Source organism: Propionispira raffinosivorans DSM 20765, from assembly GCF_000381065.1.
Taxonomy (GTDB): domain Bacteria; phylum Bacillota; class Negativicutes; order Selenomonadales; family Selenomonadaceae; genus Propionispira; species Propionispira raffinosivorans.
Map to the genome: position 1 here is coordinate 1 of NZ_KB905867.1, position 49,781 is coordinate 49,781.

Here is a 49,781-nt window from a genome sequence, read left to right on the forward strand (position 1 = left end):
TTCATCCTCTCAGACCGGCTACTGATCGTTGCCTTGGTGGGCATTTACCCCGCCAACTAGCTAATCAGACGCAGACCCATCTTTTAGTGACAGCTTATATATAGAGGCCATCTTTAGTAGCTTTCCCATGTGGGAAAGACACAACATTCGGTATTAGCACCGCTTTCGCGATGTTGTCCCCATCTAAAAGGTAGGTTGTCTACGCGTTACTCACCCGTTCGCCACTAAACTAAGCTCAACACCCAATCTTCTGACTGGATGTGTTGCACTTTTAAAATGCGTGGTGAATTCATTCTTCATCCACTCGCATTCCGGCTTAACATCTCTACTTTTAAAAGATTCGGTGTTAAGCTTAGTTCCGTTCGACTTGCATGTGTTAAGCACGCCGCCAGCGTTCGTCCTGAGCCAGGATCAAACTCTCCAATAAATTATATTAGAGAACCTTGATAGGCTCTTTAAAAATCTAAATTATCTTTTTTGTTAAAAGAAATTGTTAGTTGTTGTTTTCAAACGCAAGCGTTCGAAAACCGCACATCTGGCTTGATACATGTTGGTGTACATATATCTTTTTGTTTTCTACATTGTTTAGTTTTCAAAGAACACGTTGCTAGCACTTGCTTAAGTCAGCTTGTATAGATTATCACATCCGCAAGCGGTTGTCAATATCTTTTTTCGAAACCAGTTGATGACTTGCGTTAAAGACAAGTGAATCGGTGATTTCGTTTTTGTTTTCGCCGTTGTTATTGGCGACTTGTAATATATTACACTCTTTCAGCTTTGCTGTCAATACTTTATTTATCTTTTAAATGGCTGCTTACCACTTTCCGTTTGTGCCAGTTCCTTCCACCTTTTATTGACAACTGGTTTTACGGCTTTAATTTTAAAATCATTATAGCCATAAGCCATAATAGCTGCCGTGAGAACCGCCGCCAATTCTTCATCAACGCTAATAACCTCCACCAATTCGCTTGGATCTGCTTCTATTTCCGTAATTTTAACCTGCTTCGATTCTGCAAACAAATTCTTTACTTCTGCGATTATTCCTGAAAAAAATCCTTTACTCATATATTCCCCTGCTTTCCTTATTCATCAGCAGCCCATTTAGGACTACCATAAAACATACTAGTTGCCCTTCACTGATTTATAAAAGAGGCGGCTGATCCGCCCCTATTTAAGAATCATTCAATTTAAAGCGGCTTTGGTACAAAGCTGTTAATGAGCTGTAATTTTTGATCTCTTTTTAATTGTTTAATAGCATACTCTCGTTTTTGTGCTTCTTGTTTTGTAATAAAGCTCTCAAAATACACCAGTTTTACCGGTATACGGCAACGAGTATATTTTGCTCCTTTTTTACTGTTATGATTTGCTAAACGTTTTTCTAAATCACTTGTCCAGCCCGTATAGAATGTTCCATCGGCACATTCTAGAATATAAGTGAAGGCATCCATTATTTTTGTTCTTGAATCGTTATTGTATTGATAACAACATCTTCTACCGGTTTATCATTCGGACCTGTTTGAACTTTGCCAATTGCTTTTACAACATCCATATTTTTAATAACTTTACCAAAAACAGCATGTTTACCATCAAGCCATGGTGTTTTGTCTAATGTAATAAAAAATTGCGAACCACCAGTATTAGGACCAGCATTTGCCATCGATAAAATACCTGGCGCATCATGTTTTAAGTCAGGATGGAATTCATCCTTAATCGTATACCCTGGACCGCCCATACCAGTTCCTTCCGGGTCACCACCTTGAATCATGAAACCAGCAATAACGCGATGAAAGATAAGATTGTTATAAAAACCTTTATCCACCAATGTTATAAAGTTTTTTGTTGTCTGCGGAGCTTTATCTTCAAAAAGTTCCACTGTAAACTGACCTTTATTTGTATCAAAAACAGCTACTCTATTTTTGGCGTTTGTCGCTAACGGTGCTGCATCAGCTTTTGTATCAGCCTGTCCCGCTGCACTACCAAAACAACCCGTTGTAAGAAGCATAAACATGGTAACGATTGTAATCATTAAAGTTTTTTTAGACATTTATCAACTCTCCTATTTTATTATTTGTATAGTTTCACCTGGTTTGACTGGAATCCAAAGCTGAATATCCTTTTCTGGCTCAAACAAGTCTTTTGCTGGAACCCATGGAGCATTTTGCGCATTATGCATCGTAACCAATTGTTTGACTGTCGTCCTGCGGCAAAACTCCCTAACTCCCAAATCACAAAATTCCTCCAGCCTTAAATCCACTGGGAAAAATGCTACATCAGCTTCTAATCCATCCAATTTTTTCATCTGCTTCATAAAACCATTTTTCGCCAATGAATTATTTTCTTCCGTATCACCTTTCCAGTGCCACCAATTAAAGTCGCCAGCATGAAAAATATTCCAGCCTTCTACTTCGACTAAAAACGAAATCCCCGCATCCGTTGAACTAAAGGATGTCACTTTAATGTTATCTGATGTATATTCATCATATATATCTAAATAATTCACTTTTTTCGCATCAATTTTTTCCACTTCCGGATTTTGTTTAATATCAAAGCTTAAAAAGTATTGCGCTACGTGTTCTTGGAACGAACTAATCACTGGATTAAAGTGATCATAATGAACATGTGAACTGAAAACATAGATTTGTTTTCCCGTTTGCATTGCCGAAATTATATCATGGTGTGGATCTTTAAAATAATCAAATACCAATACAGTTTGATCTAATTCAACGATAAAGCCACTATGTAACATATAGGTTATTTTTGCTTGTTTTGGCATATCTGTTCTCCTTATCATAAAATTCATATCCGTTTAACATATTGTTTTATTTTATCACGGATCAGACGATAAATCGAATCCATTCAATGAACATTTTTAAAATCCAAGTTTTTTCTTATAATATCGATTTTACCGATTGCAACGACGTTTTTTCTTACTGCTTACAGTTAAATTACGATTACCGCTGCGTTTATTTTCTTGCAGCCCCTGTGTAGCAGCAAGTGTACGACCACGTTTCCATAAAATAAAATATTTCAACAAAATGAGCAGCATACTAATACCAAAAACCACATCCATGACACTTTGCAAGGTATCGCCAAAAGGCCACTGCCGTGTTAATAAATGCCAACCAAAAATGAAGGCAAAGGCAATATCGATTATTTTATCAGACATTAGCATGGCCCCTTTCCTGATGAAGTTTCTTCTACCATTACTGGAACCAAAGCAAAGGTATCGACGTCAACAAGACCTAAATCCGTAAGCTTTAATTCCGGAATAACCGGCAATGCCAAAAATGCTAACGTCAAAAAAGGATCATAATAATCATAAATTCCCAGTTCATGGGCAATTTTCTTCAAAAAGGACAAGCGTTCTTCAACAAAAGTAACACTCTGATCTGACATCAATCCGGCAATTGGTAGTGCCAGCGATCCTAGAACTTTTCCTCCAGCCACAATGGCCAGACCACCTTGAATACGTTCTAATTCTTTTGCCGCTACTATAATGTCCTCATCACAATCACCAATTGCAATAAGATTATGCGAATCATGTGCAATCGTCGAAGCAATCGCACCTTTTTTGAGTCCAAAACCTTGTACCAGACCAACCCCAATATTACCAGTCGCATGATGTCGTTCAAATACAGCCAGTTTTAATAGATTCTGACTTGCATCAGCCATCACGAAGCCATCCTGTACGGGTACTTTCATGATGAGATTTTTGGTGATAATTTGATGTGGTACCAGTCCAATTACTCTTGCCGTATCACCATATGCGGCAATTCTCAGTTTAGCCGGATCGATTGGTGCCAAATGCATGGTATGTTCAATATCCGCAGGGATTTTTGCCATAGTATTAAATAAAGTTTCTTTATTTTTTGCGACCATAACACCATCTTTAAAAACCATACATGGTTTCCATTCTTCCAAATCATCAAAGACGAGAAGATCTGCCTTATACTTGGGTGCAATCGCCCCAGTATCTTCTAAATGAAAATACCGGGCTGAATTGATTGTTGCCATTTGCAATGCCGTCGCAACCGGAATACCTTCCTCTACAGCAACTTTTACCATATGATTAATATGTCCTTCTGCAATCAGATCGGCTGGGTGGCGATCATCGGCGGCAAAACAGCAAAATTGAGATGTATAAGCATTAATCATTGGCAGGAGCGGACGCAAATTTTTAGCGGCCGAACCCTCACGAATCATAATATACATACCCGCCCGCAATTTTTCCATTGCCTGATGAGGTGTTACACATTCATGATCGGACTGTACCCCGGCTGCTGCATAAGCCATTAAATCATTACCAGACAGCCCCGGAGCATGTCCATCAATTTTTTTATGCTTTGCCAAACGGATTTTATCCAATACCATCGGATCAGCTGCAAGAACCCCCGGATAATTCATCATTTCTCCCAACCCCAAAATTCGTGGATGGTTAATCAATTCTGCCAGATCCGCTGCCAAAAGTTTTGCCCCTGAATTTTCTAAATGAGTTGCTGGTACACAAGATGGCAGCATCATGTAGACATTCAGCGGTAAGTCTTCTGTCGCATCGAGTAAATAACGGATTCCCGCCATCCCCATAACATTCGCAATTTCATGCGGATCGGCAATCACCGTTGTCGTACCAGCTGGCACAACAGCACGGGCAAATTCAAGTGGACTAAGCATCGAACTTTCCAAGTGAATATGTCCATCGATAAAACCTGGCGTAACATATTTCCCTCGTAAGTCAATTTCTTGTTCCCCTTCATAGTTTCCAATTCCAGCAATTCGCCCTTCAACAATCGCGATATCACCTTTGATAAATTCACCCGTAAACACGTGGAAAACTTCGGCATTCTTTAAAACCAGCTCGGCTTTTCTTTCACCTTTCGCTGTCATAATCAAATTTTTTAATAAATTCATCTTTTCACCTGCAAAATTATACTTGATTTTTTTCATCATTCTATTATATTATCAAATCAGCAAAAAATAAATACAAGAAACGAGGGATTCTATATGAATGAAGATCTGCAAGCGGCTGTTATCGATAAATTAACCAAAACCTGTACTTGCAAAAGTATTAATCGTATGGCTGTAAAAAAAGCGATCGTAAGTGGCTGTCATACCGTCGAAGCCGTCAATAAGGCTGTTGGAACAGGAAGCGGTGCCTGTAAAGGTCGCGGCTGCGGTCCGCGCATCCAAGAAATCCTTGATGATTTTTTAAACAAATAAAAGCACACACTAGTAGAAAAAGATGCCGTGATTTCACACAGCATCTTTTTTTCATGGCTTTTATTTTTTAATAAAAGCTGCTAAATGTTCTTTTTCTTTACGATCTTTGATCATCTTATCAATTTTATCCCGCGGCAAAGTAAACCCTCGCCCCATTACTTCATTGGCGCTAAGCACAATCATAAAAGCCATTGGATCGATAAGATTCGCAATAATTTTTATTTTAGCAATCTGCGTCAGATTCACTACAACAAAAATAACCTTTTTTTCCTGATGGGTAAAAGCACCTTCACCTTTGAGAAAAGTAACCCCTCGACCAACCTCTTTGATGATCTCATCGGCAATATCTACCGTTTTATCGGAAACTAGAATAATTGTTTTTTTATTATTAAAGCCAGCTACCACTTTATCCGTAACCAAAGAACTAACAAACATAGATATAAGTGTAAACATGGCTGGTTTTATGCCAAAAAGCATCGCAGCTATTACCATAATCACACAATTAAAAGCAAAAATAACGCCGCCCATGTTCAATGAATAATATTTTTTTGCAATGGCAGCTACAATATCGAGACCACCAGAATTACCATTCACGCGAAAAATAATTCCATAGCCAATCCCCGTGAATACACCACCATAAATCGCCGCTAACATAGGATCGTCAACGACATTGTAAGCTTCCAAAAATTGCATTCCATCAATACAAAGCGAAAATAACACTGTGCCAAAAATAACATCAATGGTATAAGCTTTCCCCATCGTTTTATACGCTGCAAATAATAACGGTAAATTATAGATAAGCATTTGTGTACCTATCGGTAACCCGAATAAGTAATAACAACTGATTGCTATTCCACTAATACCGCCACTGAGCAAATTATTTGGTACTAAAAATAAGTTAATCGCCGCACTGCTGATTAAGCAGCCAAATAAAATCAGGCCATAGCGCAAAACTTTTCCCTGCATTATTTACCTCCTGGTCGAATTTTTACGATTGGTTTGTTTTGACACGGCTAGTATCAACATCCTTGGACCCCATATAGATTGTATTGACATCATTCGGATTCACTGGCTGATTCAAATCGACATCCGAGGTTTTTATATCACTATTTTCATCAATGATTAAATTTGTGATGCGAAATTCGGTCAGATAGCCCTCATCGGGATCTAGCTGCAAAAGCAGTTTTTCCTGCTTATCTTTTTCATTCGCATAAATATAAAACAGTTTGCCGCCCAGCATCGTTCTGGTGGATTTTCCATAAACTCTCTGCATTTTATATGGCGTTGCCCCAATTTTAATACCATTTGCATCAACATAGTTTTTATCGCCAATTTGTATATCAACAACTTGATTATGGAGCGTATCCAAACCAATTTTTGTATCATCTTTGTACATATAATAGGTCACCATGGTACCAGCAATCAATTTACTTAGATCAAAACGAGGCTTGCCTATTTTATCAGTCATCGATTGATAATCATCGCCCAGTTTTATTCCCTTATAACTAAAACTCGCATCATTCTTCACCGCAAGAACCGTCCCAGACAGCGTCAGCAATAAGCATACAAGTATTATGATTTTTTTCAGCATTACTATATCCTCCTGCTCACTTTAAATTCAACTTGGCCAGCGCTTCGGCAAGAGCCGTATTGATCGGTTCTTCTGTTTGCTTTTTCTGTTCATTTAAATATCGTGCCACTTCACTTTTCGACACACGATTGACATTTTCCTTGCTTTTTCTTTTTTGGAATGAAGCTAATTTTTCCCGATAGCCACAGGAACAGACAAAAATCTTGCCTTCACCCTCGCCACGCATTTCAAGCTTTTTATGACAAGTTGGACAGCGAGCATTCGTAACCAAAGAAATCGATTTTCTATACCCGCATTCTCGGTCTTGGCAAACGAACATTTTACCTTTTTTTCCATTAACTTCAAGCATAAATTTCCCACATTCCGGGCATTTTGTCCGAGTCATATTATCATGATGGAATTTGGCTTGTGAATTTTTGATTTGCTGAACAAGCAATTTTGCATATTCTTTAATATGTCCAATAAAAGCCGTCTGAGCCAGTGATCCTTTGGCTATTGAAATTAACTGTTGTTCCCATTTTGCCGTAAGTGCTGGTTCTTTAAGATCATTTGGCACCAGTTCTAAAAGCTGACGTCCTTTCGCTGTCATAAAGATATCCTGACCACGTTTTTCAATCACAAAGCTGCCAAATAGTTTTTCAATGATGTCTGCCCTTGTTGCTACCGTTCCCAGTCCACCTGTTTCACCAATGGTTTGTTTTAATGATTTGCTGTCACCTGACATATATTGTACCGGGTTTTCCATTGCAGCCAGCAACGTACCTTCCGTAAAAGGTGCTGGCGGTTTTGTCTGCCCCTGCGTTAACATCACTTTTATGCCTTTTAGCACATCACCTTTATGTAAATTCGGCAATGCTTGCTCGACAATCGTCTCGTTGCTCTTGTCCTCATCATAAATGCCCCGATAAACTTCTTTCCATCCTAAACTAGATACAATCTTGCCACGCGCCATAAAATTTTCTTGTTTGATTTTCACAGTCATTGTTGTTTGCTCATATTCAAATGGCGGATAAAGAACGGCAATAAAACGTTTTACGACAAGATCATAAATTTTTCTTTCCTTATCGCTTAAAGCCGTCAAATTCACAAATTGCTCCGTCGGGATAATCGCATGATGATCCGATACCTTTGTATCATCCACAAAGTGTTTACTTGGTTTAATTTGCTTGCCTGCCTGAAATGCAATTTTCGTATAAGGTCCAACGCCACATGCTTTCAGTCGATCTTTTAGTGTCGGGACGATATCGGCGGAAATATAGCGCGAATCCGTCCTTGGATAGGTTAATACCTTATGCGACTCGTACAATTTCTGCATAATTGAAACCGTTTCTTTGGCGGAAAAAGAGAAGATTTTATTGGCATCACGTTGTAATTCTGTCAAATCATACAGCTGTGGGGCAAAAGATTTTTTAGCTGTTTTTTCGATCTGTACAACCTCCGCTGGTGCCCCTGCCAACGATTTAAGTAGATCATCCATTCTATTTTTATCAAAAGAATGCACTCCTGAATTTTTTGCATCCTGCCATGTCAATTTCAGTGTACCAGACTGTGCACTAAGTCCATAATATGTTTTCGCAATAAAATTATGAATTTCATTTTCGCGCATGGCAATGATTGACAATGTCGGCGTCTGTACTCGTCCACAGGAAAGCTGGGCATTGTATTTACAAGTCAAAGCCCTTGTTGCATTAATACCTACATACCAATCGGACTCAGCTCTCGCTACCGCCGAATGATATAGATTTTCATAATCCTTACCAGCACGAAGTTTCGCAAATCCTTCTTTAATAGCTTTATCCGTGACAGATGAAATCCACAATCGTTTCACAGGCTTATGAATTTGGGCTTTTTCTAAAATCCAGCGTGCTACAAGTTCGCCTTCACGACCAGCATCTGTCGCAATAACGATTTCCGTTACATCTTTGCGCCGCAGCTGTTCCTTTACCGCATGATATTGCTTCGAAGTTTGCCGAATCACTACCAAATCTAATTCTTTTGGCATAATTGGCAGTTCATCGATCTTCCATGTTTTGTAATTTTCGCCATAAGCTTCGGGATCAGCCAGCGTAACCAGATGTCCCAACGCCCATGTCACAATATATTTACTGCCTTCGATAAAACCATTACCCGATTTCGTACAACCAAGTACGCGGGCTAAATCACGGCCTACCGAAGGTTTTTCTGCTAACACACAAATTTTACTCATAAGAAACCTCACTCTATTTATTGTTATAACTTTATAGTAACACAACTTGATGAAAATAATCAAAATCCAATGAAATTCTAAGAAAAATCGAAATGAACCGGTTGCTTCTTTAGCTCGATATCGTCAAAAAAGAACTTTGCCCGAAAAAACAACCAGGCAAAGCTATCGAATAGACTTTATATAATATTTTCTAACATCCAAAAAGCAGCCATCCCTACCAGAATGCTTTTACTTAGCGACTTCGTTTTAACTGCTACAATAAAAACAGCAATAGATGCCAAAAAGCTGATATTGGTTAAATTAAAATTCAATTGATTGCCATCCAAAAATATTTCTGAAAAAACCAATGCACCAAAAACCGAAGTCGGCACATAATTGAGCCAGCGCTCTATCCAAGGAGCTAATTTCACTTTCGCTAAAATGAACGGCGGTAATACTCGGGGTATATAAGACACGATACACATGCCTATTGTACAAACAAAGATTTCTTCACTACTCATTTTTTTCACATCGCCCCTCAACAACACAACCTATTGTCGCCGCAATCAGTGTCGCTGTTACAATATGTAGTTTATGCGTCAAAATCCCCGATAAAGCCAAAGCGATACACCCCGACAACACACCAATAATAATGAGTTTTTTATTAACAAAATGAAAAGACCATAACCCAATGAACATTGCCGTCAAAGTATAACTCACCACAGCCATATCGATTACCAAAACATTTCCGGCAACATTGCCTAATACATTACTAAAAACCCAGCAACCGTGTGCTAATATATTAACACCTAACGCTTTATCTGCATTCCACGCTGTCTCAGCCCCCGCAAATTTGCTCATATTCACTGCAAAGGTTTCATCTGTAATTCCTTGAGCAAACAGACTTAAATATGTATTATTTTTTTCCATCAGGTAAACTGCCAAACTTGAACTATACAGCATATGACGCAAATTCACAATAAAGGTAGTCATAATGATTGATGTACTCGATGCAGCTCCCCCCATCATTGCCAACGCAATGAACTGACCACTACCAGCAAAAACCAATAGTGACATAACTCCCACTTCGAAAGGAGTCAATCCAACTTTTTGTGATAAAACGCCGCCAGCAAAACCTAAAGGTAAATACCCCAGCCAAATTGGCCAGACCGCCTTCACAACCGCTTTATTAAAAATATCCTTTAAAATACACAGCACCTTCTATCATATTCTTTATTATCTAAATTTAAACAAAGAACTTTCTTTCTTTTTAATCATCATATGATACATGCACCTATATTATATATAGAACAAATCCATTTAGCAATAAACAATTCAATAACTTTAAAACGCGGCAAAAACACCCCTGATCAAAATCAAGTGTCTCTGCCGCATTTTCTTAGATTAAATTTTGTTTAGTTTAAAAAGAAACGAAATTTCCATTTTTAAATACAGCGACTTCTGTGCCATCTTTCATAATACCAGTAATTTCTAAATCTTCGGTTCCAACCATAAAATCTTCATGAACCAAAGAGTCATTCACGCCTGCTTTGTGTAGCTCTTTCGCACTCATATTTTCCCCATTTTTAATACAAACCGGATAGGCTTTACCGAAAGCTAAATGACACGATGCATTTTCATCAAATAATGTATTATAAAACAAAATTTTGGAATTTGAAATCGGTGAATCGTACGGCACGAGTGCTACTTCACCGAGACGCGCCGACCCTTCATCTGTTTCCAGAAGTTTTGCCAGTATTTCTTGACCCTGCTCCGCCGAATAAGCGATGACTTTTCCTGCCTCAAAGGTCAACGTAAATTTATCAATCAAATTCCCATGATAATTGAGCGGTTTTGAACTCACAACCGTTCCATTCACACCATCTGCTTTTGGCATACTATAAACTTCTTCCGTTGGCATGTTCGCTACAAACGGTCTTTTATCTGGTGTCAACTCAGCGCCGCTGATCCAAAGATGTCCATCGGGAAGTTCAATTTTTAGATCTGTACCGGCAGCATTCTTATAATGCAAATATTTAAAAGCATACTGATTCATGAAATCTTTTGCTTTTTCAAGATTGCCTAAATGTTGCTCCCAATTTTTCACAGGATCACTTTCATCATCAATCCGCACCGTTTGAAAAATAGTCTGCCAAAGTTTATCCACAGCCTCTATGGTTTGCATTTCGGGAAAAACCTTTCCCGCCCAAGCAGTTGTTGGAATTGAAACAACACACCAAGCATTCTGGTTGCTCATCATCCGTTCTCTATATTCTTTCAATGCTGTACTGCTGGATTTTTGAGCTCTAGCCATTCGATCTGCATTCACAGCCTTAAAGATTTCTGGATCGGACGCTGCAATTGAAATAAACGCTGCATCTTGTTTGGCATAACCAATATATAACTGCTTTCGCCACTCAGGAAAAGCATCAAAGACTTCTTCCGGCGCCATAGTAAAGCGAATTTTTTCGAGTTTTTCGTCATTCCAGCTTACAATAACCTCTTTTGCCCCAGCGTTATAAGCAGTCGTCGCTAAGAGTCTTGTAAACGGCGCACATTCGATAGGTGAATTGATCACCAGCAATTGATCTTTTTTTAAATTGACACCTGTATGAATAACCAAGCGAGCATATTTTTCTAATTTGTTTTGCAAATAAAGCACCTCCAAGATATAACATTCTTCTTTGATTATTGTATCATATCCCTTTCAATTAGAGAAAATTAAAATTCCCCGTTTGCCATAACGATCGATCTATATTATAATAATGCATATATTTTTAATATGAAAAGAAGGTTTATACTATGATAGATATTTATGCCTGTGCCAAAAAACATTATGATTGGGCTGTAAATTTACGCCGCTATTTTCATGTTCATCCCGAACTGAGTGGTCAAGAATATAAAACGCAAGAAAAAATATGTCAGGAATTACAATTGCTGGGAGTTCCTTTTTATAAAGCAGCTAAAACAGGAGTTATCGCTGAAATCAAAGGGGGAAAACCGGGCAAAACCATTGCAATCCGCACGGATATCGATGCACTGCCACTGCAAGATGAATGCGGTCAAATTTATCAATCACAAAATCAGGGAGCCTGTCATGCCTGCGGACATGATGGACATATGGCGGTTCTGTTTGGTACAATCCGTATTTTAAACGACTTACAAGCAGATTTGTCTGGAACATTTCGCTTTCTATTTCAGCCCAGCGAAGAAGAATTCCCCAGTGGTGCTAAAGAGTTAATCGCAGCTGGTGCATTAGATGGTATTGATGCTATTATCGGAGCACATATTTGGCAGCCAGTTCCATTAGGCACGATTGGTATTTCTTACGGAAATCTAATGGCTGCACCGGATAAATTCCAGATAAAAATCACAGGTAAAGGTGGGCATGGCTCAATGCCTGAACAAACAATTGATCCCATCTTGACGGCAGCCCAAATCATCTTAGGTCTGAACACCATTGTCAGCCGCAACATTGACCCACTTGATTTGGGTGTTGTCTCGGTAGGTTCCATTCATGCTGGACAGGCATTCAACATTATTCCCGAAACAGCAGTCATTGAAGGTACAGTTCGTTCGTTTTCCAAAAAAATCCAAAAGTTAATTTTCAACCGAATCGAAACGATTACACAGGGAATATGTGCTGGCAACGGAGCCACTTACACCATTGATACCGTCATGGAACGTCCCGCCGTCATTAACAATCCCTTGTATGCAAAAGCAATAAAAGCTGCCGTTGATCTTTGCGAAAGCAATATTAAAGCTAAAGAAATTCCGCCCGTTATGTCTGGTGAGGATTTTTCCTATTATCTTCATAAGGTACCTGGTGCATTTTTCTTTATCGGTACCGGATCTGCTAAAAGCACCTATCCGCATCACCATCCAAAATTCGATATTGATGAGGAATGTATACTCTATGGTATGGAAGTCATGGCTCGTACCGCCATTCGCTTAGCAAACACCTAACAAAAAAGGGTTGGCCGGAAAATCCGGTCAACCCTTTTTTTATATAACTTTTCCGATCATCTCCTATAACTAAGAGATTTTTGTTTTGCTTGTTTTTCTGGTTTACCCTAACGATTTTAGCCATTCCCCCTTTCAATGAAAAAATTAAAGTTAATGATTTCATTCAATCAGAGTTCGAATCATATCCGTACGGCTGATCATACCGACCAGATTGCCCGCTTTGACTACCGGTATACGCTTGATATGATGTTCAATCATCAATTTTCCCACTTCACTAATATCAACATCTTCATCGACAACAATGACTTTTTCCGTCATGATTTCCTCTGCCGAAAAAGCAATCATTTTTCTAAAATCTTCATTATATTGTTTTAAACCATTATAATACACAATTGCCCCTAAAATATTGAGTGCATCAGGAATTCTTGGCACAACTTCTTTGTGCAGAAGATCACCTTCGCTGACAATTCCCAACAGCTTTCCATCAGTCCCCACTACCGGTACACCAGAAATCCTATTTTCAACAAGTATCTTGGCAAGTTCCTGAATTGTCGTCTTTGGACCTACTGTTATCAAATTATCTGCCATAATATCTCTTGCTTTCATAAAAAACACCCCATTTTACTAGGCTCGTATTAACCTTTAAAGTTTTTTGATTATTTTGTTAATATACTAATTCTATTTTTTAAACCAATCTCCTGCTAGAAACAACCGTTTTAAATTTATTTATAATTATATTTTTTATTACGCTGCTTCATTTAAAAGCAGGATTTTTTTCTTTTGTCTATAATTCTTAATTATATCACTAGCAGAGTAAGTCGTTGTGCGTCAAGTGTCAGATGAACGGGGAGTTGACATCTGAACGAAAAGCTAAGAGCTTGCGGTACAGCCACTGCATCCCGCTGTTACATTATAGAGAACATCTCTCTTATGTAGCAACGTCGCTATTAAAATTACATAAGGAGGTGTTTTTTTGTTTTCTTCTAAAACAAAAACCGTAGTCTTTAGCGGTGTATTTATCGCCTTAACGGTAATTCTCACGCATGTTTTTGCCATCCAGACACCATTTCTGCGCATCAGCTTTGGTTTTTTGCCCATTGCTGTATTTGCCATGTTATTTGGTCCCTGGAAAACAGGTTTAATGGCCGCCATAGCTGATATATTAGGTGGTATGATCTTTTCCCCGGGTCTTTTTTTCCCAGGATTTACACTGAGTGCTTTTCTGGCTGGTATCATTTATGGTTATTTTTTCTATAAGAAAAAAATTTCCATTAAAACACTTTTTATCGCCAGCAGCCTGATTTTATTATTCATTGATCTGGGACTCAATACAATTTGGCTTAGCATGCTATACAATAAAGCAGCTGAAGCGATCATAGTAAGTCGTACCATCAAGTCCTTGCTGATGCTCCCAATTCATATTTTTCTCCTTTATATGGTTCACAAGCCATTATTACTGTATTATAAACCGCTAAAATAAAATAAATGGAGATTCCTGTAATTTTACAGGAATCTCCATTTATTTTTATAACGTATCAACTATATAAGTTGCATTAAATATATGAATTTTTTATTTTAAAAGATCACTGCCGGCAATACCAGGCTGCGTCATTTCAGCTGGTGACAAAATATGATCCATTGCCGCTTTGGTGAGCAGACCTTTTTCTAAAATAATTTGGCGAATTGGTTTGCCAGTACTATAAGCTTCTTTCGCAAGCATGGAGGAATTTTCATAACCAATATGCGGCAATAATGCAGTTACAATTCCCACACTCTTATCGAGCCAAGTTTCACACTGCTGTCTGTTTGGTTGCAAATCAATCAATAATTTATCAACAAATGTATTGACTGCATTTGTTAAATAACGCATCGAATTAAATAAATTAAACGCAATGACTGGTTCCATAACATTTAATTCAAACTGACCATTTTCAACGCCAAGGCTGACTGCCATATCATTCGCAATAACTTGATAGCAGGTCTGATCCAGTACTTCAGCAATTACAGGATTTACTTTCCCTGGCATAATCGAAGAACCTGGTTGACGAGCTGGTAATTTGATTTCATTCAAGCCACAGCGCGGACCAGATGCCATAAGTCTGAAATCATTTGCCATTTTAACTAATACTAAAGCTGTTACTTTGAGTGACCCTGAAACATCTGCAAATCCATCTGTATTATTTGTTGCATCAATTAAATTGGTCGCTGTAATAAATTTTTCACCAGTAATATCTGATAAAGCTTTTTCTACAGCCTTTATGTATGCAGGTTCTGCATTTAGACCTGTCCCAACAGCTGTAGCCCCCATATTGATGGTATGGACACCTTCCACTGCATATTCAATACGTTTGATGCCACGGCGAATAGCAGATGCATACGATGCCATTTCCTGCCCCAATGTAATTGGCACAGCATCTTGCAGATGAGTACGACCCATTTTTAATACATCTTTATATTCAACGGCCTTCTTTTCAAGTTCATCAACCAAACGATTCAATGCTTTGATCAGTGAAATACTTTTATGTATAATACATACTTTGATGCCTGTTGGAAAAGCATCATTCGTTGACTGTGCCATATTTGCATGATTATTCGGAGAAATAATATCATAATTTCCTTTGGCTTCACCAATAATTTCTAGAGCTCGGTTTACCAAAACTTCATTTGTGTTCATATTAACAGATGTTCCTGCTCCTCCTTGAATCGGGTCCACAGGAAACTGATCATGTAATTTCCCAGCAATGACTTCATCCGCTGCTGCGACTAAAGCATTCCCTATTTTTGCTTCCAATCGACCAGTGGACATATTTGCAATCGCTGCTGCTTTTTTTACAAAGGCCATTGCAATAATGAAGTCACGGTCCAATCGTTCTCCCGTAATATTAAAATTTTCCATAGCGCGTAATGTTTGCACCCCATAATATACATCATCCGGTACTTCCATTTCACCTAAAAAATCATGTTCTTTTCTCATTTTTAATCTCCAGCCTTTCTCTCTCGCTATAAGATTCAAAATTATCATAAGGTTTCGAATCTTGTTTCTATTAATATTAGTTATGTTTTAATTACCTTACAAATGCATTGTATCATGTATACAATATTCAATCAAGTACTTTTTAGTATTTTGTATACAAAAATACTAAAATATTTTTATTTTTTTAAAAAGCTCTATTTATATGAAATTTAAAGAAAAACACGTTATAATAAAAGCATTACACATAACTATAAAATATACAGGAGGTCCCTATGTGGCTTAAATATCGAACATCAATCTTGGTTGGAATCAGTTTCTCTTTATTATTCTCCATGCTTTGGTTTTTTCAATCCTTATCTTTTATCAGTTTTATTTCACTACTCTTAACGCTTTTGCTACGTTCCAGTGTTGACCGATTGACAAAAAAAATGCCGCGGAGCCTGGCATCGGGAATTATTTTACTTACTTTTATTGCTGCCGTGATTACATTTTTAGGACTGGTATCAAAAACATTTATCCCGACTTTTGCCGCTTTTATAGCCGATATACCACGTATTTCAAATACGTTACAGGATTTACCGATCTTTCATATATCCGATTTTATCACACAGGAGATTGAATCTTTACTAAAAGAAATGACGGCTTTCAGCATATCAGCTTTAACGTCTTCGTTAAGTATTATCTTCAGTATTTTTAGTAAATTTATTGACCTCGTCATTATCTTGTTTGTTACGTTTTATTTATTAAAAGATGGTGAAGAAATCAAAAATTACATGGTCGGTCTCTTTCCTAGAAAAGATAATTCAAGAATCTTATCTTTATTCAATGATATATTAGAAGCACTGCGCACCTATATCCGCAGTCAAATCACCATTTGTTTTATCACGGGTATCATCGTGTTTTTGTATTTCACGATCCGGGATCTTCCCTATGCCTCCGTATTTGCTGCTGTATCGGGCATTAGTGAATTTGTCCCTGTCGTTGGTCCAACACTCGCTTCAGCCTTTGGAACGATCCTTACAACTACACAATCACCAGTCTACGGTGCACAGACTTTGATTTTCTACATCATCCTTACACAAGTAAATCACAATATCATCTATCCCTATTTAATAGGCAAATCACTAAATCTTCATCCAGTAGCGATTATTTTGAGTATTATTTTCGGTGGGGAACTCCATGGCGCCATTGGAATGTTTCTTGCCGTTCCCTGCATGGTCATCATCAAACTAGTCGTAGAAGATATTTGCAAAGACCGCCACAATATAATAACAAAATAGAAGGACATGTGTATAAGTATGATACGAAAACTACTACCCTGTTTAGGGACTTATAAAAAATATGCCATTTTAACGCCACTGATGATTGGAATCGAAGTCTTGCTTGAAGTATGGATTCCTTGGATTATGGCTTCCATTGTCGATCATGGTATCCAGGGAAACGGCGGTATTGACTATACTGTAAAAATGGGATTACTCATGATTGTTATGGCCTGCTGCTCTTTATTTTTTGGTGCCTTAGCCGGTAAATTTGCTGCACAGGCTGGCATCGGCTTCGGCAAAAATCTACGAACTCTGCTTTTTGCCAAAGTACAAGAATTTTCATTTATCAATGTCGACAAATTCACTACAGGATCTTTAGTTACCAGGCTGACAACGGATGTAACCAATACGCAGAATGCGTTTATGTTATTGCTGCGTCTAGCCTTTCGTGCCCCAATTATGCTTATCGGTGCAACGTGTATGGCCATCTATGTGAATCCCCGCTTATCACTGATTTTTTTTGCAGCAATTCCCTTTTTATCAATTGCTTTATATTTTATTTTGATTAAAGCTCATCCACGTTTTTTAACTATGCTCAAAAATTATGATAGCATGAATAGTATTGTTCAGGAAAATTTGATAAATATTCGCGTTGTAAAATCTTTTGTAAGAGAAAACTATGAAAAGCAAAAATTTGCAAAATCCGCTGAAGCCGTACGAAGCGCTCAATTTTTTGCGGAAAAACTGGTTATTTTAAATATGCCGCTCATGGAAATTTGCATGTATTGCTGCATCATTGCCGTTTTATGGTTCGGCGGCAGTCTCGTTATCAATTCTACTATGGAAATCGGCGAACTTTCTAGTTTTATCAGTTATATTATGCAAATTTTAATTTCACTTATGATGATTTCGATGCTTATGATTATTTCTGTACTGTCACGAGCATCCCTAGGACGCATATCCGAAATCATCGACGAACATCCCGCTATTCATGAAAATAAAGCCGGCTATGCCGCACCACTAAATGGTTCAATTGAATTCCGTGATGTCTCCTTTGCCTATGATGAACTTTCGCAAAATCTAGTATTATCCCATATCAACCTTAAAATAAAAGCCGGTGAAACGATTGGTATCATTGGTGGCACAGGCTCAGGCAAAAGCACCTTAGTTCAGCTAATTCCCCGTCTTTATGAAACCAGCACTGGACAAGTCTTCGTTGATGGTAAAGATGTAAAAAAATATCGTCTGCCAGCACTGCGTGATACCGTGGCGATGGTTCTGCAAAAAAACCTTGTGTTTTCAGGTACTATTCGCGAAAATCTTTGTTGGGGTAAAAAAGATGCTACCGAAGCCGAAATTATTGCTGCCTGCAAAGCAGCCCAAGCGCATGACTTTATTATGCAATGGCCTGAAGGCTATGATACCAATTTAGGTCAAAATGGTGTAAATGTCTCCGGTGGTCAAAAACAAAGACTTTGTATTGCCAGAGCATTGTTGAAAAGACCAAAGATCATTATTTTTGATGACTCAACGAGTGCCATTGATACAGCAACCGAAAACAAGCTCCGTAAAGCGTTAAAAGAACAAGTGCAAAATGCAACAACGATCATCATCGCACAAAGAATATCATCTTTAAGCGATACAGATCGAATTATTGTTATGGACGATGGTAAAATTGATGCCTTTGGTTCACACCAAGAACTTCTGCAAACGAATAAAATTTACCAAGAAGTTTATAAATCCCAGCAGAAAGGGGTGTCTTGATATGCCAAAGCCAAAAGCAATGAATTTCCAACATCCCATTGGTGAAAAGCCAAAAAACATCTGGCCAACCATTCGCCGTATCTTTTGTTATATGAGGGAAGACAAATTTCTCTTTTGCTTTATTTTTGCTGCCATTGTTTGCAGCAGCGCCGCCCAAGTCGTTGGAGCCGCTTTACTCCAATATATCATTGACGATTTCATTTTACCACTTGCGCAAAATTATAATGAAGATCTACAACAAGGTTTCATTAAAATATTGTTCTATATGGGAATCATTTATGGCCTGGGTGCAGCCGCATCTTACACCTATATGCGGCTGATGCTGTTACTATCAATAAAAACATTATATAAGATACGCCAGGACTTATTCCATAAAATGGAGGCATTGTCGATACATTATTTCGACCAGCATACACATGGTGAATTGATGAGTCTATACACCAATGATACCGATACCCTGCGCGAAATGCTTTCCAATAGTGTTGCAAACTTTGTAGCAGCATCGCTGCTCCTGCTTGGCGTATTTTCCACAATGCTTGTCTTTAGCTGGCAGCTCACTGTGCTCGTTATACTCCAGCTTTTTCTCATTTTTTATTGTATGAAGAAGATCGGTGGCAAAAGCCGCTTATATTTTAAACAGCAGCAGAATGCTTTGGGGCAGCTCAACGGTTTCATTGAAGAAATTATCGATGGTCAAAAAGTTGTAAAGGTTTTTTGTCATGAAGAACATGCTTTAACTGATTTTAGCAAATTAAATGAAGACCTATGTCGCGTAAGTACAAATGCGAATATCTTTTCTAATATACTCATGCCCATCATGTCTAATATTGCAAATATCCATTATGCACTTACGACCATTCTTGGCAGTATCTTAGCGATTTATGGAATTTTGTCGGTTGGTACGGTTATAGCATTCTTACAGCTCACCCGTAATTTTTCTATGCCAATCACACGTATTTCACAGCAATTCAATACGATGCTAAGTGCTTTGGCTGGTGCCGAAAGAATTTTCCGTCTAATTGATGAACCACCAGAAGAAGATCAAGGCTCCATTACCTTGACAACGAGTGATGACAAAAGAAATACAATCAATGGTGATACGACTTGTGACTTAAGTCTTTTCAGCTGGAAAATCCCTCATAAAGATGGAACTTTGACCTATCAACCCCTCACCGGTCACATCGAATTCAAAAATGTTTTTTTTGGCTATAAAGCCAATCAACCCGTTTTAAAAGGAATCAGTTTGCAAGCTGTACGTGGACAAAAAATTGCTTTTGTCGGTTCAACTGGAGCTGGTAAAACAACAATTACCAATCTAATCAACCGCTTTTACGATATAACAGAGGGTACGATTTTATATGATGGAATTCCCATCAACAAAATCAGTAAAACTTCTCTTAGGCAGTCGTTATCGATGGTTTTGCAGGATACCCACCTTTTTACAGGAACGGTTATGGACAACATTCGTTACGGCTGCCTCTCGGCAAGTGATAAAACTGTTATCCATGCGGCAAAGCTCGCCAATGCCGACACCTTTATAAGGCATCTGCCGCAAGGTTATGAAACTGATTTAACTGCCGATGGCATCAATCTTTCACAAGGTCAAAGGCAACTGATTGCAATTGCCCGCGCGGCAGTAGCCAATACACCTGTATTGATTTTTGATGAAGCAACCTCCTCAATTGATACAAGAACCGAAGAATTGATTGATGAGGGTATGAAAAGTCTCATGCAGGGGAAAACCGTCTTTATCATCGCCCATCGTTTGTCAACTGTTAAAAATGCAGATATGATCATGGTTTTAGAACAAGGTACAATCATTGAACGCGGCAGTCACGATGAACTTATCGAAAAAAAAGGCAAATATTATCAGCTCTATACCGGTATGTTTGAATTATCCTAAAAAACAGGTCCAGCTCAGTTGAGTTGGACCTGTTTTTTAATTGTATTGGTTTTCGTATTCAATATGACGAATTTCTTTTATTTTATTCTTTGCATCTACCATCACAACTAGTGGTTGGTATACCTCTGCTTCTTCTTGATGCATAAAAACATAAGCCATGATAATTACAATATCATTCGGCTGCACCAGACGAGCCGCTGCCCCATTGAGACAGATAACACCGGAGCCCGCTTTGCCAGGTATTACATACGTTTCCAGTCTTGTACCATTATTATTATTGACCACCTGCACTCTTTCATTTGGCAAAATATGTGCTGCTTTCATAAGATCGCTGTCAATCGTAATGCTTCCCATATATTGTAAATTTGCTTCTGTTACAACCGCGCAATGAATCTTTGATTTCAGTAAATTTAGCAGCATCGTGTTCAACCTCCAAAAACAATATTATCAATCAATCTTGTCTTACCGAATTTCACAGCAACTGCTAGCAAAACCGGTTGATCGACCATTTCTATTTGACCCAATGCTGGAAAAGAATACAACTCAACATAATCAATCTTAGCTAGTGGTTCACTCATGATAGAAGCAGCCGTAAGATTTTTTAACGCTTCGACATTTGTTTCGCCTGCCAAATAGTTTTTTTTCGCTTTTTTCAGGCTAGCTGATAAGATATAAGCTGCTTTTTTTTCAGTTTCTGACAGATAGGTATTCCGTGAACTAAGCGCTAACCCATCTTTATCGCGAACAATCGGCACCATTTGAATCACAACATTCATATTAAGATCCTGAACAAATTGTTTAATAACAACAACCTGCTGGGCATCTTTCTGACCAAAAAAAACCTGATCCGATTCGATTATATGAATGAGTTTTGTCACAACGGTTGCCACGCCGCGAAAATGGCCTGGTCTAGAAGCACCACAAAGTTTATCTGTTTTACTTCCATCAACCATAATATATGTGTTAAACCCTTGCGGATACATTTCTAACGGCTCTGGATGAAATACAGCATCCACGCGTTCACTCTCCAGTTTTACACAATCACTCTCAAAGACTCGTGGGTAGGTCGTAAAATCTTCATTTGGTCCAAACTGGATCGGATTCACAAAAATACTGGCAATGACGATATCGCATTTTTGTTTAGCTGTATGCATCAAAGCTAAATGCCCCTCATGCAAAGCTCCCATGGTTGGGACCAAACCAATTGTCTTCCCTTGGCGACGTATTATTTGAATATAGTTTTTAACATCGGCTATTGTACGCAAGATTTTAATATTCATGGATTACACCCCTATTTTATAGTTAATGAACATTCAATATAATTTTTCAATAATTTCGTCTGAAATTTTAAAGGTATGCTGCTCGGAGGGAAATTGTCTGCTTGTCACTTGCTGTTTATAGTCAGCAACAGCTGCCAGCACTAGTGTATTCATATCCGTAAATTTCTGAACGAATTTCGGTGAAAAACCACTTGATAAGCCGATCATATCATTCACGACCAAAACCTGACCATCGCAAGCATTGCCCGCACCGATTCCAATCGTCGGCACCGAAATCGCAGCTGTTATCGTACCAGCAAGCTTCGCTGGCACACATTCCAGCACAATTGCCGAAACGCCCGCTTGAGCTAAAGCCTTTGCATCATCCATCAGCTTTTGGGCTGCGATTTGATCTTTCCCCTGAACTTTGTAGCCGCCAAGCTGATTGACTGATTGCGGTGTAAGTCCCAGATGACCAATAACAGGAATACCGGCTGCTAGTATTTTTTTCACAGCAGCCAAAATTTCAATCCCACCTTCTAATTTCACAGCCTGTGCCTGAGTTTCTTTCATAATGCGTCCAGCATTACTTACGGCATCTTCCGCTGAAATTTGATATGACATAAATGGCATATCAATGACCACCATGGCATATTTGACACCACGGCATACCGCTCGACCATGATGGATCATATCTTCTACCGTAACCGGTATTGTCGAATCATATCCTAAAATAACATTTCCCAGAGAATCTCCCACCAGGATCATATCGATCTTCGCACAATCAAGCAAAGACGCCACCGTATAATCATAGGCTGTAAGCATTGTAATCGGTGTTTTTGTTTCTTTCCTCTCTCTTAATGTCGCTACTGTTACCCGTGTGTTTTGCATTTTGTACCTCCAAAAATAATTTTTGGCAAAATAAAAGCCTTCCAACCAAATCCAGCTGAAAGGCGCACTTATCCATAACTATTCTTATGACCATTACCTTTCTGTCTCAGTCTACACTAGATCTAAGCAGATAAAACTACTATTCTTTTTTGCTTTGCATGTAAAAGTATAACTCGATCATACGATGTTATCTATGCATTTGCCATAAACCGAATCTTATCACACTGCAAAAAAAAATGCAAATCAGGCAGTAAAAAACAGGCGAAACATGTTGCTTCGCCTGTTTTATATTAAATTGGTATATGATTATGAACTTTATGCTGATGTCCTATATAGTGATAATATACGACCAGCCCAATCAAAAACAACATTGGTCCTGTGAACAGAAAAACATATTGTATGCCTATAACAGCACTAATGAAACTTCCCACCAATGGACCTACCATTGCGCCCGATTGATTCGCCGCGGTAGCTAAACCAAACACCCGACCGCGAAAATCAGCATTTGTCGATTTGACAAGCGTCGCGCTGACCGCTGGATTAGCACCGACAAAAAACAGACCAAACAAAAATTGAAAAACCCCAAATCCGACAACAGTTGCCGGAAAATATTGTAAAAAGTTAAAAACGCCTGCACCACAAAAAGCCAAGACCATCACAAAGAAATAACCTTTGCGCTGACCAAAACTGCCCCAAAACGTCGTTGACAAAGCTCCGGCAATCCCGCCAAGACTAAAAACAATACCAGATGTCAGTATAACACCATCCATTGAACCTTGCAGCTGCGCTATATATAAACTAATAACAGGTTGAATAACCATATTGGCAAAACTAATAATAAAGGAAAGTGCCAACATTTCAACCAACCTGCGATTGTGATATGCATATTTCAAGTCATCTAAAATGCCTTCATCGGCCTGCTTCGTATCCACACGTTCCACATGTTCAGGTTCTTTAACCAAAAAAGCCACCAGTAAAGTAACTAAAAACAACAAAATCCCGGCTAAAATAAAGGACGACCGCATGCCTACTACATGTGCTATGCCCCCACCCAAAAGCGGACCTAAAACCGTTCCGATAATCTGTCCCGTCTGGATTACGCCAAGACTATACCCAAGTTTATTTTGCGGCACACTCATAGAAACAATTGCCAAACTTGCTGGTAAAAAGCCATTCGCAAAACCTTGCAAAACACGAATGCCAAATAATTGCTGTGGACTTGTAACAAAAGCACCCATTAAATACACTAACCCTAAACAAAATCCAGCCCGAATCAGCATTGGCCTTTTGCCTTTTTTATCTGCCATTTTCCCCCAAATCGGCGCCATAATTGCTGCGACCAAAAATGTCACAGAAAATACAACCCCCGACCACATAGCAACATCACTTTCCACGACGCCGATTTCCAATAGATACATCGGTAAAAACGGTATCAGCATCGTATAGCTTGCTGATGTACAGGCCACACTAAACCCAAGGACAAAAAGATTTCTTTTCCAATTCATTCATTTCACCTAACTTACGAAAAAATAGTCTTTGGTAAGACCTCATCTTCTCTGCTTCAATTGCTGCTATCACTAGCGCAAGTATTTATATGTACTTTTGTTAAGTCCATATCTCTATATCATACCACTTTTCCTGATGCAAATATAGATTATGCCAACAAAATATTCTAAGACAAAGGCACTCGCTGCTGGACATATTTATTTATTTTAACTTTAATACAGGAATCAAAGAATGAAATGTCTAATACTAAGTGGTTGTAAGGGATAAACTATACTCTCTGCAGAAAGAAGCCGCTGACATGATCCAATTAGAAAATTTAACTACTGAAAGCAGAAATAATGCCAGTGCGCATATCGATCGAACAACAACTTTTGAACTTGTGCATTTAATGAATGAAGAGGACAAAAAAGTCCCGCAGGCAATTGAATCTATTTTGCCGCAAATTGCTGCTTCCATTGATCTCATTAGTAATCGTCTCCAAAAAGGCGGTCGTCTATTTTATATTGGCGCCGGAACATCCGGCCGTCTTGGTATCTTGGATGCCTCGGAATGTCCACCAACCTATGGCATCGAACCGGAGCTGATACAGGGAATCATTGCTGGGGGGCCTGCCGCGGTTTTTAAGTCACAAGAAGGGGCGGAAGATTCACCAGAACTTGCCGCACACGATTTAAAAGAAAAAAAACTGCAATCACTGGATACGGTTGTTGGTCTTGCCGCATCGGGTCGAACACCTTATGTTCTGGGCGGACTAAACTTTGCAAAATCTATTGGAGCTGCTACCATTGCTATTACCTGCAATCAAAATTCGCCCATAGCTGAGATTGCTGATATTGCCTTGACTGCCGTTGTCGGGCCAGAACTCATTACCGGATCAACGCGCATGAAAGCCGGCACAGCACAAAAACTCATTTTAAATATGTTATCCACTGGCTGTATGATCCGCCTCGGCAAAGTTTATGGCAATCTTATGGTTGATGTAAAATCATCCAACTTAAAACTTGAAGAACGCGCCCGTCATATTGTTATGGAAGCAACTGGCGTAACCAGACAAGAAAGCATCGCCTGCCTCGCCCAAACAAATGGTCAGGCTAAACTTGCCATCTTCATGATTTTAAGTTCATTAGATTTAGACACAGCCACAAAAATTCTTGATGAACATCAAGGTTTTATTCACAAGGCACTACAATCTTTACAATAGTTTCATTCATTTTTACTACACAGGAGGTTTCATTTTGACACATCAAGAAATCGCTGCTGCAATTTATCAGCTCGTTGGCCCGAAAGCCAATATCTTGTCTGCCGAAAATTGTATGACGCGTCTGCGCCTTATATTGAAAGACAACACTAAAATTGATCTAAAATCATTGCAACAGATTGCTGGTGTACTTGGTATCAATGAATCCGGTCAGGAACTGCAAATTATCCTTGGACCAGGCAAAGTTACAAAAGTCAAAGAAGCCTTTGATATAATTTTACATGCCCCATCCACGCAAAAGCTATCTGGTATAAATATGGATGATAGTGAGATTTTACATCAAAAAATCCGACAGAAAAATTCCACACCGTTTAAACTTTTCTTAAAAAAAATTTCCAGTATCTTTCTTCCTTTAATTCCTGCGTTTATCGCCTGCGGCTTGATTACAGGTCTTTTAAATATCGCTCTTAAGCTTATGCCCAGCATAGAGCAGACCGCTGCCGTTCAAATTTTAAAAATTGCTGGCAATGCTGTCTTTTGGGGCATAAATTTATTTGTCGGTGTCAATGCGGCGAAAGAATTCGGTGCCTCGCCTATGATTGGGGGGACGATGGCAGCTATTATTACGCACCCCGGTCTCAGCGAAATTACACTGTTCGGACAAGATCTCCTGCCCGGACGAGGCGGTATTATTGCCGTCTTACTGGTTACTGCTTTTTCCTCGTGGCTGGAACAAAAAATACGCCCCCGCGTCCCTGAACTCTTAGAACTTTTTTTAACGCCGCTGCTCGTAATTTTAATTTCAACCTTTGCGGCTATCTTATTTTTGCAGCCACTTGGGGGCATCATTTCTGAAGCCATTGGGTTTGCTGCTACAAATGCTATTGAGCAGGGTGGTGCCTTTACCGGGTTCATCCTCGGTGGCACTTTTTTACCACTTGTTATGACCGGCCTGCACCAAGGTTTAACCCCCATCCATGCGGAACTTTTAGCGCGCAGCGGTGTAACCATCTTACTGCCAGTCCTGGCGATGGCTGGTGCAGGCCAGGTCGGAGCATCCCTTGCCGTCTACGCTAAAACAAAAAATTCTCGCTTAAAAAAAACGATTGCCTCAGCCCTGCCTGTTGGCATCATGGGTATCGGCGAACCATTGATTTACGGTGTAACACTGCCGCTGGGCAAACCATTTATTGGTGCCTGTTTCGGTGGAGCGTTTGGCGGAGCGATTCAAGCCTTTAATGTAGTGGGTGCTACCTCAATTGGACTATCAGGACTTCCCCTTGCCGCAAGTACAGATCATATTTTATTTTATCTCGTAGGGCTTATAACAGCCTACAGTGTCGGTTTTATTGCAACTTGGATCATAGGTTTTCAAGATCCTGAACTTTAAAGATACCATGTACGCTTGCTTTAAATTTATACAAAAATTAAATAAAAAAAAGGAGCGAATGCAAATGAAAACGGGCATTGCAATCTATCTCGGATTGGATAATACGTTCGAAGAAAATATCCAATTGATCGAAACAGCTGCTAAATATGGAGTGCAGCGAATTTTTACCTCCCTGCACATTCCTGAAACAGATAAAAGCAGTCTAAAAAAGCAAATTTCTGAAGTTTTAAATATCGCTAAAAAAAATAATATGGAAGTCATAAGTGATATTTCTCCCGCCACATTAGAAATACTTGGAATTGAAAAATTCAATTTATCCGCATTTCAATTTCTCGGAATCCAAACCTTACGCCTAGATTATGGTTATGATGCCGAACAAATCACAAAATTCAGCCATAATACGAAAAAAATTCGAATTCAACTCAATGCCTCCACGATTACAGCACGTTTACTTATGGAACTAATGAAACTGGGTGCGAATTTTGCCAATATTGATGCACTACACAATTTCTATCCGCGCGAAGGAACAGGCATCAGCGAAGAAACTTTGGTACGAAAGAACTCCCTGCTTCACAAAGCCGGCATTCGAGTTGGTGCCTTTATTCCCAGCCAGCATCGCCGCCGATCACCTTTGAAAGCTGGACTTCCTACACTTGAAATGCATCGACATAATGACGTAAGTCTTGCCGCACGGCATTTAGCCGCTATCGGGATAGATTCTATTTTCATTGGTGATTCCCTGCCCTCTATAGAAGAGCTTGAAACGCTGAGCCAGATTAAAGAAAACGAAATTGAAGTCAAAGCACAGCTGTTATCTTCTGATGAATTCACACGCAACCTATTGTCTCACACCTTTACCGCCAGAGTAGATGAAGCCCGTGATGCGGTTCGCGCTCAAGAAAGTCGTAGTTTGCTAAATGGAACCTGTATAAAATCAGCCAATACCAAAGTACGTTCCTATGGAAGTATCACCCTCGATAATGAAGATTATCTACGTTATATGGGAGAACTTCAAATCATCAAAATGCCGCAGCCAGCTGATAAACGAGTCAATGTTGTCGGTAAAGTTTTAAATAATGAAGAATTTTTATTGAACTATATTATACCGGGGAAAAAATTCTCTTTTATATTTGAATAGACAGCATACGAAAAACAGCAATTCGTACCAGATGATCTGGCACAAATTGCTGTTTTTTAGTATTCAATTGTAAATGCCCGCCTAACCGAGACAAGAATATTTAGGGATCATTGCAATAATTGTGAAAGTGAAAATAAAATAAGTCCAATCAGTGCTCCCACTATCGAACCATTCATGCGTATCCATAATAAATCTGTTTCCACTTTACTATATACCAACTGATTCATTTGGGCATCACTCATCGCCGAAAGAGCCTCTTTGACAATTGACCCAATCATAAGCTGTGCCTGTAAAACACTCCGTCCCATCATATCATATAAGAATTGATAAATTGTGTGCTGAATTTTTTCATCTGTCTTAAGTAAAACTAACCCACGATCAATCCCCGCTAAAATAATATGTGCTACCGGTGTTTGCAAAGCCAATAGATTGCTTGGTCCTCCCTCTTCATTTTCTCGTTTAAAATATTGTAAAACAAGTTTTAAACATTCGCTTAACTGTTCTTTAATCATTACAGATTCAACAATTTCGCCTTGCCATTTCAGAACTAAGGTCTGCCAAGACTCATCTTTTATAATCCGGTTTATGGCAGTATAGATTTGATCCAATAACTGCCGTCTAAGTGGATGGTCTTTTTGCAGCAAATCTGTTGTTAAATTAAGAATTTGCTGTTGCAATACGGAAGCTGCCTCAGCAAAATTAAGAACATTGCTCAGCTGAGCTGCTGTTGTAAGGAAGGCCACAAAAATATTTTTATTTTTTTCTTCACTATAGGTTTGTATACTTTCTTGAATGGCTAATTTTGTTTCCTCTTGTGAAATCTTTCGCCTTATTTCTTCAATCAGATACGAAAACAGTTCTTCATTTTTTTCTTTTTCTACGAACCAGGTTTTTAAATCAGCATAAATTTTTTCCTGCGGCACTATAGAAATCTTCTTTTTTATTTCAGCTTCTACAATACCAGCTGTTTTTTGTATGTCGACTTGCTTAAGAGCATTCTCAAGATACTGCAAAATAATTCCAGCCAAAAATTCTTTCATTTGATTTTTTTCCAGCCACTCCACGAATAACTGTAAAAGATTCAATTTACGAATACGAAACAACAACTTTTTTTTTGAAAAGAATTCTTGCTGAACCATATTGACACACGAATTCGTAAAAGCTTGCCGTTTTCGTGACAAAATTGCTGTATGATAAGGAAATCCTAATGGTTTGCGAAAGAGTGCTGTCACGGCAAACCAATCAGCCACGCCACCAACAAGGGCGGCCTCTGTGCAAAACAAAAAACCTTTTATATATAAGTTCTCAGGATATTGCAGTTTTAACAGCAAGGCTATAATAAAAAGAGCAGTCACAATGGCAAGGAGTTTATCTGCCTTATTCCAGTTCTTCATCAGCCCCACATCCTTTCCGCTAAAAACACAACCGTATACAAAACCATTCCGACCACAGCACCAACTAAAGATCCATTAATCCGAATCATTTGCAAATCATCCGCTATTTTCGTTTCAACCAATTCCACTAAAGCAGTATCCGAAAGTTCATTGAGACGATCTTGAATCAATTGCGTAATAACACTATGCTGCTCACGAATAAACAAATTTAAATTCAATTTTATCTTTTGGTCCACAAGCTTTTGCAAATTCTGATTTGCTTTGAATTGATTGATTTGTTCATCAATCAAACGATCCATCGAACTTTCCAAAACCGATGACATTTTAGCCTGTTCTCGTTTAATTTTACCGTTAATATAGTCCGTTATTTTCCGTGCAACTTGCAGTTTGTCATGAATGATTTGTTTTTCCAACGTACTGATTTTAGTCTGATACTCCACATTTTCACCTAAATCACAAATCTGTTGACTCAACCATGTTTGTAGTTTCAGTCGCAGTGGATGTTGTGTATTTTTAAGATTTTTTACATATTCCCCTAATTCCGTCTCAACAATTTGTGCCAAACGTTCCGGTGATAAATCAAATACAAAGCCAACCATTTTTCGTCCTGTAGAATCTTTTTCATAATTATCTTTTATTGCTGCCATACTGCTTACCATAAGCTTGTGGGTTTTCTCGTCCAATAAAAGAACATCACATTCATCAAAGAAAAAATCCATGGCTTCATTTCCATATTTATTATGAAGCGACTCTTGCATTATGGCAATGAGAACTGGTGCCAAATGAAATTCTTTTAAAGCACTCTTAACAACATTTTCGATGGTTTGACCAATCTCTACGGTATCTAGTTCACTAAAAATTGCATATACCAATTGATTGATAACCCGCTTTACTTTCTCTTTGCCATCATGCTCTTCCAGATACATAATAAACATTTTTGCCATATCATATTGGTAGACGATCTTCATAATGTTTTCCGTATTTAGCAAATCACGTCCGGTAAATTCAATGATCTCATTGATAATACGCTGCCTATTTCGCGGCAATACTGCTGTGCGATAAGAAATTCCCAAAGGCTTACGAAAAATTGCTGTAACCGCAAACCAATCTGCCAGCCCACCGATCACAGCTGCTAAACAACCATTATTTAAAAGACCGCCAGCAAAAGCAGCCGTATATGGATACGTAAACAAAAAACCGACAATACTTAAAGCTAAGGCGCCTGCCGCTTTATATTTGGGTTGAATCATGGTGCCACTTCCCACTCTTATATTTTCCATGTAAATAGTAACATTTCGCGTTATAGATCAATTTATCCTTTATAACGAACGATAAACTTCATTTGGGCAAAAAAAATCGGCAGATATAGTCTGTCGATTTAGTACGAAAAGTTATTTACTCTCAATTTTTTGAAATTGATCTGGATGTTTATTAATATAGCTTAAACATTTATCAACCGATGTATCTTTAGCATAGACTACCCAATCTAGGTTTTTTTGCTGGGCAATAGCTTTTTTGCTTTTCGTGTCAATTGTCGTAACCTCTATAAAGCGGAATTTCATTTCTTCTGGAATCGCTACGATATGCGAATATATAAATCGATTGTCTTTCTCCACCTCTATTGAAGCTAAAAATTCAATTGTCTTCTGACCGTTTAATTCTGAATAACTAACTTTGGGTGCAACACTCATTATAGCCCCGTTCGCATTTTCGATTTTGATAAAAGGTTTGCCATCGCACTGTGCCTGCATGGCAAAAACATTACCGACAGACAAAACCATTAAAATAGCCGCCATAGCTAAAATTCGTCGCAATTTCATAGAACATACCACCCTTATTTTGATTTGTATCAATACAACTTTCTGCTCTTTATATAGTAGTATAATCCTCTTTTCTAGGAATTGCATTTTAATTCAAAAACATTTCTCTTTCTAAAGCCAAGACTGTCTCCAATCTACAAAAAGCAGGCAGATTTATCTGCCTGCAAAAATTCACTCTTTATAAAGTATTTTTTCTACCCGTGGGGCTCTAAACCTTGCCACTTTAAGTATTCCATTTCCTAAAAGCGGTCTGAGATAATCACGAAACGCGGTCGTTACATTATTACCGCTATCATTGATAAACTCATCCGGCATTTTTTTAGTCAAACCGGCAACAGCCTCAAAAGGAACTAAATCATATTGTACTGCATAATTGCCAATCCTGCGGATTGAAACCGATCCGTCTTTTTCTTGTAATACCGAAAACTGTACCGCTTTTTCACCTACTTCACGAGCTTCTTTACAGTCTGTATCGGATAAACAGCCCAAAAAGCAGCGTTGAATGTAGCCAAATGTATCCGCACGAACACGTCTGATCTGCAACTTACTTTTAAGTTTATCCGCTAAAAGCTTACCGAGAGCACCATTACCCGAAATATTTGTATTGCCATGGGCATCTTTTTCCAAGTCATCTAAATATTTCGTCACAATCGGTACCCCATCTGCATCAGCAATACCTTCTGATACAGCAATGACACAGCGTCCATAACGATCATAAACTTCCTGTACATCCTTATAAAAAGTATCTAACGCAAATGGTCTTTCTGGTAAATAAATAAGATGCGGACCATCATCTTCATACTGCTTGGCCGCACTGGCGGCTGCTGCCAAAAATCCCGCGTTACGTCCCATGATAATTCCAATATAAATCCCGCCTAAAGCTCGCATATCAAGATTTGTCCCGGAAAAAGCCTGCATCACAAAGCGGGCTGCTGATCCATAACCTGGTGTATGATCATTTGTGCACAAATCATTATCAATCGTTTTCGGTACATGAATGACTCGCATCCTATACCCTTCAGCCTTAGCATATTCATCCACAATTCGTGCCGTATCAGATGAATCATTTCCGCCTATATAAAAGAAATAACGGATTTCATGTGCTTTTAAAACCTTGAAAATTTCGCAGCAATAGTCTTTATCTGGTTTGACCCGTGTTGCCAGTAATGCTGATGATGGTGTATGAGCCACATCATCAAGATTTCGACGAGTCTCCTGTGTCAAATCAATAAAATCTTCATGGATAATTCCTTCGACGCCATGAAGCGCACCATAAATCCGTGTAATTTCAGGATATTTTTTTGCTTCTTCAATGATTCCAACTAAACTTTGATTGATTACTGATGTCGGCCCGCCCCCTTGGGCAATAACCGCCTTACCTATTAACGACAAAATGATCCCCCTTAATCTTCGATAAACTTTACTTATATATTATAGCGGTTTCTCCTTATACTTACCAGTCTTAAAAGTTTTTCTACTTTTCGAGAAACTTTTACCAACGAAACTCTTTTATTCCCACAAAAAATAATACGAAAAACCTCCGATTATTATACCATAAATCGTAAATCGTCCTCAAAAAAGAAGTACTACAAAATCATTTCGATTTTGTAGTACTTCAAACGGACCAATCAAGGCCTATATAAATTTTTTTCTAGCCGATCGACACTTAACAATCCACCATTGTTTTTCCTTCACCCAATAATGAATAAAAGTCAGTCGTAAATACACCCACAGCATTTGTTGTAGAGTCATGCTGCACGAGAGAACGAAGTACATCGGGAGCAGCTGTTACAGAACCAATTCCCGCTTTGCAAAGTTCTAAGACCTGCTGAGAATTTTTGAAACTGGCTGCTAAAACATCCGCTTGAAGATTATGCAGATGAAACATCGAATGAATTGCTTTAGCGGTCTCAATTCCATTTGCACCAAGGTTATCAATGCGATTTACATAAGGTGCTGTATAGCGTGCCCCGGCTTTTGCCGCCATAAATGCCTGCATCGCAGTATAAATTGCTGTCGCAGTAATATTTGTAATGCCTTTCACATGCATCGCTGCGATTGCTTTGAATCCTTCTGCTGTTACTGGAACCTTCACATAAGTGGCTTTGCCTAATTCATCCCAAATATGCTGCGCCTCTTTTAACATAGCTTCTTTTTCCAAAGACACCAACTGTACATGCAAATCCGCCTGTTGCGGAATCACCCGACGAATTTCTTTTAAAACCTGCATCGGATTTTTACCGACTTTTTTTAAAATCGATGGATTCGTCGTTACTCCATCATATGGATATTCTTCATATAAGGCTTTGATTTCCTCAACATCTGCATGATCGATTAATACTAACATGTAAACAACACTCCTATAGTTTTCTAACACTTTTGTTATTTTTATTGTTTTTTATCACTCATTATTACATTACCTGTAAAAGTAAAAGTTTGCAAGGAAATTTTCATAAATATGTCAAATTGCATCATAAGAAGTACGCGCAATAATTTCATCCTGCAGTTTTCCATCCAGTTCAGTAAAATATGCCGTATAGCCTGCAACACGCACGGTTAAGCTTCGATAGTTTTCAGGATTCGCTTGTGCGGCTAATAAATCCTCTCGATTTAAAACGTTGAATTGAATATGCGGAATTTCCAAATCAACAAACGCTCGTAAAAACGCTGCAAATTTATGAATTCCAGTTTCGGTAGCGAAAAATTCCGGCAGAAATTTCATATTCAAGAGCCCGCCATTCGTCGTAAGATTATTATCCAGCTCTGCCACCGACTTAAGTACTGCCGTCGGCCCTTTACTATCACGCCCATAAACCGGTGACATACCACCATCAGCAAGCGGTGTACCAGCATAACGCCCATCCGGTGAAGCACCCACATTTTCTCCCATCGGAACATGCGCTGAAACTGTATACATACCTGTATGATATTTACCACCACGATAATTCGTATAGACTTGCAATTGATTTCGAAAATACCTTGCCCATTTTGCACCAATTTTATCAACCCAGGCAACATCGTTTCCATATTTATCCACTTTGTTTAATAGCATAGCTCGCACGATATCATAACCAATAAAATTATTCTGCAGTGCTTTTAACAAGATTTCACGTGTAATCTTCTGTTCATCATAAACTAATTTTTTGATAGCGGCCAAACTATCAGCAAGATTGGCGACTTGGATCATTTGAATACCTGATAAATTATAATGAGCCCCACCGCTGGTCACATCTAAGCCTTTTTCCATACAATCTTCGATAACAGCTGATAAGAACGGCGATGGTAAAATATCCATATGTGCTTGTTCAACTTGTTCACAAGCTTGGATCATCTTAGCCAAAAAGAAATCAATTTGTTTTGCAAAAGCATTTTCCAATTGCTCGAAGGTTTCATACGTATCCAGTCCGCCAAAATCTTTGCCTAATCGTTTTTCGGTAAGCAGACAAACACCATGGTTTAGGGTAAGTTCTAAAGTCTTATTCAAATTAAACATAGCGGCATCACTCCAGCCGAGATTATTGCCTTGCGTTGTAATCTCAACACAGCCTACAATTGCATAATTCAGCGCATCTGCCGGCGCAATGCCTAGCTCTAAAATTCCCGGAATAATAGATTTATCATTAAAAAACTGTGGCATCCCACTGCCTTTCGCTACAACTCGAATACTCGCCTGCAAAAGTTTCGTTGAAGTACCTTCATTAAGACGCACCGAAAGATTCGGTTGCGGCAAACCGATAATTTCTTGTGCTTTCAATAATAAATAAGAAAGTTCATTTTCAGTTGACTGACCTTGTTCATCAAGTCCGCCAACCGCTATATTAAAACCAATCGGAAATCCGGCAAAGTATTTAGCACTATGGGCATTTCGCATATAAACGATTTCATTGAATTTAAGCCAGAGACATTCAATAATTTCGAATGCTTTTGCTGGGGTAAGCTTGCCGGCATCCAGATCAGCTTTATAAAAAGGATATAAGTATTGATCCACCCGCCCTGGCGAAAAAGAGGATGCATTCGATTCCATCTGTAATACAACAAATAAGAACCATAAAGACTGTACCGCTTCATGAAATGACTTTGGTGGTGATACGGATAAGTTCCGGCAAATCCCAGCTACATCAATTAGATTCGCTTGCTCTGCTTCGTTTGTTGTTTGTGCTGCTGTCGCTAGTAAAAGATCATGATAGCGCATCATAAAAGCATGTACACCATCCATAACCAACATAACACTTTGATAAAAATTTTGTTTTGTTCCCGTGGTCTTTACATATTCGACTTCTGCTCGACGCTTAAGTTCAGCCGGTCCCGTAAGCAGCCAAGTCTTACAGTCCGGACAGATATGCCCTTGCGCATGATCTTTCTGATTGATTTTTACAACCGAAGCAATTGCATCGATTTCAGATCCATAACGTTTACGAATCACATCTTCTAAGGAACGATTCTCCCAGTATGGCTTAACCTGCTGACGAAACAACAAAATATCTTTGTCATGTACATGAAATTTATCCTGTGGACGCACTGGTAATGTTTCAAATTCGCGATCAACCCATGAACTGCCACTTTCCGGAAAAACAACCCCCGCCCGAACACCTTTCGTACGATTCCCGACAATAAGCTCTTCTTTATCCACACCAATTTCCATTTTCAGCAAAGCATTTTTCAAGGCCAGTGCCCGCTTAATAATTACTGGTTCCTGTTCGTTTTCTTGATAAGTCTGCGTGATAATAAGGGCCTGCTCAATCGATGCATAACGAGGCTCAGCAAGCATTTTATTTTTCAGACGCAGTACTCTTTCACTTGCAGCATATGCTTCCATTTTATCCCTCCAACTATTCTTGACTATTATTGTTTATCATTGTTTATTATTTTATCTTATTTTAAGTCTTTCTTTCGTTATTTGCAAGAAAAAAATCGGTTAAAATAATACGCAGTTTACTATTGAAAATCATTATCATTTGTGTTATATTATATTTACACCTTCTTATCGACCTCTCTAAAATATAATGTACACAAACAAAGCGTCCTGTATCTTTACGTAAAAGAATATAGGACGCTTTGCTTTGTTTTATTTCATAACAAATTTAAGATTTTTTAACATTTGATCACTATAAGGTGGCACAGTAAGTGGTAAATTTATTTTTGTTGTTTTAGTTAAAATTGATTTTTTATGCGAGAACGTAACAAAACTAGTTTTGCCATGATAAGCGCCTAGTCCCGAACTCCCAACACCGCCAAAGGGAAGATTTGAATTTGCTAAATGCATAATCACATCGTTGATACAAGCTCCACCAGATGATGTTTCCTGTAATACTTTCTCTTTACTTTTATCATTCTCAGTAAATAAATAGAGTGCAAGAGGTTTCGGGCGTCGTTTGATTTCTTGAATAGCCTGATTTAAGTCACGATATGTTAAAACTGGTAACACCGGACCAAAAATTTCTTCGGTCATAGTAGCCGGATGCTCAAAGTCTGCATCAATCAACGTTGGTTCAATGTACCTTTCTATTTCATCCGTATCACCGCCATACAAAATATGTTCTCTGTCATGATCAATCATCCCTTTGATCCGCGCAAAATGGCGGGCATTAATGATTCGTCCAAAAGATTGACTTGTCTTACTATCCGCACCAAAATATTCTTTAATCGCAGCAATCATTTCTACAAGCAAGTCATCTTTAACGGCAGCATGCACCATAAGATAATCCGGTGCTACACAAGTTTGCCCTGCATTCATCGTTTTACCCCATATAATACGTTTAGCCGCTACCTTCAAATTAGCACTCTCGTCAACAATCACTGGTGATTTTCCTCCCAGTTCTAAGGTAACCGGCACTAAATGCTCTGCGGCAGCTCTCATAACAATTTTTCCCACTGGCACACTGCCTGTAAAAAAAATATAATCAAACGGCAGAGCTAACAAAGCTGTATTCGTATCGACTGAACCTTCAACCGCACAAATGTAATTGGGATCAAAAAATTCCGTAATCATGGCTGTTACAACAGCAGCTGTATGTGGTGCCAATTCTGATGGCTTCACTACTGCACAATTTCCAGCCGTCATTGCGCCAATCAGTGGCTCAATTAATAGTTGAAATGGATAATTATAGGGTCCAATAATAAGAACCGATCCATAGGGTTCGCTTATAATATAACCTTTTGCTGGATACATTATCAGTGGTGTATTAACTTTTTCGGGCTTAGCCCATTCTTTTACATTTTCCATCATTTCATCAATGCTGCCAAGCACAAAACCAATTTCCGTTAAATATGATTCAAATGGATGTTTTCCTAAATCAAGCTGTAAGGCTTCTTCAAGCTTACTTTCATATTGCGAAATGCCATTGCGCAATATCTGTAGCTGTTGAATTCGAAAATCGATATCTTTGGTCGCCTGGCTGTCAAAAAAAGCCTGTTGTTTTGCCAAAATTTGTTCAGCCTCACTTGCTGTCATTTCTTTATATTCCATTACATTTCCACCTCACTGTTATTTTATAATTTTTCATTGTCCACAATATTCACTCAATGATATTTATATATAATGTGCATTAAAAAAGTTAACCTATTAGACTGTCAGGAATTGGGTATAGGACATCGTTTACGTCCTCCGTAATGCGACTCAACCTAATAACCCGCTTTCTGACAATTTCCATATAGAATATTTAATACAACTTAATATAGCATTGATTTTTTCATTTTTTGGTTTCAACATCTTTTATATACTTTTCTAAGGAAATTTTCCCTTCGTCTTCCCACCATGTTTCATAATCTACATGAGATGCACCCACATTTGTATTGCGGCATGACTCCATCAATTTACTAAAATGTGTTTTACAGCGAGCTGCTTCTTGATCTGGTTGTTTATGATAATTATGATGTCCGCCAAAAAGTAAACGCAGCATAATTACAAGCCCAACGGATTGCCAATACGTAATTGTATGAAATCCAAATAAAACGGGTACAATCGGATTCCATAAAAGCATGACAAAAACACCAAAAATCAAACCTAGAGTAAGGGTTAAAATTAAACCCAATAAAATTTGCACGAAGATATGTCTTGTTTTCGTCGTACAAAAATGACAATTCCATTGCATAAAAAAGCCTCCTACCAATCATTTATCTGAAAGCGCTTTACGAAGTGCCTTTGCGGCGCGGCTTTTGCGTGACAACAAGGTCCCGATTGGTTCATTCCATTTTTCTGCTAATTCTTTAAATGTATAATCATCCAATTCCGTAGCCACCCAGACAGCACGCTGTTTAGGTTCTAACTGTAATAACGCTGCCTTAAATTTAAGAATAAATTCTTTTTGTTCTAATTCCGCTTCCACATTGCCATTCTCATCGAGAAGCCGTTCTGCTTTAGAAATACCAGTCGTCTTATCTACTTCATCTAATGATAATACAGGTTTTGGTCTGCGAAAATAATCTTTTATTTTGTTTTTGACAGCCTGATATAAATAAGCTATTAAATTCTCCACTGGTTGATCTGCCAACACACGGTTATACACATTAAATACTACATCCGCCACAATATCTTCTGCATCCATCTCCGAAATATTGCTTACCCGGGATTGAACATAGCGAATGAGTTTGTGTTGTTCTTGTCGAAAAACGTCCGTAAATTCATTTTTTTGTTCCTGCACCAACAACATTCCTCACCGCAATCTGCTCACATAAGGTCAGTCCTGCTTTCCATCAAGCACTCGACAGCCATCTTAGCATTTGCTTTTCTTAGATTTTACTAAGCAGATCTTGGCACACGTCTCCTTGCCTCTACTTAGCCGTCTTGCATCTATCTCCCTTCATTATAAATCATCTTTTGTCGATTGACTATGCATTGTCAAAAGTAGTTGATATCTAGTAAGACGCATTACGCTTATTTTTATTGCCACAAGTGCATTTTATATATTCTGAGATTCAAATTCTGTTTTCTTTGGCAAAAAATAAGCAAAAACAAAGTTCAGCAGACTGATCACCAGCAGCAATAAAAAAACATAATGAACTGCCGAAAAAAGTGCTGTTTGGATTTGTTCCAAAGAAAGTCCATTTTCTGGCGATGCAAGATGATTTATATCAATAGAAAATTGTGCTTGGCCTCTAAAATAAGCATCTAATCTCATATTGATACAGGCTCCAAATAAACTAATTCCAATCGTCTGCGCCAAAGTTTTAATTAATGTATTAAACCCAATTGCCGCCCCACGATTGGCATATCCTACTGAATCTTGAATCGTAAACATCAACGTATTCAATGTTCCACTAAAACCAATACCAAAAATAAAACCATAACAAGAAAGCATCCACAAAGAAGTTTCCGGGCTTACCGTACAAAGTAAAGCCATACTTACGATAAGTAAAACACTAGCAACTAAAACTACACTCCTTGCTCCATAACGTTCCATTCCAGCTGCCAGCATCGTCGAACAATAAAACCAGGAAATTGACATAGATACCAATGTTATTCCTGCAATCGTCGCTGAATAGCCTAAAATCAGCTGAATATAAAAAGGCATATATACATTGATCGCAATAAGAAGCATTGATACTAAAAAAGTAACAATATTGATTAGAATCGTTGACTTTGTCAGAATCCACACCGGTACAATCGGCTCAACTGCATTTTTTTCGACAAAATAAAAAATAACAAAAATAAGCAATGAGCCAATACTATCGATCACTTGATACACTGCTTGCTGTTCAACCATAACACCATATAAAAATACACCAATTGCCCCCGACAGCAAAATTGTTCCGATATAATCAATGGACGGATTTTTATGTTCCACCGAATCATGCAGATACAAATTCAAACAAACTACACAAAACAAAGCAAATGGAATGTTGATAAAAAATATCCAGCGCCAGGATAATGCATCAATTAAGAATCCTCCTAAAACTGGACCTAAAAGTCCAGCTACACCCCAAACAGTACTGATCGCACCTTGTACGACGGACCGTTCTTTTAATGTGAAAATATCCCCGATAATCGTAAATGTTACTGTAAAAATTGCTCCGGCGCCCAGTCCTTGCAAGCCTCGATAGGCGGCTAATTGATACATCGTCTGCGCAAAACCGCAGCATAAACTTCCCACTAAAAAAATCAAAATCCCCAAGGAGAGGATTTTTTTGCGACCATATAAATCGGCTAATTTCCCATAAATTGGCGTTGAAATAGCTGATGTTAAAAGATAGAGGGAAAAAATCCAGCTAATTAATTCAAACCCTTGCAAATCTTTAACAATCACAGGTGCTGCTGCTGCAATAACCGTACTGTCAAACGCAGCTAAAAACATAGCCGTTAAAAGTGCCAATGTTATCTTTTGTTTCTTTTTATCCATAAAAGAACACCTCAGTCTCTATAATAATGCGGTTAAAAATCTACCATCAAGCTACAATAAAAAAGATATAGCAATATGGTCTATTATATAACGGAAATATAAAAAATACGAATCTTAACAGCAATATACATTGACATACATCGATATGTTTGTTATAGTAAACACATTGATACGCATCGATGTATTACTAATAAATTCATCCTATGAAAGAGGGAGCACAACATGATAAAATCTTACAGCGAAACAGCAAAAAAATTCAAAGTACTTAGTGATCCTAACCGTTTGATGATTCTTGATATGATTTCCTGCTCAGAAATGTGCGCCTGTGATATTTTAGAAAAGCTCCAGATTTCACAATCAACATTATCGCATCACATGAAACAATTATTTGATTGTGGATTGATTGATATACGCCGCGATGGCAAATGGAGTTATTATTCACTCCACGCAACAGGTATCCAAGATTTAGAATGTGACCTGCACAGCTTAGTAACAAATACAAAAGATTGTATTTGCAAAGTCTTACCAAACAAATTATAAAGGAGAGATTTTTTATGGACAAATTACAAATTTTTGAACCAGCTATGTGTTGCTCAACCGGTCTTTGTGGTGTTTCTATCGACGCCGAATTACTCCGAATTTCCACAGCATTAAATACTCTAAACGAAAATGGTATTCAAATTGGACGATTTAATTTAAACAGTGCGCCACAAGCTTTTATCGACAACAAAATCGTCAATGAATTCATCAACACACATGATTTAAAAGAGCTTCCTATTACACTGCTCCATGATCAAATCATAATTACCGGGCATTATCCCACAAATGAAGATTTCATCAAACTGCTTTCACTACCAGAAACAATTGCCAGCCAATTGGCAAAACCCGCTAAAAAACCTAGACAAAAGCTAAAAAAGCTCAGTGCTCAAGACTCGAAAGGAAAAGGAGAGTGCTGTAATGGAACTGTTCCAAATCAATAAAATCAATCTTACAAAATATCTTTTTTTCACGGGAAAAGGCGGTGTTGGAAAAACATCGGCAGCTTGTGCCACCGCCGTGACATTGGCCGACAAGGGGAAAAAGATCCTCTTGATCAGCACCGATCCAGCTTCGAATCTGCAAGACGTATTTTCAATTACACTAGACAATAAAGGTACGATGATACCAGATGTTCCAAATCTTACTGTAATCAATTTAGATCCCATACAAGCAGCAGCGGAATACCGCGAAGCCGTTCTCGCACCATATCGCGGTAAACTGCCTGAAACGGTCATTCAAAATATGTCCGAACAATTATCCGGTTCCTGCACCGTGGAAATCGCAGCCTTTAATGAATTTTCTAAATTCATTACCGATGAAACCTTAGAAAATTCCTATGATCATATTATTTTTGATACAGCACCAACCGGACATACCTTGCGGATGCTGCAATTACCATCTGCGTGGAATAGCTTCATTAGTGAAAGTACACATGGTGCTTCCTGTCTTGGTCAGCTTTCAGGTCTTGAAAGCAAAAAAGCAGTGTATAAAAAAGCAGTAGATGCTCTAGCGAGTGAAAACAAAACCTCTTTGCTTCTCATCACTAGGCCAGAAACTGCACCGCTGAAAGAAGCGGCTCGAGCGGCGAGAGAACTTTCTGAGTTAGGCATTCAAAATCAAAAGCTTATTATCAATGGTCTTCTCACTGTTTATGATGATAGTATTTCAACCGGTCTTTACAAAAAACAACAGACGGCTTTAAAACAGATGCCCTCAGCCCTTTTGGAAATGCCTCACTATAGCATACCACTTCGTGCTTATAACATCACGGGTCTCAAAAATGTTCGTGCCCTTTTAACCGAAGATTATGCCATAACTACTAGCACTCAGTTACTAACCGACACTCCTTTGGCTTTATCTGATATTATTGACGATATTATCAAAACAAATAAAAAAGTCATTTTCACGATGGGTAAAGGCGGTGTTGGTAAAACAACAATGGCAGCTGCCATCGCTGTCGGCTTAGCAAAGAAAAATAAAAAAGTTCATCTGGCAACAACCGATCCCGCTGCTCATCTTAAATTTATTATCGATGAAAGTTATGGTATCACCATGAGTCAAATCGATGAACAAGCCGAATTAAGTAAATACCAACAGGAAGTGCTCTCAAAAGCCCGGGAAACGATGAATGAATCAGATCTAGCCTATATAGAGGAAGACTTACGATCACCCTGCACGCAGGAAATTGCCGTCTTTCGTGCTTTTGCAGAAATCATCAACAAAGCCGATGAGCAAATTGTGGTCATTGATACCGCTCCAACAGGTCATACTTTACTCTTGCTTGATTCTACCGTTAATTATAACCATGAAATTGAACGCACGAATGGTATTATCCCTGAAGCCGTAAGAAAACTTTTACCGCGTCTGCGCAGCAACGAAACGGAAGTACTGATCACAACACTTGCTGAAGCAACACCTGTTTTTGAAGCACTACGTTTAGAAGAAGATTTAATACGGGCTAAAATCAAAATTGGCTGGTGGATTATCAATAATTCTCTCTATCAAACAAAAACTACAAATGCCTTACTCGCAGCCAAAGCAAGTAATGAAATCGAATGGATCAATAAAGTCAATACCCATACGAACGGGAAGTTCATTCTTATTGCCTGGCATCCAGAAGAAATACAGGGGAAAGCTTTACTAAAACTGTAAAATTCTATAAACATAAAAAATCACCAACACATCACAACTGATGTGTTGGTGATTTTTTACTGTTTGACACAAGGTTCCGGTTCAATAGGAAGTCTAAAAACAAAGGTACTTCCCCTGCCTAGCTTACTGTCAACCGTAATCGTGCCACCATGATATTCAATCATCCATTTCACCATGGCGAGTCCCAAGCCAGTTCCATGCTCATCGCCCGCACTGCGAGCCGTATTTACCTGATAAAAACGATTCCAAATTTTCGGCAGATTTTCCATTGCTATACCGATCCCATTGTCTTCAATACTGCCAACAACATAACGTTCCTGTTTATATACAGAAATTTTTATCCAGCCATTCACTTTTCCATATTTAATGGCATTCGAAATTAGATTAATCAAAATCCGCATAAGCGAGGTTTGATCTGCTTTTATAAAAAGATCCGGTTCGATAAAAGTCTCTATCTTTATACTCTTTTTTTCTGCTTCCAACCGCATTTCTTCCTGAACAAATTTTGTCAGTTCACTGAAATCAACTTTTTCGAATAACATTCGTTCTTTGGCATTGTCAACTCTGGACAAGAGTAATAAATTAGCTATAAGTTGGGACATCTTTTTACCCTGTTGTAATATATTTTGCATAGAATCGACCATCTTAGCCGTTTTCGTTTGCTGCGAAAGTCCATATTCTGCCTCAGCAATGATCACGGAAATCGGTGTCCTTAGTTCATGTGATGCATCCGATGTAAATTGCCGTTCTTTGTCAAACGACGATTCTAACCGCTTAAACATATTATCAAACGTCTGCGCTAATTCGTAAATTTCATCTTTCACGTCACCTTTCAGTTCGATTCTTCTCGACAAATCACCACCATTGCTAATCTTAGCAGCAGCTTCATTGATCTTGACAACTGGCTGAAATGATTTTTTGGTAATCCAATAACCACCAAAACCAGCCACCAATGCCAGTAACGGAAAAAAGAGCGCACAAGACACGAGAACCTGACGGCCAATCTCGCCCGAATCACTGCGTGAAATAACACCCCGAACCCAATAATATTGATGATTTGATCCTTGCGGTAGAAAATGAAAATCAAAAACGGCCCAATCCTGCTGCTCTGTTTTTACAGATTGGATAACCTGATCCTGAAAATTCAGATTGGAAAAGTTTTTTGGAACAGTCCCCCCCACTAAAACTCCATTATCGTTATAAACGGAAATACGAACGCCATGGTCGAACGGATTTACATTTTCCAAATCAAAACTGCCCCGTTGAAAACCAACATCTCTGGCACTTTCATAAACTTCCGCTTCCAGATGCTTTTCTAAATTAATTCGCACGACCTTCCCTGTGGTTATATACACTACAGCAAATAAAACAGCTAGCAAAATAATAAACAGACCAGTATACCATAGTGTCACTTTCATTTTTATCGATACTGTTTTCATCTGACTTCTTCTTTCAGCACATACCCTGCTCCGCGTACCGTATGAATCAATTTTCTTTCAAATGGATCATCTATTTTTTTGCGAAGATACCGTATATACACATCAATCACATTTGACCCGCCGTCAAAACCATAATCCCAAACATGCGATTCTATCTGCTCCCGTGATAAAACATTACCCTGATTACGCAACAAATATTCTAAAATGGCAAATTCCTTACTCGACAAAGCGATGAATTGCTCCTCACGTTTGACAGTATGAGAACTCATATCCATCACCAAAGCCTCACATTCCATAAGATTGGTTGCTATAGCATTTCTTTTTCGCAAAAGAACTCGCAGCCGTGCCAAAAGTTCGGCAAAGGCAAATGGCTTTACGAGATAATCATCCGCCCCAAGATCAAGTCCAGCCACCCGATCTTCAATACTGTCTTTTGCCGTAAGCAGCAACACCGGTATGGTTTGTTTAGCTTGGCGCAAATTTTTTAAAATCGTCAACCCATCCATTCCCGGCAGCATAATATCCAAAATCACAGCATCATATTCCGTAAGTTTTAAAAAGTCCCACGCCTCCAGCCCGTCACTGCAGGCATCCGTTCCGTAACCTTCTTCTTTTAAACGAGCCAATAATATACTCTGCAGTGCAGGTTCATCTTCAACAAGTAAAAGCCGCATTAAGTTCACCCCATTTCATCTGTTTTACTTAATACTCTGTTACAGGTGTAAAATCCTTGTTACTGCTATTCTTTTTTGGAAATACCAACACGCCGCAACATGTTGGTAATCCACATTTTGTGATATACAACATGAATGATCATTCCCATTGCCATAATATAACCTGCCCAAATATGAATATCTTTTAACCCTCGTATACGCATGAGCCTAAAATCGATAATAATCCCAGTTATAATACAGATTACCCCTGCAATTAATAAAATCATATTGATCATGTTATTTTTATCTACTTTTTTCATCAATAATCCCCCTACATTCTTTAAAATCCAGTATCATGTTTATCTACTATTTCATCATAAAGGAAAAAGATTAAAGTAAGATTAAAGATTCCATCTAGAATTGTCTTATTTTTATAAAACATGCAATAAATAAACATTATCTGCGTCTATCTGTTCGGAGGTGTAGTTTATGATTATAATTAATGAAGAGCTGTGCATCGGCTGCGGTCTATGTACAAAAGACTGTGTAGTAAGATCTATCAATATCATCGCTGGTAAAGCAAAAATGATTCAGGAAGCCTGTCTTGTCTGCGGACACTGCGCAGCAATTTGTCCCGTAGGTGCGATTTCAATTCCATCCTTAGATGAAAAAGAAATCTTTGATACAAAAACGATCAACAAAATAAAAAGTGATGATTTACTGAAACTGATCCAATCTCGCCGCTCGATTCGTTACTATAAAGAGCAAACGGTCGAACAAGAAAAAATAGAAAAAATCATCGAAGCTGGTCGTTTCACGCCAACCGGTTGTAACATCCAAGCAACAAGATACGTCATCATTACCAAGCAAATGAGCAAATTGCGTGACTTGGTCGTTGAGGGATTAGCTGCCGGTGGACATAAATCTAACTCGGAAGCTCTTATTCAGACAGCCGAAAAATATAAAAATGAAACCCAGTACAGTACTTTAACCTTTAATGCACCACACGCCGTGATTATTATCTGTGGCAGCAGCATCTGCAATCCTATAAATGGAACGCTGGCAGCTGAAAGCATGGAACTCATGATTCATAGTTTGGATCTTGGTGCTTGTTATAGCGGCTACAGCGAACGTGGTCTCAATGAAAACGAGAATGCTCGATCCTTTCTCAAAATGAAAGACGATGAACAAGTGGCCGCCTGTATCTATTTCGGTTATCCATCCGTAAAATATCCACGTACCGTGGCCCGTAAAAAAGCCGTCATTGATTGGCTCTAAAACATCATTTTATAAAAAAATCCCGTCGGCAAACTATTGTCGGCGGGATTTTTATTTCGCGGCTAAATTTAGCCTTAAACTGGCAGTGAAATCGAAAACACAGTACCTTTGCCAACTTTACTGCTCACTGAAATTTCTCCATTATGATTTTCAACAAATTGTTTGGCAATCGCCAAACCAATACCAGATCCACCACTTTGCCGATTGCGCGATTTTTCGCCTCGATAAAAATGATTAAAAACATAAGGTAAATCGTCTTTTTCAATACCTGGCCCATTATCCTGTACAACGACCTGTACCCAAACTAGTCCGTTTGGGTCTTTTTTTATATTGCTTTTCAAATGAATTTCTCCACCCGCCAGCGTATAACGTATAGCATTGCCTAAAATATTATAAATCACCTGATTAATACGATCTCCATCAATCATAAGAACCGGTAATTTTTCAGCCAAGTCATAATATAGCTTCAGCTCTTTTTCATCAGCAAGTGGCTGCATCATAGCTCCGGCCCGACTGATGATTTTATTCATATCAGTTGGTGTCTTTTTCAGCTCCAACTGATGTACTTCGGCCAACGATAAATCTCGTAAATCTGTCACGAGACGATTCAATCGCATCATTTCTTCTTGCATCGAAAAAAATCGATTTGCAGATGGTGCAATCACTCCATCAATCAATCCTTCTAAATTACCTTGAATAATCGATAACGGCGTGCGCAGTTCATGGGCAATATTAGCCAGCAATTCCTTTCTCAGTTTTTCATTTGTAGCCAACACCTGTGACATCCGATTGAATATTTTCGCCAAATTTCCAATTTCATCTTTTCCCTTGACCAAAACCGTCTGTTCTAATTCACCTTTTTCTATTTTGGCTGCGGCACTACTTAACTTCCGCAGCGGAATCGTTATACTTCTAGCTAAAGCATAACTTGCCAGCAACCCGATCAATACAATTACCAGACCAACCCATAAAAGCGATTCATGCACGGATGTTAAAAAATGATTTTCCGATAACCCCATTGACATGGCAGGCTGCCCATTATGCTGTAAAACAAGATATTCTTGAAATAATTGTGTCATCTGTACATTCGCCAAATAAATTAAAACGACCACTGTTATCGTAATCAACAAAAAAGTCAGCCCTGTAATCCGATATATAATACTATTCATTTTAAACATGTGATTCCCCCGCAAATTTATAACCAACTCCATACACGGTTAAGACATATTGAGGATTTCGTGAATCCGGCTCTAACTTTCGCCGCAAATTTCGGATGTGTGCATCAATTGTCCGTTCATAACCATCAAACGCATACCCTTGCGTATTTTCCATTAATTGGAATCGGCTATAAACACGTTCTGGTGCTCTAGCTAAAACCTCCAGCAGCTTAAATTCGGTTGGTGTCAAATCCAGTACTTCACCTGAACGCTTCACCTGATGACGATCCAAATCAATCATAATCTCGCGAAACTGTAATACTGTTTTTTTCTCTACTACTTCACCATGCATCCGGCGCAAAATCACCTTAGCTCTGGCGACCACCTCTTTCATGCTAAACGGTTTTGTAACATAATCATCCGCCCCGATACCAAGGCCAACCAACCGATCCGACTCATCATCTTTAGCTGTCAACATAATAATTGGCACATCATTATGCTGCCTAATTTTTCGGCAAACTTCACGTCCGTCCATCCCTGGCAGCATAATATCTAAAATCATGATATCTGGCTTTCTTTTAGCAACAAGTTCGATAGCCTCTAGACCATCATAAGCTGTATAAACAAGAAACTGTTCCTGCTCAAAATACGTCTGTAAAAGTTCAACTAATTTAACATCATCATCAACAATAAGTACAGAATATTGAAGCATAAATCATTTCCTCCCACATTTTTATTTCATATATATATATGGCATTAAACATTTTATATGGCAATCGGCAGAACTGATAGACTGGATGTAATTTTTTTAATGCGTTCTATATAGGAATGTAAAAATCTTTGCTAGTTCTCTCTTTACCATAAATTCACCATCAACTAAACGAAATCCTATGTATGACTCCTGAAATCCAAATAAGGTGAAATCTCTATTGAAAGATTTCACCTTATTTTCTTATTATATTTATTTATTCATATGCATAGAATCCATATTCCCATGATTCATCATTTGACCTGAATTCTGAGACTGATTCCATCCCGTAATGGTTGGATCGACCATGCCAAATATCATTGCCACATGACTTACAACTAAAAACCCAATCAATAAAATAAAATGCAGCTTCATATGTTCACGCTCTGATTTACCTTTACCAATCACACCAAGTTCGAGCAAAGCTATACTCAAAAGCGGTATCACCCCGCTTAAATAAGCACCTACCGCTAAAACATCGGCAAAACCACGCCATTCAATTGTTGGCACTACATTGACCATCAAATATAGAAAAACTCCGGTAAAATAAAATCCCACTGCTATGCCAAGATATTTATTCCAGCTGCGCCAGGCACTTTCTTTTTGATCTTTCAGATAAACGGTAAAAAATTCTGTTGCGACCAATGCTTCTGCCAAGCCTACCGGAATTACCATAAACAAAATCAAATTCCAAGGCTGATTACTTGCAAGTAATTCCATATAATGTGTCATAACCATTTTCCAACACTCCTTTTGCTCTTATTGGTTTAATTATAGCGAGCAAATATGCATTCTGCATGCAGGAATTGTTAAGAACTTATGAAGATTACAAATTTTTGTAAGTCATGACCTCCGGTAAACCGGAGGCTTGCTCAAGCCCTGGAAGGGCATATTACTAACATAAGCCCCTCAAGGGGCGTCCGAATGGTCTAACCAACGTTTTACTTTTTCGGGCGACCCCTAAAGGGGCTTTTTATTTATGCCTTTTGCTTCTTGCTACCCGTAAACGGGTCCACAAACTC

47 protein-coding genes, 1 rRNA gene and 1 riboswitch are annotated in these 49,781 nt (G+C 38.5%); of the genes, 13 read left to right on the forward strand and 35 right to left on the reverse strand.

Annotated features, from left to right (window positions below):
- The 7 genes from F606_RS0117205 to ade form a co-directional block, all read right to left on the reverse strand.
- A 16S ribosomal RNA gene (locus F606_RS0117205) occupies window positions 1-427 on the reverse strand; the annotation flags it as partial.
- A gap of 368 nt (window positions 428-795) precedes the next feature.
- Window positions 796-1,065, reverse strand: coding sequence for an OadG family protein (locus F606_RS0117210; protein WP_019555134.1), 270 nt, complete (start codon window positions 1,063-1,065; stop codon window positions 796-798).
- A 122-nt stretch (window positions 1,066-1,187) separates the two neighbouring features.
- On the reverse strand, window positions 1,188-1,448 hold the full coding sequence (locus F606_RS0117215) for a GIY-YIG nuclease family protein (RefSeq protein ID WP_019555135.1): 261 nt from the start codon (window positions 1,446-1,448) through the stop codon (window positions 1,188-1,190).
- A complete protein-coding gene (locus F606_RS0117220; protein ID WP_019555136.1) occupies window positions 1,448-2,044 on the reverse strand; it encodes a peptidylprolyl isomerase in 597 nt (198 codons plus the stop codon). The genes F606_RS0117215 and F606_RS0117220 overlap by 1 nt, the downstream gene beginning before the upstream one ends.
- Window positions 2,045-2,056: 12 nt before the next feature.
- A complete protein-coding gene (locus F606_RS0117225) occupies window positions 2,057-2,773 on the reverse strand; it encodes an MBL fold metallo-hydrolase (RefSeq protein WP_019555137.1) in 717 nt (238 codons plus the stop codon).
- A gap of 129 nt (window positions 2,774-2,902) precedes the next feature.
- Window positions 2,903-3,166 carry a hypothetical protein gene (locus F606_RS0117230; protein WP_019555138.1) on the reverse strand — a complete coding sequence of 88 codons (264 nt, stop codon included), beginning with the start codon at window positions 3,164-3,166 and terminating at the stop codon, window positions 2,903-2,905.
- Entirely contained in the window at window positions 3,166-4,908 is a 1,743-nt protein-coding gene (gene ade / locus F606_RS0117235) for an adenine deaminase (protein WP_019555139.1), read from the reverse strand. The genes F606_RS0117230 and ade overlap by 1 nt, the downstream gene beginning before the upstream one ends.
- Window positions 4,909-5,001: 93 nt before the next feature.
- On the opposite strand from ade, the gene F606_RS0117240 reads away from it, so the two are divergent.
- Window positions 5,002-5,217 carry a (2Fe-2S)-binding protein gene (locus tag F606_RS0117240; protein WP_019555140.1) on the forward strand — a complete coding sequence of 72 codons (216 nt, stop codon included), beginning with the start codon at window positions 5,002-5,004 and terminating at the stop codon, window positions 5,215-5,217.
- Between the two features lie 60 nt (window positions 5,218-5,277).
- Here the strand turns inward: F606_RS0117240 and F606_RS0117245 are convergent, their stop codons facing one another.
- The 6 genes from F606_RS0117245 to F606_RS0117270 all read right to left on the reverse strand — a co-directional run bounded on the left by F606_RS0117245 (window position 5,278) and on the right by F606_RS0117270 (window position 11,646).
- Window positions 5,278-6,183: a YitT family protein gene (locus tag F606_RS0117245; protein ID WP_019555141.1), complete on the reverse strand. Its 906-nt coding sequence runs from the start codon at window positions 6,181-6,183 to the stop codon at window positions 5,278-5,280.
- A 22-nt stretch (window positions 6,184-6,205) separates the two neighbouring features.
- Entirely contained in the window at window positions 6,206-6,808 is a 603-nt protein-coding gene (locus tag F606_RS0117250) for a hypothetical protein (protein WP_019555142.1), read from the reverse strand.
- A gap of 16 nt (window positions 6,809-6,824) precedes the next feature.
- Window positions 6,825-9,014: a DNA topoisomerase III gene (locus tag F606_RS0117255; protein ID WP_019555143.1), complete on the reverse strand. Its 2,190-nt coding sequence runs from the start codon at window positions 9,012-9,014 to the stop codon at window positions 6,825-6,827.
- A 176-nt stretch (window positions 9,015-9,190) separates the two neighbouring features.
- Window positions 9,191-9,514, reverse strand: coding sequence for a branched-chain amino acid transport AzlD family protein (locus F606_RS0117260; protein WP_019555144.1), 324 nt, complete (start codon window positions 9,512-9,514; stop codon window positions 9,191-9,193).
- Window positions 9,507-10,211, reverse strand: a complete 705-nt coding sequence (locus F606_RS0117265) for an AzlC family ABC transporter permease (protein WP_019555145.1) — start codon at window positions 10,209-10,211, stop codon at window positions 9,507-9,509. Before F606_RS0117265 ends, F606_RS0117260 begins: the two co-directional genes overlap by 8 nt.
- Before the next feature lie 202 nt (window positions 10,212-10,413).
- On the reverse strand, window positions 10,414-11,646 hold the full coding sequence (locus F606_RS0117270) for an aminopeptidase (RefSeq protein ID WP_019555146.1): 1,233 nt from the start codon (window positions 11,644-11,646) through the stop codon (window positions 10,414-10,416).
- Window positions 11,647-11,795: 149 nt separating this feature from the next.
- Here F606_RS0117270 and F606_RS0117275 point away from each other — a divergent pair, with 149 nt between their 5' ends.
- Window positions 11,796-12,959, forward strand: coding sequence for a M20 metallopeptidase family protein (locus F606_RS0117275; protein ID WP_019555147.1), 1,164 nt, complete (start codon window positions 11,796-11,798; stop codon window positions 12,957-12,959).
- Between the two features lie 159 nt (window positions 12,960-13,118).
- On the opposite strand, the gene F606_RS0117280 is transcribed toward F606_RS0117275, so the two are convergent.
- A complete protein-coding gene (locus tag F606_RS0117280; protein WP_019555148.1) occupies window positions 13,119-13,565 on the reverse strand; it encodes a CBS domain-containing protein in 447 nt (148 codons plus the stop codon).
- Window positions 13,566-13,766: 201 nt separating this feature from the next.
- A riboswitch (THF riboswitch) is annotated at window positions 13,767-13,866 on the forward strand.
- 66 nt (window positions 13,867-13,932) lie between these two features.
- On the opposite strand from F606_RS0117280, the gene F606_RS0117285 reads away from it, so the two are divergent.
- Window positions 13,933-14,439, forward strand: a complete 507-nt coding sequence (locus F606_RS0117285) for a folate family ECF transporter S component (RefSeq protein WP_019555149.1) — start codon at window positions 13,933-13,935, stop codon at window positions 14,437-14,439.
- A 90-nt stretch (window positions 14,440-14,529) separates the two neighbouring features.
- On the opposite strand, the gene F606_RS0117290 is transcribed toward F606_RS0117285, so the two are convergent.
- Complete coding sequence (locus tag F606_RS0117290) at window positions 14,530-15,933, reverse strand: aspartate ammonia-lyase (protein WP_019555150.1); 1,404 nt, start codon at window positions 15,931-15,933, stop codon at window positions 14,530-14,532.
- A gap of 272 nt (window positions 15,934-16,205) precedes the next feature.
- On the opposite strand from F606_RS0117290, the gene F606_RS0117295 reads away from it, so the two are divergent.
- From F606_RS0117295 to F606_RS0117305, 3 genes are all read left to right on the forward strand, one after another.
- A complete protein-coding gene (locus F606_RS0117295) occupies window positions 16,206-17,213 on the forward strand; it encodes an AI-2E family transporter (protein ID WP_019555151.1) in 1,008 nt (335 codons plus the stop codon).
- 81 nt (window positions 17,214-17,294) lie between these two features.
- A complete protein-coding gene (locus F606_RS0117300; protein WP_211210095.1) occupies window positions 17,295-18,959 on the forward strand; it encodes an ABC transporter ATP-binding protein in 1,665 nt (554 codons plus the stop codon).
- 1 nt (window position 18,960) lies between these two features.
- Window positions 18,961-20,862: an ABC transporter ATP-binding protein gene (locus tag F606_RS0117305; protein ID WP_019555153.1), complete on the forward strand. Its 1,902-nt coding sequence runs from the start codon at window positions 18,961-18,963 to the stop codon at window positions 20,860-20,862.
- 36 nt (window positions 20,863-20,898) lie between these two features.
- Here F606_RS0117305 and panD read toward each other — a convergent pair whose 3' ends face one another.
- The 4 genes from panD to F606_RS0117325 all read right to left on the reverse strand — a co-directional run bounded on the left by panD (window position 20,899) and on the right by F606_RS0117325 (window position 24,517).
- Window positions 20,899-21,282, reverse strand: coding sequence for an aspartate 1-decarboxylase (gene panD / locus F606_RS0117310; protein WP_019555154.1), 384 nt, complete (start codon window positions 21,280-21,282; stop codon window positions 20,899-20,901).
- Window positions 21,283-21,287: 5 nt separating this feature from the next.
- A complete protein-coding gene (gene panC, locus F606_RS0117315) occupies window positions 21,288-22,136 on the reverse strand; it encodes a pantoate--beta-alanine ligase (RefSeq protein WP_026329470.1) in 849 nt (282 codons plus the stop codon).
- 39 nt (window positions 22,137-22,175) lie between these two features.
- Window positions 22,176-23,012, reverse strand: coding sequence for a 3-methyl-2-oxobutanoate hydroxymethyltransferase (gene panB / locus F606_RS0117320; protein WP_019555156.1), 837 nt, complete (start codon window positions 23,010-23,012; stop codon window positions 22,176-22,178).
- Between the two features lie 290 nt (window positions 23,013-23,302).
- Window positions 23,303-24,517, reverse strand: a complete 1,215-nt coding sequence (locus F606_RS0117325; protein WP_019555157.1) for an MFS transporter — start codon at window positions 24,515-24,517, stop codon at window positions 23,303-23,305.
- A 299-nt stretch (window positions 24,518-24,816) separates the two neighbouring features.
- Here F606_RS0117325 and murQ point away from each other — a divergent pair, with 299 nt between their 5' ends.
- From murQ to F606_RS0117340, 3 genes are all read left to right on the forward strand, one after another.
- Window positions 24,817-25,719: an N-acetylmuramic acid 6-phosphate etherase gene (gene murQ / locus F606_RS0117330; protein WP_019555158.1), complete on the forward strand. Its 903-nt coding sequence runs from the start codon at window positions 24,817-24,819 to the stop codon at window positions 25,717-25,719.
- Window positions 25,720-25,753: 34 nt separating this feature from the next.
- Window positions 25,754-27,106, forward strand: a complete 1,353-nt coding sequence (locus tag F606_RS0117335) for a PTS transporter subunit EIIC (protein WP_019555159.1) — start codon at window positions 25,754-25,756, stop codon at window positions 27,104-27,106.
- Between the two features lie 64 nt (window positions 27,107-27,170).
- Window positions 27,171-28,244 carry a DUF871 domain-containing protein gene (locus F606_RS0117340; protein ID WP_019555160.1) on the forward strand — a complete coding sequence of 358 codons (1,074 nt, stop codon included), beginning with the start codon at window positions 27,171-27,173 and terminating at the stop codon, window positions 28,242-28,244.
- 107 nt (window positions 28,245-28,351) lie between these two features.
- Here F606_RS0117340 and F606_RS0117345 read toward each other — a convergent pair whose 3' ends face one another.
- The 10 genes from F606_RS0117345 to F606_RS0117390 all read right to left on the reverse strand — a co-directional run bounded on the left by F606_RS0117345 (window position 28,352) and on the right by F606_RS0117390 (window position 40,793).
- A complete protein-coding gene (locus tag F606_RS0117345; protein WP_019555161.1) occupies window positions 28,352-29,638 on the reverse strand; it encodes a DUF445 domain-containing protein in 1,287 nt (428 codons plus the stop codon).
- A complete protein-coding gene (locus F606_RS0117350; RefSeq protein ID WP_019555162.1) occupies window positions 29,638-30,888 on the reverse strand; it encodes a DUF445 domain-containing protein in 1,251 nt (416 codons plus the stop codon). Before F606_RS0117350 ends, F606_RS0117345 begins: the two co-directional genes overlap by 1 nt.
- A 141-nt stretch (window positions 30,889-31,029) precedes the next feature.
- The gene (locus F606_RS0117355; RefSeq protein WP_019555163.1) at window positions 31,030-31,458 is read right to left on the reverse strand and encodes a hypothetical protein; all 429 of its coding nucleotides are present in this window, start codon (window positions 31,456-31,458) and stop codon (window positions 31,030-31,032) included.
- A 171-nt stretch (window positions 31,459-31,629) separates the two neighbouring features.
- On the reverse strand, window positions 31,630-32,850 hold the full coding sequence (locus F606_RS0117360; protein ID WP_019555164.1) for a 6-phosphofructokinase: 1,221 nt from the start codon (window positions 32,848-32,850) through the stop codon (window positions 31,630-31,632).
- Window positions 32,851-33,124: 274 nt separating this feature from the next.
- Window positions 33,125-33,805, reverse strand: a complete 681-nt coding sequence (locus F606_RS0117365; protein ID WP_019555165.1) for a transaldolase family protein — start codon at window positions 33,803-33,805, stop codon at window positions 33,125-33,127.
- 114 nt (window positions 33,806-33,919) lie between these two features.
- The gene (locus tag F606_RS0117370) at window positions 33,920-36,274 is read right to left on the reverse strand and encodes a glycyl radical protein (RefSeq protein WP_019555166.1); all 2,355 of its coding nucleotides are present in this window, start codon (window positions 36,272-36,274) and stop codon (window positions 33,920-33,922) included.
- Between the two features lie 249 nt (window positions 36,275-36,523).
- Window positions 36,524-37,924 (reverse strand): aldehyde dehydrogenase, encoded by a 1,401-nt coding sequence (locus tag F606_RS0117375; protein ID WP_019555167.1) that lies wholly within the window; start codon window positions 37,922-37,924, stop codon window positions 36,524-36,526.
- Between the two features lie 223 nt (window positions 37,925-38,147).
- Window positions 38,148-38,549 carry a hypothetical protein gene (locus F606_RS22460; RefSeq protein ID WP_019555168.1) on the reverse strand — a complete coding sequence of 134 codons (402 nt, stop codon included), beginning with the start codon at window positions 38,547-38,549 and terminating at the stop codon, window positions 38,148-38,150.
- An 18-nt stretch (window positions 38,550-38,567) separates the two neighbouring features.
- Entirely contained in the window at window positions 38,568-39,107 is a 540-nt protein-coding gene (locus tag F606_RS0117385) for an RNA polymerase sigma factor (RefSeq protein WP_083924100.1), read from the reverse strand.
- A 249-nt stretch (window positions 39,108-39,356) separates the two neighbouring features.
- Complete coding sequence (locus F606_RS0117390) at window positions 39,357-40,793, reverse strand: MDR family MFS transporter (RefSeq protein ID WP_019555170.1); 1,437 nt, start codon at window positions 40,791-40,793, stop codon at window positions 39,357-39,359.
- A 222-nt stretch (window positions 40,794-41,015) separates the two neighbouring features.
- Between F606_RS0117390 and F606_RS23870 the strand changes: the two genes are divergently transcribed.
- The 3 genes from F606_RS23870 to arsA are packed head-to-tail and all read left to right on the forward strand — an operon-like array spanning window position 41,016 to window position 43,484.
- On the forward strand, window positions 41,016-41,333 hold the full coding sequence (locus F606_RS23870) for an ArsR/SmtB family transcription factor (RefSeq protein ID WP_019555171.1): 318 nt from the start codon (window positions 41,016-41,018) through the stop codon (window positions 41,331-41,333).
- A gap of 14 nt (window positions 41,334-41,347) precedes the next feature.
- Window positions 41,348-41,773 carry an arsenite efflux transporter metallochaperone ArsD gene (arsD, locus tag F606_RS0117400; RefSeq protein WP_019555172.1) on the forward strand — a complete coding sequence of 142 codons (426 nt, stop codon included), beginning with the start codon at window positions 41,348-41,350 and terminating at the stop codon, window positions 41,771-41,773.
- Window positions 41,751-43,484, forward strand: a complete 1,734-nt coding sequence (gene arsA, locus F606_RS0117405) for an arsenical pump-driving ATPase (RefSeq protein ID WP_019555173.1) — start codon at window positions 41,751-41,753, stop codon at window positions 43,482-43,484. The genes arsD and arsA overlap by 23 nt, the downstream gene beginning before the upstream one ends.
- 56 nt (window positions 43,485-43,540) lie before the next feature.
- On the opposite strand, the gene F606_RS0117410 is transcribed toward arsA, so the two are convergent.
- From F606_RS0117410 to F606_RS0117420, 3 genes are all read right to left on the reverse strand, one after another.
- Window positions 43,541-44,923, reverse strand: coding sequence for a HAMP domain-containing sensor histidine kinase (locus F606_RS0117410; RefSeq protein ID WP_019555174.1), 1,383 nt, complete (start codon window positions 44,921-44,923; stop codon window positions 43,541-43,543).
- Window positions 44,920-45,597, reverse strand: coding sequence for a response regulator (locus F606_RS0117415; protein WP_019555175.1), 678 nt, complete (start codon window positions 45,595-45,597; stop codon window positions 44,920-44,922). The genes F606_RS0117410 and F606_RS0117415 overlap by 4 nt, the downstream gene beginning before the upstream one ends.
- A 65-nt stretch (window positions 45,598-45,662) precedes the next feature.
- Entirely contained in the window at window positions 45,663-45,896 is a 234-nt protein-coding gene (locus F606_RS0117420) for a DUF4405 domain-containing protein (protein WP_019555176.1), read from the reverse strand.
- Between the two features lie 169 nt (window positions 45,897-46,065).
- Between F606_RS0117420 and F606_RS0117425 the strand changes: the two genes are divergently transcribed.
- Window positions 46,066-46,854: a nitroreductase family protein gene (locus F606_RS0117425; RefSeq protein ID WP_019555177.1), complete on the forward strand. Its 789-nt coding sequence runs from the start codon at window positions 46,066-46,068 to the stop codon at window positions 46,852-46,854.
- Between the two features lie 74 nt (window positions 46,855-46,928).
- On the opposite strand, the gene F606_RS0117430 is transcribed toward F606_RS0117425, so the two are convergent.
- The 3 genes from F606_RS0117430 to F606_RS0117440 all read right to left on the reverse strand — a co-directional run bounded on the left by F606_RS0117430 (window position 46,929) and on the right by F606_RS0117440 (window position 49,497).
- Window positions 46,929-48,023 (reverse strand): sensor histidine kinase, encoded by a 1,095-nt coding sequence (locus F606_RS0117430; RefSeq protein WP_083924102.1) that lies wholly within the window; start codon window positions 48,021-48,023, stop codon window positions 46,929-46,931.
- Window position 48,024: 1 nt separating this feature from the next.
- Window positions 48,025-48,723, reverse strand: a complete 699-nt coding sequence (locus F606_RS0117435; protein WP_019555179.1) for a response regulator transcription factor — start codon at window positions 48,721-48,723, stop codon at window positions 48,025-48,027.
- A gap of 249 nt (window positions 48,724-48,972) precedes the next feature.
- Window positions 48,973-49,497: a DUF6803 family protein gene (locus F606_RS0117440; protein WP_019555180.1), complete on the reverse strand. Its 525-nt coding sequence runs from the start codon at window positions 49,495-49,497 to the stop codon at window positions 48,973-48,975.
- Window positions 49,498-49,781: the final 284 nt, after the last annotated feature.

Bases quoted from the DNA above. Each gene is read 5' to 3' on its own strand.
- F606_RS0117210 (WP_019555134.1), bottom strand. From the start codon at position 1,065: ATGAGTAAAGGATTTTTTTCAGGAATAATCGCAGAAGTAAAGAATTTG.
- F606_RS0117215 (WP_019555135.1), bottom strand. From the start codon at position 1,448: ATGGATGCCTTCACTTATATTCTAGAATGTGCCGATGGAACATTCTAT.
- F606_RS0117220 (WP_019555136.1), bottom strand. From the start codon at position 2,044: ATGTCTAAAAAAACTTTAATGATTACAATCGTTACCATGTTTATGCTT.
- F606_RS0117225 (WP_019555137.1), bottom strand. From the start codon at position 2,773: ATGCCAAAACAAGCAAAAATAACCTATATGTTACATAGTGGCTTTATC.
- F606_RS0117230 (WP_019555138.1), bottom strand. From the start codon at position 3,166: ATGTCTGATAAAATAATCGATATTGCCTTTGCCTTCATTTTTGGTTGG.
- ade (WP_019555139.1), bottom strand. From the start codon at position 4,908: ATGAATTTATTAAAAAATTTGATTATGACAGCGAAAGGTGAAAGAAAA.
- F606_RS0117240 (WP_019555140.1), top strand. From the start codon at position 5,002: ATGAATGAAGATCTGCAAGCGGCTGTTATCGATAAATTAACCAAAACC.
- F606_RS0117245 (WP_019555141.1), bottom strand. From the start codon at position 6,183: ATGCAGGGAAAAGTTTTGCGCTATGGCCTGATTTTATTTGGCTGCTTA.
- F606_RS0117250 (WP_019555142.1), bottom strand. From the start codon at position 6,808: ATGCTGAAAAAAATCATAATACTTGTATGCTTATTGCTGACGCTGTCT.
- F606_RS0117255 (WP_019555143.1), bottom strand. From the start codon at position 9,014: ATGAGTAAAATTTGTGTGTTAGCAGAAAAACCTTCGGTAGGCCGTGAT.
- F606_RS0117260 (WP_019555144.1), bottom strand. From the start codon at position 9,514: ATGAGTAGTGAAGAAATCTTTGTTTGTACAATAGGCATGTGTATCGTG.
- F606_RS0117275 (WP_019555147.1), top strand. From the start codon at position 11,796: ATGATAGATATTTATGCCTGTGCCAAAAAACATTATGATTGGGCTGTA.
- F606_RS0117280 (WP_019555148.1), bottom strand. From the start codon at position 13,565: ATGAAAGCAAGAGATATTATGGCAGATAATTTGATAACAGTAGGTCCA.
- F606_RS0117290 (WP_019555150.1), bottom strand. From the start codon at position 15,933: ATGAGAAAAGAACATGATTTTTTAGGTGAAATGGAAGTACCGGATGAT.
- F606_RS0117295 (WP_019555151.1), top strand. From the start codon at position 16,206: ATGTGGCTTAAATATCGAACATCAATCTTGGTTGGAATCAGTTTCTCT.
- F606_RS0117300 (WP_211210095.1), top strand. From the start codon at position 17,295: ATGATTGGAATCGAAGTCTTGCTTGAAGTATGGATTCCTTGGATTATG.
- F606_RS0117305 (WP_019555153.1), top strand. From the start codon at position 18,961: ATGCCAAAGCCAAAAGCAATGAATTTCCAACATCCCATTGGTGAAAAG.
- panD (WP_019555154.1), bottom strand. From the start codon at position 21,282: ATGCTGCTAAATTTACTGAAATCAAAGATTCATTGCGCGGTTGTAACA.
- panB (WP_019555156.1), bottom strand. From the start codon at position 23,012: ATGCAAAACACACGGGTAACAGTAGCGACATTAAGAGAGAGGAAAGAA.
- F606_RS0117325 (WP_019555157.1), bottom strand. From the start codon at position 24,517: ATGAATTGGAAAAGAAATCTTTTTGTCCTTGGGTTTAGTGTGGCCTGT.
- murQ (WP_019555158.1), top strand. From the start codon at position 24,817: ATGATCCAATTAGAAAATTTAACTACTGAAAGCAGAAATAATGCCAGT.
- F606_RS0117340 (WP_019555160.1), top strand. From the start codon at position 27,171: ATGAAAACGGGCATTGCAATCTATCTCGGATTGGATAATACGTTCGAA.
- F606_RS0117345 (WP_019555161.1), bottom strand. From the start codon at position 29,638: ATGAAGAACTGGAATAAGGCAGATAAACTCCTTGCCATTGTGACTGCT.
- F606_RS0117350 (WP_019555162.1), bottom strand. From the start codon at position 30,888: ATGATTCAACCCAAATATAAAGCGGCAGGCGCCTTAGCTTTAAGTATT.
- F606_RS0117355 (WP_019555163.1), bottom strand. From the start codon at position 31,458: ATGAAATTGCGACGAATTTTAGCTATGGCGGCTATTTTAATGGTTTTG.
- F606_RS0117365 (WP_019555165.1), bottom strand. From the start codon at position 33,805: ATGTTAGTATTAATCGATCATGCAGATGTTGAGGAAATCAAAGCCTTA.
- F606_RS0117370 (WP_019555166.1), bottom strand. From the start codon at position 36,274: ATGGAAGCATATGCTGCAAGTGAAAGAGTACTGCGTCTGAAAAATAAA.
- F606_RS0117375 (WP_019555167.1), bottom strand. From the start codon at position 37,924: ATGGAATATAAAGAAATGACAGCAAGTGAGGCTGAACAAATTTTGGCA.
- F606_RS22460 (WP_019555168.1), bottom strand. From the start codon at position 38,549: ATGCAATGGAATTGTCATTTTTGTACGACGAAAACAAGACATATCTTC.
- F606_RS0117385 (WP_083924100.1), bottom strand. From the start codon at position 39,107: ATGTTGTTGGTGCAGGAACAAAAAAATGAATTTACGGACGTTTTTCGA.
- F606_RS0117390 (WP_019555170.1), bottom strand. From the start codon at position 40,793: ATGGATAAAAAGAAACAAAAGATAACATTGGCACTTTTAACGGCTATG.
- F606_RS23870 (WP_019555171.1), top strand. From the start codon at position 41,016: ATGATAAAATCTTACAGCGAAACAGCAAAAAAATTCAAAGTACTTAGT.
- arsD (WP_019555172.1), top strand. From the start codon at position 41,348: ATGGACAAATTACAAATTTTTGAACCAGCTATGTGTTGCTCAACCGGT.
- arsA (WP_019555173.1), top strand. From the start codon at position 41,751: ATGGAACTGTTCCAAATCAATAAAATCAATCTTACAAAATATCTTTTT.
- F606_RS0117410 (WP_019555174.1), bottom strand. From the start codon at position 44,923: ATGAAAACAGTATCGATAAAAATGAAAGTGACACTATGGTATACTGGT.
- F606_RS0117415 (WP_019555175.1), bottom strand. From the start codon at position 45,597: ATGCGGCTTTTACTTGTTGAAGATGAACCTGCACTGCAGAGTATATTA.
- F606_RS0117420 (WP_019555176.1), bottom strand. From the start codon at position 45,896: ATGAAAAAAGTAGATAAAAATAACATGATCAATATGATTTTATTAATT.
- F606_RS0117425 (WP_019555177.1), top strand. From the start codon at position 46,066: ATGATTATAATTAATGAAGAGCTGTGCATCGGCTGCGGTCTATGTACA.
- F606_RS0117430 (WP_083924102.1), bottom strand. From the start codon at position 48,023: ATGAATAGTATTATATATCGGATTACAGGGCTGACTTTTTTGTTGATT.
- F606_RS0117435 (WP_019555179.1), bottom strand. From the start codon at position 48,723: ATGCTTCAATATTCTGTACTTATTGTTGATGATGATGTTAAATTAGTT.
- F606_RS0117440 (WP_019555180.1), bottom strand. From the start codon at position 49,497: ATGGTTATGACACATTATATGGAATTACTTGCAAGTAATCAGCCTTGG.